Annotated in this window: 42 protein-coding genes; 27 read left to right on the top strand and 15 right to left on the bottom strand. The window is 67.7% G+C overall.

Annotated elements, in window-relative coordinates; translation table 11 throughout:
- From L810_RS17345 to L810_RS17315, 7 genes are all read right to left on the bottom strand, one after another.
- Positions 1 to 470: MFS transporter (locus L810_RS17345; protein ID WP_042975099.1), on the bottom strand; the 470-nt coding region annotated here is incomplete at its 3' end.
- Between the two features lie 345 nt (positions 471 to 815).
- Complete coding sequence (locus L810_RS17340; protein ID WP_021159580.1) at positions 816 to 1640, bottom strand: phosphodiesterase; 825 nt, start codon at positions 1638 to 1640, stop codon at positions 816 to 818.
- Between the two features lie 87 nt (positions 1641 to 1727).
- The gene (locus tag L810_RS17335) at positions 1728 to 2759 is read right to left on the bottom strand and encodes an ABC transporter ATP-binding protein (protein ID WP_021159579.1); all 1032 of its coding nucleotides are present in this window, start codon (positions 2757 to 2759) and stop codon (positions 1728 to 1730) included.
- Positions 2760 to 2772: 13 nt separating this feature from the next.
- Entirely contained in the window at positions 2773 to 3681 is a 909-nt protein-coding gene (locus tag L810_RS17330) for an ABC transporter permease (RefSeq protein WP_021159578.1), read from the bottom strand.
- 10 nt (positions 3682 to 3691) lie between these two features.
- The gene (locus L810_RS17325; protein ID WP_021159577.1) at positions 3692 to 4516 is read right to left on the bottom strand and encodes an ABC transporter permease; all 825 of its coding nucleotides are present in this window, start codon (positions 4514 to 4516) and stop codon (positions 3692 to 3694) included.
- A gap of 17 nt (positions 4517 to 4533) precedes the next feature.
- Complete coding sequence (locus tag L810_RS17320) at positions 4534 to 5562, bottom strand: ABC transporter substrate-binding protein (protein WP_021159576.1); 1029 nt, start codon at positions 5560 to 5562, stop codon at positions 4534 to 4536.
- 60 nt (positions 5563 to 5622) lie between these two features.
- Positions 5623 to 6648, bottom strand: a complete 1026-nt coding sequence (locus L810_RS17315) for a LacI family DNA-binding transcriptional regulator (protein ID WP_021159575.1) — start codon at positions 6646 to 6648, stop codon at positions 5623 to 5625.
- A gap of 952 nt (positions 6649 to 7600) precedes the next feature.
- Here L810_RS17315 and L810_RS17310 point away from each other — a divergent pair.
- From L810_RS17310 to lpdA, 5 genes are all read left to right on the top strand, one after another.
- A complete protein-coding gene (locus L810_RS17310) occupies positions 7601 to 8227 on the top strand; it encodes a flavin reductase family protein (RefSeq protein WP_042975097.1) in 627 nt (208 codons plus the stop codon).
- A 405-nt stretch (positions 8228 to 8632) separates the two neighbouring features.
- A complete protein-coding gene (locus L810_RS17305; protein ID WP_042975095.1) occupies positions 8633 to 9865 on the top strand; it encodes a 3-methyl-2-oxobutanoate dehydrogenase (2-methylpropanoyl-transferring) subunit alpha in 1233 nt (410 codons plus the stop codon).
- 2 nt (positions 9866 to 9867) lie between these two features.
- Entirely contained in the window at positions 9868 to 10908 is a 1041-nt protein-coding gene (locus L810_RS17300; protein ID WP_042975108.1) for an alpha-ketoacid dehydrogenase subunit beta, read from the top strand.
- Position 10909: 1 nt separating this feature from the next.
- Positions 10910 to 12247: a dihydrolipoamide acetyltransferase family protein gene (locus L810_RS17295; protein ID WP_021159572.1), complete on the top strand. Its 1338-nt coding sequence runs from the start codon at positions 10910 to 10912 to the stop codon at positions 12245 to 12247.
- Positions 12248 to 12252: 5 nt separating this feature from the next.
- The gene (gene lpdA, locus L810_RS17290) at positions 12253 to 13644 is read left to right on the top strand and encodes a dihydrolipoyl dehydrogenase (protein WP_021159571.1); all 1392 of its coding nucleotides are present in this window, start codon (positions 12253 to 12255) and stop codon (positions 13642 to 13644) included.
- A 139-nt stretch (positions 13645 to 13783) separates the two neighbouring features.
- On the opposite strand, the gene L810_RS17285 is transcribed toward lpdA, so the two are convergent.
- A complete protein-coding gene (locus tag L810_RS17285) occupies positions 13784 to 15145 on the bottom strand; it encodes an AraC family transcriptional regulator (protein WP_042975106.1) in 1362 nt (453 codons plus the stop codon).
- A 399-nt stretch (positions 15146 to 15544) separates the two neighbouring features.
- On the opposite strand from L810_RS17285, the gene L810_RS17280 reads away from it, so the two are divergent.
- From L810_RS17280 to L810_RS17245, 8 genes are all read left to right on the top strand, one after another.
- Positions 15545 to 16396 (top strand): oxidoreductase, encoded by an 852-nt coding sequence (locus tag L810_RS17280; RefSeq protein WP_225723163.1) that lies wholly within the window; start codon positions 15545 to 15547, stop codon positions 16394 to 16396.
- Positions 16397 to 16556: 160 nt separating this feature from the next.
- Positions 16557 to 17294 carry an SDR family oxidoreductase gene (locus L810_RS17275; protein WP_021159568.1) on the top strand — a complete coding sequence of 246 codons (738 nt, stop codon included), beginning with the start codon at positions 16557 to 16559 and terminating at the stop codon, positions 17292 to 17294.
- Between the two features lie 52 nt (positions 17295 to 17346).
- On the top strand, positions 17347 to 18246 hold the full coding sequence (locus L810_RS17270) for an SDR family oxidoreductase (protein WP_021159567.1): 900 nt from the start codon (positions 17347 to 17349) through the stop codon (positions 18244 to 18246).
- A gap of 95 nt (positions 18247 to 18341) precedes the next feature.
- On the top strand, positions 18342 to 19115 hold the full coding sequence (locus L810_RS17265) for an SDR family oxidoreductase (RefSeq protein ID WP_021159566.1): 774 nt from the start codon (positions 18342 to 18344) through the stop codon (positions 19113 to 19115).
- Positions 19116 to 19212: 97 nt separating this feature from the next.
- A complete protein-coding gene (locus L810_RS17260; protein WP_021159565.1) occupies positions 19213 to 19530 on the top strand; it encodes a nuclear transport factor 2 family protein in 318 nt (105 codons plus the stop codon).
- Between the two features lie 60 nt (positions 19531 to 19590).
- Positions 19591 to 20967, top strand: a complete 1377-nt coding sequence (locus tag L810_RS17255) for an aldehyde dehydrogenase family protein (protein WP_021159564.1) — start codon at positions 19591 to 19593, stop codon at positions 20965 to 20967.
- Between the two features lie 12 nt (positions 20968 to 20979).
- Complete coding sequence (locus tag L810_RS17250) at positions 20980 to 21249, top strand: hypothetical protein (RefSeq protein WP_021159563.1); 270 nt, start codon at positions 20980 to 20982, stop codon at positions 21247 to 21249.
- Positions 21250 to 21333: 84 nt separating this feature from the next.
- Entirely contained in the window at positions 21334 to 21897 is a 564-nt protein-coding gene (locus L810_RS17245; protein WP_021159562.1) for a DUF924 family protein, read from the top strand.
- A 46-nt stretch (positions 21898 to 21943) separates the two neighbouring features.
- On the opposite strand, the gene L810_RS17240 is transcribed toward L810_RS17245, so the two are convergent.
- On the bottom strand, positions 21944 to 22891 hold the full coding sequence (locus L810_RS17240; protein ID WP_021159561.1) for an MBL fold metallo-hydrolase: 948 nt from the start codon (positions 22889 to 22891) through the stop codon (positions 21944 to 21946).
- Positions 22892 to 22957: 66 nt separating this feature from the next.
- Positions 22958 to 24628, bottom strand: coding sequence for a GMC family oxidoreductase (locus L810_RS17235; protein ID WP_021159560.1), 1671 nt, complete (start codon positions 24626 to 24628; stop codon positions 22958 to 22960).
- A gap of 211 nt (positions 24629 to 24839) precedes the next feature.
- Here L810_RS17235 and L810_RS17230 point away from each other — a divergent pair, with 211 nt between their 5' ends.
- The 4 genes from L810_RS17230 to L810_RS17215 all read left to right on the top strand — a co-directional run bounded on the left by L810_RS17230 (position 24840) and on the right by L810_RS17215 (position 29517).
- Entirely contained in the window at positions 24840 to 25796 is a 957-nt protein-coding gene (locus L810_RS17230; protein ID WP_226150379.1) for a LysR family transcriptional regulator, read from the top strand.
- A gap of 141 nt (positions 25797 to 25937) precedes the next feature.
- On the top strand, positions 25938 to 26735 hold the full coding sequence (locus L810_RS17225; protein ID WP_021159557.1) for a class II aldolase/adducin family protein: 798 nt from the start codon (positions 25938 to 25940) through the stop codon (positions 26733 to 26735).
- 28 nt (positions 26736 to 26763) lie between these two features.
- Positions 26764 to 28215, top strand: coding sequence for an aldehyde dehydrogenase family protein (locus L810_RS17220; protein WP_021159556.1), 1452 nt, complete (start codon positions 26764 to 26766; stop codon positions 28213 to 28215).
- A 237-nt stretch (positions 28216 to 28452) separates the two neighbouring features.
- Positions 28453 to 29517 carry a porin gene (locus L810_RS17215; protein WP_042975093.1) on the top strand — a complete coding sequence of 355 codons (1065 nt, stop codon included), beginning with the start codon at positions 28453 to 28455 and terminating at the stop codon, positions 29515 to 29517.
- Positions 29518 to 29553: 36 nt separating this feature from the next.
- Here L810_RS17215 and L810_RS17210 read toward each other — a convergent pair whose 3' ends face one another.
- Complete coding sequence (locus L810_RS17210; protein ID WP_021159554.1) at positions 29554 to 29859, bottom strand: hypothetical protein; 306 nt, start codon at positions 29857 to 29859, stop codon at positions 29554 to 29556.
- Positions 29860 to 30026: 167 nt separating this feature from the next.
- Here L810_RS17210 and L810_RS17205 point away from each other — a divergent pair, with 167 nt between their 5' ends.
- Entirely contained in the window at positions 30027 to 30656 is a 630-nt protein-coding gene (locus L810_RS17205) for an NAD-dependent epimerase/dehydratase family protein (protein ID WP_021159553.1), read from the top strand.
- Between the two features lie 27 nt (positions 30657 to 30683).
- On the opposite strand, the gene L810_RS17200 is transcribed toward L810_RS17205, so the two are convergent.
- The gene (locus L810_RS17200) at positions 30684 to 31601 is read right to left on the bottom strand and encodes a LysR family transcriptional regulator (protein ID WP_021159552.1); all 918 of its coding nucleotides are present in this window, start codon (positions 31599 to 31601) and stop codon (positions 30684 to 30686) included.
- 127 nt (positions 31602 to 31728) lie between these two features.
- Between L810_RS17200 and speB the strand changes: the two genes are divergently transcribed.
- The 5 genes from speB (at position 31729) to L810_RS17175 (ending at position 36938) form a co-directional block, all read left to right on the top strand.
- Entirely contained in the window at positions 31729 to 32694 is a 966-nt protein-coding gene (gene speB, locus L810_RS17195; protein ID WP_021159551.1) for an agmatinase, read from the top strand.
- Complete coding sequence (locus tag L810_RS17190) at positions 32687 to 33151, top strand: GNAT family N-acetyltransferase (RefSeq protein WP_021159550.1); 465 nt, start codon at positions 32687 to 32689, stop codon at positions 33149 to 33151. The genes speB and L810_RS17190 overlap by 8 nt, the downstream gene beginning before the upstream one ends.
- A 144-nt stretch (positions 33152 to 33295) precedes the next feature.
- A complete protein-coding gene (locus tag L810_RS17185; protein WP_021159549.1) occupies positions 33296 to 33973 on the top strand; it encodes an SOS response-associated peptidase family protein in 678 nt (225 codons plus the stop codon).
- A 303-nt stretch (positions 33974 to 34276) separates the two neighbouring features.
- Complete coding sequence (locus L810_RS17180) at positions 34277 to 35707, top strand: purine-cytosine permease family protein (protein ID WP_042975102.1); 1431 nt, start codon at positions 34277 to 34279, stop codon at positions 35705 to 35707.
- Between the two features lie 160 nt (positions 35708 to 35867).
- The gene (locus L810_RS17175; protein WP_042975090.1) at positions 35868 to 36938 is read left to right on the top strand and encodes a porin; all 1071 of its coding nucleotides are present in this window, start codon (positions 35868 to 35870) and stop codon (positions 36936 to 36938) included.
- Positions 36939 to 36996: 58 nt separating this feature from the next.
- Here the strand turns inward: L810_RS17175 and L810_RS17170 are convergent, their stop codons facing one another.
- The gene (locus tag L810_RS17170) at positions 36997 to 37953 is read right to left on the bottom strand and encodes a LysR family transcriptional regulator (RefSeq protein WP_021159545.1); all 957 of its coding nucleotides are present in this window, start codon (positions 37951 to 37953) and stop codon (positions 36997 to 36999) included.
- Positions 37954 to 38141: 188 nt separating this feature from the next.
- Here L810_RS17170 and L810_RS17165 point away from each other — a divergent pair, with 188 nt between their 5' ends.
- From L810_RS17165 to L810_RS17150, 4 genes are all read left to right on the top strand, one after another.
- Positions 38142 to 39452, top strand: a complete 1311-nt coding sequence (locus L810_RS17165; RefSeq protein ID WP_021159544.1) for an MFS transporter — start codon at positions 38142 to 38144, stop codon at positions 39450 to 39452.
- Between the two features lie 30 nt (positions 39453 to 39482).
- Entirely contained in the window at positions 39483 to 40754 is a 1272-nt protein-coding gene (locus tag L810_RS17160) for a Zn-dependent hydrolase (RefSeq protein WP_042975089.1), read from the top strand.
- A 49-nt stretch (positions 40755 to 40803) separates the two neighbouring features.
- Entirely contained in the window at positions 40804 to 41826 is a 1023-nt protein-coding gene (locus L810_RS17155; protein WP_042975087.1) for a histone deacetylase family protein, read from the top strand.
- Positions 41827 to 41913: 87 nt separating this feature from the next.
- Positions 41914 to 42240, top strand: a complete 327-nt coding sequence (locus L810_RS17150) for a hypothetical protein (protein ID WP_042975086.1) — start codon at positions 41914 to 41916, stop codon at positions 42238 to 42240.
- A 32-nt stretch (positions 42241 to 42272) separates the two neighbouring features.
- Here the strand turns inward: L810_RS17150 and L810_RS17145 are convergent, their stop codons facing one another.
- Positions 42273 to 43235 carry a Csu type fimbrial protein gene (locus L810_RS17145; protein WP_021159542.1) on the bottom strand — a complete coding sequence of 321 codons (963 nt, stop codon included), beginning with the start codon at positions 43233 to 43235 and terminating at the stop codon, positions 42273 to 42275.
- Positions 43232 to 45608: fimbria/pilus outer membrane usher protein (locus tag L810_RS17140; protein WP_051392277.1), on the bottom strand; the 2377-nt coding region annotated here is incomplete at its 5' end. The genes L810_RS17145 and L810_RS17140, both read right to left, overlap by 4 nt.

Below are 45608 nucleotides of genomic sequence, written 5' to 3'. Positions count from 1 at the left end.
AGGATGCCGAGCAGCAGGCCGCTCATCACGGTGCCGACCGCGTGCCCGCGTTCGGCCGGCGGCGCGATCTCGGCGGCGAACGGCACGGCCTGCTGCGCGATCGTCGCGAGTACGCCGATCGCGAGGCTCGCGACGGCGAGCACGGCCAGCGACGGCGCGGCGGCCGCGACGATCAGCGCGACCGACAGGCCGGCGATCTGCATCAGGATCAGCCGGCGGCGGTCGAAGCGGTCGCCGAGCGGCGCGAGCAGGAACATGCCGGCCGCATAGCCGAGCTGCGTCGCGGTCGGCACCGCGCCGATCCACGAGGCGCCGTCGGGAAACGCGGAGCGGAAGCTGTCGAGCAGCGGCTGGTTGTAATAGATGTTCGCGACGGATACGCCCGCGATCGTCGCGAGCAGCAACAGCAGGCTGCGCGAATAGTGGGGCGAGGCGGCGTCGGTCGGATGGTCGGTGGAGGCGGTGGACATGGCTGCGCGGACGGAGTGGGGCGGCGCGGCGCGCGGCGCACGCGTCGGGTGCGCAGGCGCGCGGGGCGCCGGTCAAGGCTGCCGATCATACCGGAGCGGCGTGAATCCTGCCGGGCACGCGGCGGGGCGGCGGACCGGCGAAGCCGGCAGAGTCGGCAGATCGGCAGATCAGCAAATCAGCAAATCAGCAAATCAGCAAATCAGCAAATCGGCAGATCGGCAGATCGGCAGATCGGCAGATCGGCAGATCGGCAGATCGGCAGATCGGCAAGTCGGCAAACCGGCAAACCGGCAAATCGGCAAACCGGCCGTCCGCCGCCCCGTCACCGCGCGCGCTTCACTCCGTCAATCGACCAGCTCGCCCGTCGGCTCGTAGAACGGATAAGGCCCGGCGCCTTCATCGACATACACGTGATGCGACGTCATCCCCGTATCGGGCGCATGACGGTGAACCGCGAACGCCGGCGGCTCGAGCCGGAATGCGGACGGCGCGTCGGTTCGCAGGTCGAAGGCGACCTGATGCGCGGGCGACGGCACCGCGGACGCGAGCGTGCCGCCGAAGCGCGTGAACATCGTGCGATGCACGTGGCCGCACAGCACGCGCTCGACGTTCGGATGAGCGCGCAGCAACGCGTCGAGTTTCGCGGCGGCGGCGGGCGCGAGGCGGAGCTTGTCCATGTGGCCGATTCCCGCCGCGAACGGTGGATGATGCAGCGCGACGATCACGGGCCGGTCGCGCGCGGCGTCGAGCTGCGCGGCGAGCCACGCGAGCCGTGCGTCGCACAGGTCGCCGTGGCTTGCACCGGGTACCTGCGAATCGAGCGCGAGCACGCGCACCGCGCCGACGTCGAGCGCGTACTGCACGAATTCGCCATCCTGCAGCTCGGCGCGATCGGCAAACGCGCGGCGCAGCCCGGCGCGGTCGTCGTGATTGCCGATCATCAGGTAGTACGGAATCTCGAGCGCCGCGAGCAGCCCGCGCAGGTTGCCGTACTCTTCATCGTGGCCGAAGTCGGTGAGGTCGCCGGTGACGAGCACGGCGTCGGGGCGCGGCACGAGCGCGTTCAGTCTGTCGATGCAGCGCGCGAGCGCGGCCGCCGTGTCGACGCGCCGGTACGCGAGCTGGCCCGGACGCTTGATGTGGAGATCGCTGATTTGAGCAAGCAGCATCGTCGTTCCTCGGAATCGTCTGGTTGTTGTCGCGGCGGCGTCGCGCGCCGCGGTAGGGGGCTGCATGAATGATGCCCGAACGACCGATTACGCGCCGAGCGCGATCAGGCCTTCCGGTGCGATCGCAAGGCCGACCGCCGTACCGCGTGCGAGCGCGATGCGGCCCGGCACGTCGATCACGAGCGCATCGGGGGCCGCGTGCTCGATCGTGAGCCGCGTGCGTTCGCCGAGGAACGCGCACGCGCTGACCGCGCCGCGCAGCGGCGCATGCGCGGGATCGGCGAGCTGCGCATCCTCGGGGCGGAAGAACCACTCGTCGGCCGCGTGCGGCGTGGTGATCGCGCCGCCCGTGGTCACCAGCGTGCCGTCGCGCCACTGCCCGGCGAGCCGGTTCAGCGTGCCGATGAACTGCGCGACCGTGCGGTTCGCCGGGTGGTAGTAGATGTCGCGCGGCGTGCCGATCTGCTCGATGCGGCCCGCGCCCATCACGACGATCCGGTCGCCGAGCTCCATCGCTTCGGCCTGGTCGTGCGTTACGTAGACCGTCGTCACGCCGAGCTCGCGCAGCAGCGCATTCATCTCGCGACGCAGCACGTCGCGCAGCTTCGCGTCGAGCGCGGTCAGCGGCTCGTCGAGCAGCAGCACGCGCGGCCGCACCGCCAGCGCGCGGGCCAGCGCGACGCGCTGGCGCTGGCCGCCCGACAGCTGGTCGACCGGCTTGTCCGCATGCGCGTCGAGCCGCATCATCGCGAGCAGCTCGTCGACGCGCGTGCGCAGCGCGCGCGGCTCGGTCTTGCGGATCTTCAGCCCGTAGCCGACGTTGCCGCGCACCGTCAGGTTCGGAAACAGCGCGTAGTTCTGGAACACCATGCCGACCTGCCGGCGCTCGATCGGCAACGCGGTGACGTCGTCGTGGCCGAAGGCGATCGTGCCGCCGGCGTCCGGCGTGTCGAGGCCCGCGATCAGGCGCAGCGTGGTCGTCTTGCCGCAGCCCGACGGCCCGAGCAGCACGAGCGTTTCGCCCGCGCCGATCGACAGGTCGAGCGGTTCGAGCACGCGCGTGCCGCGGAACGTCTTCGCACAGCGGGTCAGGGTGATGGGAGTGGAATCGAGTTTCATGTCTGCGAGAGATTCAGCGCGGGCGCTTCTTGAGCGCGCGTGAGCCGGATGGATCGACGCCGAGCCACTGCATCGCGACGAGCAGCGGCAGCGTCATCAGCAGGAACAGGATCGTGTACGCGCTGCCGACTTCGAGGCGCAGCGACGCATAGGTATCGGCGAGTCCGACCGGCAGCGTCTTGGTGTCGGGCGTGTGCAGCATCCACGTGAGGTTGAATTCGCCGATCGACAGCGTGAGTACCGCGAGCGCGCCCGCAACGATGCCGGGGCGCAGGTTCGGCAGCACGATCGTGACGAAGCGCGTGACGAATGATGCGCCGAGGCTGGCCGCACCTTCCTCGAGCGTGCGCAGGTCGGCACCGGCCGCGACGGCTGCCACCGCGCGCACCATGAACGGCAGCGTGAACACGACGTGGCCGGCGACGATGAACCACAGGCTCATCCGGAACGCGGTGAAGCCGCCGTAGACGACCAGCAGCGCGAGCGCCGACGCGAGGCCGGGCAGCGCGACGGGCAGCACCAGTGCCTCCTCGATCGCGCGTGCGACGCGGTGCCTGCTGCGCGCGAGCGCATAACCGGCCGGCACGCCGACGACGAGCACGATCGCGAGCGTCGCGAACGCGACGTAGAGCGACAGCGCGACCGAGCCGTGATACTGCTGCCACACTTGTTCCAGCCAGCGCAGCGTGAGGCCGCTCGACAGGCCGCGAAAGTAGTTGACGGTGAGGCCTGCGAGCACCGACATCACGACGGGCACGATCAGGAACGCGCACAGCAGCAGCGTGACGCCCCATTGCAGCGCGGCGATCATGCGCGCGCCGGTGACGCGCGGCGCGCGGCGGGCGACACCGTTCGCCTGCGCGGGAGCAGGTGCCGGCGAAGGCGACGGCGACGGCGCGGAAGAGCCGGAAAGCGATTGCATGCGGAAATCCTCAGGCCGCGGCGGCGGCGGTGTGGCCGGTGAAGCGGCGCGCGAGCGCGAGCACGGCCCAGGTGACGATGCCGAGCACGATCGACAGGCCGGCCGCCGTCGCGATGTTCGCGTTCAGCGTGAACTCGGTGTAGATCGTCATCGGCAGCACGTTCAGGTCGGTGGCGAGCGTGAATGCGGTACCGAACGCGCCCATTGCGGTCGCGAAGCAGATCGCGCCGGCCGCGATCAGGCCCGGCGCGAGCGCCGGCAGCACGATGTCGACGAAGATGCGCCACGGCGACGCGCCGAGCGAGCGCGCGGCTTCCTCGAGCGACGCGTCGAGCTTCGACGCGGCCGCGATCACGGTGATGATCACGCGTGGAATCGAGAAGTACAGGTAGCCGACGAACAGCCCGGCGACCGAGTACGCGAACACCCACTTGTCTCCCGTGAGCTTCGCGGACAGCATGCCGATCAGCCCCTGCCGGCCGGCGAGCATGATCACCATGAAGCCGACCACGACGCCCGGGAACGCGAGCGGGAACGTGAGCAGCGCGAGCAGCACGCGCTTGCCCGCGAATTCGCGGCGCGCGAGCAGGAGGCCCGAGATCGTCGACAGCGCGAGCGTCGCGAGCGTGACGCCCGCGGAGAGCGCGACGGTCTCGCCGAGACTTTTCATGTAGCGTGCATTGCCGAGCAGGGCCGCGTAGTGCGGGAGGAATGCGCCGTCGGCGGACACCCGGACGAGCGCCGCCATCGGCAGCAGCCAGAAGGCGGCGAACACCGCGAGCGCCGGCGCGACGAGCGCGACGCGCCAGCGCAGCGGGAAAGTCAGGTCGAGCATCGGTTGCGTCCTGGCGCTTACTGCATCACTTGCAGGTACTGCTGGCCGAATGCCTGCTGGCCGGCCGCCATCTTGCCGAAGTCGACCGATTTCGCGCGGGCGTATTCGCTCGCCGGCAGGAACTTCGACGCGACGTCGGCGCCGAGCGCCTGTGCGCGCACCGGGCGCAGGTACGCGTTGGCCCACAGCTTCTGGCCTTCGTCGGACAGCACGAAATCGAGCACCTTCCTGCCGTTCGCGTCGTGCGGCGCGCCCTTCACGAGACTCATCACGTACGGCACCGCGATCGTGCCTTCCTTCGGAATCACGAACTCGACGTTCGCGCTGTCCTTGTACTTCGCGCGATACGCATCGAAGTCGTAGTCGAGCAGGATCGGAATCTCGCCCGACAGCACGCGCGCATACGCGGTCTGCTTCGGCACGATCGGTGCGTTCGCCTTCAGCTTGCGGAACCAGTCGAGCGCCGGCTTGAAGTTGTCGAGGCTGCCGCCGAGCGCCTGGTTCACGGCGACCGCACCCGCATAACCGACGAACGCGCTCGACGGGTCGAGATAACCGACCATGCCCTTGTATTCCGGCTTCAGCAGGTCGGCCCACGAGCGCGGCACCGGCTTGCCGTCGAGCGCGTCCTTGTTCACGAAGAAGCCGAGCGTGCCCGAGTGGATCGCGAACCAGTAGCCTTGCGGGTCCTTCAGGTTCGCGGGGATGTCGTTCCAGTGCGCGGGCTTGTACGGCGCGATCACGCCCTTGTCCTTCGCCTGGAACGCCGACGACACGCCGAGGTAGACGACGTCGGCCACCGGGCTCTTCTGCTCGGCGATCAGCTGCGCGATCGACTGGCCCGAGTTCTTGTTGTCGAACGGCACGCGGATGCCGGTCTTCTGCTTGATCGCCGCGATCTGCGCGGCCCAGTCGGCCCATTCGGGCGGGCAGTTGTAGCAGATCGCCGTTTCGTCGGCGTGGGCGGCGGGCGCGCCGGCGATAAGCGCGGCGCAGGCTACGGGAGCTGCGAGCGCGCGCAGCAGCGAGGTCAGGCGAAAGGACACGGTAGGTCTCCGGGCGAGGGTGAGGCGCTGGGGTGAGGCGATCAGGGGCGGTGTGCGCGTTCAGGCCTTGCGCAGTTGCAGGTCGGTGGCCGGCGGGGCGACGGTCGCGCCGTCGCGCACCACGTGCGGCAGGATCAGCGACGAGCGTTCGATCGCCGCGCCGCCGATGCATTCGACGAGACGTTGCCATGCGTGGCGACCGATGTCGCGGTTCGGCGTCGCGACGCTCGCGAGCGGCGGCGCGAGCAATTCGCCGATCGCGATCCCGTCGAAGCCGAGCACCGACAGGTCGTCCGGGATCGAGAAGCCCGCGCGGCGCAGGCCGCGCATCACGACCATCGCGAGCAGGTCGTTGCTGCAGAAGAGGGCGGTCGGGCGCGTCGCGTGTGCGGTGAGATGGGCGAGCACCGCATCGGGCAGCTCGGGCGCGTTGAAGTCGACTTCGACCGGAGGCAGCGTGGCAACGCCGCTTTCCTCGAGTGCCTGCGCATAACCGAGATGGCGCTGGCGTGCGCGATCCGACGCGGCGAGCGAGCCGGCCAGCATCAGCACGCGGCGGTGACCGCGCGCGGTCAGCAGGCGCACGCCGTCATACGCGGCGCTGCGGTTGTCGACCGACACCGACGGGCGGCGCTGCGTGTCGTTGTGCATCAGCACGTAGTGCGGGCCTTCGTGGTCGAGCATGTCGAGCAACGGGTGCGTGTCCGCGTCGGCGACGGTGAGGATCAGCCCTTCGACGCGCTGCTCGCGCAGCGTCTCGATCGCGTGACGCTCGCGCGCCGCGTCGTATTCGGTCGTCATCAGGATCAGCTTGAAGCCGGCCGCGGTCGCGAGCTCGTCGATGCCTTGCAGGCAGTCGGCGAACACGGGGTTCGACAGCGTCGGCACGACGACGCCGACGAGCCGCGTGCGCTCGCCGCGCAGTTGCCGGCCGAGCGGGCTCGGGCGGAATTGCAGCGTGTCGATCGCGGTGCGGATGGTCTGCAGCGTGGCGGGGCTGACGGTATGCGGTGCGTTGATCGCGCGCGAGACGGTGGCGATCGAGAAGCCCGCGAGGGCAGCGACGTCCTTGATGGTCGAGGTCATGAAATAACGCGATGTAAACGTTTTCGGCCGAGAAATTATCGAAAACGTTTGTGACTTCGCGATGACGCAAGCGATGCCTGTTTCGCAAAAAGCGCGATACAAACATCTGACGGATGGGGCCGCCGGACGACGCGGATCCGATTGTATCGGGGATGTTGCGGCGCGGGAGAAAATCGTGGGCGGCGCTGTTCCGGCTTCGATTGCACAGGATGAATCCGTGCGGCGCCGGGAGATGTCGCCATGCGGCGGCGCAGAATAAGGGAACGCATGCGCAAGCAATGGTAGAATCGCGTCCGCCCTCTTGCCGGGGTGATGAAATTGGTAAACATAGCGGACTTAAAAGATTGAGTGCCCGGCCGGAAACGGTCGGTGCAGAACCCTTCAAATTCGGCGAAACCCCTGATGCGCGCATCGAGGCAACGCCGAGCCAAGCCTCGCGGCATCCGCGAGGAAGGTGTAGAGACTAGACGGGGGGCGCCTAAGGCGCACGGGCAGCAGGCACGCCCGCGCGCGACGGTGAAGGCATAGTCCAGCGCACGAACGGCATCGCGTCCGCGACGCCGGCTTTGAAAGAAGCAGTGTGACGAAAATCCGCCGCCTTAACTGGCTTGCCGGTTCGAGTCCGGTCCCCGGCACCACGATCGCTTTCAGCGCGATTCGATGAAGGGAAGAAAGCCCGCGAGAAGCCATGCGCTCGCGGGTTTTTTGTTTTTGGTGCGTCCGGACACGCGTGAGCGCGGAACGTTGCCGTTGTCGCGCTGCCTTCGTCCGGTCGTTCGATCCGCGCGACGGCGCCTTGCGGTTCATCTGCGTCCACCGGCCCTTCGAGGCAGCGAACGCGACGCCGTGTGATACTGGCCGCGCACGTCGTACCGAACGCCGTTACCGTCATCGGCGCGTGTGATTCGCCGATGGAATCCAACGCAGTTTGCATGCCGCAAGACCGCCCGTCATGACCGATTCGACCCACCACTATTACGAACCGTCGCAAGGCCACGGCCTTGCACATGATCCCTTGAACGCGATCGTGGGCCCGCGCCCGATCGGCTGGATCTCGTCGCGCGGCAGCGACGGTACGGTCAACCTCGCGCCCTACAGCTTCTTCAACGCATTCAACTACCATCCGCCGATCATCGGCTTTTCGAGCGTCGCCGCCAAGGACAGCCTGCGCAACGTGCAGGAGACCGGCGAGTTCGTGTGGAACCTCGCCACGCGCGAGCTTGCCGAGCGGATGAACCAGACGTGTGCCGCGGTGCCGTATGAGGTAGACGAGTTCGAACTTGGCGGCCTGACCGCCGTGCCGTCGCGCCTGGTCGACGTGCCGCGCGTGGCGGAAAGCGGCGTCAACTTCGAATGCAAGGTGACCGACGTGGTTCGCCTGCGCGATCACCAGGGCGTGGAAACGCCGGCGTCGCTGGTGCTCGGCGAGGTCATCGCCGTTCATATCCGGCAGGATCTGCTGAAGGACGGCATCTTCGACACGTTCGGCGCCGGCATCATTCTGCGCGCGGGCGGCCCGTCGGCCTACGTGCACGTCAAGCCCGACAGCCGGTTCGACCTGTTTCGCCCCGACGCATGATCCGTCGCACGCCGCAACGATCGTCCAGGGCGCGCTGACGCGCCCGAACAGACGACAAAAGACCCCGCGGATATCCAGGATTCCGCGGGGTCTTTTGCTTCGTGTCGTCATGCAGCCCGGGTGCGCCGATCCGTCCGGCGCCGATGCCCCGGCACTGCGTACCGGGTACCGCACCGCCGCAAATGCGTCGTGGGTTACCCCGCCCGCAATGCAGATGGCCTGCCGACGCCTGTCATGGCAAATCTGCTCACCGCGATCGAGCGGCTTGGGCATCGACGTCCGTCGCCGCAGGGCATAAATTTTGAAGGTTGACGTGCTTATCCGCCCGTCAGCCCACGCGCAGGCCGGCAACCGGTCGCGCGTTCCCAAACAGCGTGAGACACAATCGAGCGTGGAGACGACACGATGAGCCTGTCAGAGCCATTGCGTCTGCATGTGCCGGAGCCCACCGGGCGCCCGGGCTGCAAGACGGATTTTTCCTACCTGCATCTATCGCCGGCCGGCGCAGTCCGCCGCCCGCCGATCGACGTAGCCGCGGCGGACACCGCCGATCTCGCCCGCAGCCTCGTGCGCGTGCTCGACGACAACGGCAAGGCCGTCGGCCCGTGGGCACCGGATCTCGACGATGCGCGGCTGATCGCCGGCCTGCGCGCGATGCTCAAGACCCGCATTTTCGACGCGCGCATGATGATCGCGCAGCGCCAGAAGAAGATCTCCTTCTACATGCTGAGCCTCGGCGAAGAGGCGATCGGCACCGCGCATGCGATGGCGCTGCGCGACGGCGACATGTGCTTCCCGACCTACCGCCAGCAGAGCATCCTGATCGCGCGCGACGTGCCGCTCGAGCGCATGATCTGCCAGCTGATGTCGAACGAAGGCGACCCGCTCAAGGGCCGCCAGCTCCCCGTGATGTACTCGGATCGCGACGCGGGCTTCTTCTCCATTTCCGGCAACCTCGCGACGCAGTTCATCCAGGCGGTCGGCTGGGCGATGGCGTCGGCGATCAAGGGCGACACGAAGATCGCGTCCGCGTGGATCGGCGACGGCGCGACGGCCGAATCCGACTTCCACACCGCGCTCACGTTCGCGCACGTGTACCGCGCGCCGGTCGTGCTGAACGTCGTCAACAACCAGTGGGCGATCTCGACGTTCCAGGCGATCGCGGGCGGTGAGGGCACGACGTTCGCGGGGCGCGGCGTCGGCTGCGGGATCGCGTCGCTGCGCGTCGACGGCAACGACTTCCTCGCGATCTACGCGGCGTCGAGCTGGGCGGCCGAACGTGCGCGCCGCAACCTCGGCCCGACGCTGATCGAGTGGGTGACCTATCGTGCGGGCGCGCATTCGACGTCGGACGATCCGACCAAGTACCGGCCGAGCGACGACTGGTCCCATTTCCCGCTCGGCGATCCTGTCGAACGCTTCAAGCGTCACCTGATCGTCAAGGGCATCTGGTCGGACAGCGCACACGAAGCGTTGACGGCCGAGCTCGAGGCCGAGGTGATCGCCGCGCAGAAGGAAGCGGAAAAATTCGGCACGCTGGCCGACGACCGGATTCCGTCGCCGGCCTCGATGTTCGACGACGTCTACAAGGAGCTGCCTGCGCACCTGCGCCGTCAGCGCCAGGAACTGGGAGCATGATCATGGCGCAACACGAGACAGGCACGGCAGCGCAGCCGATGACGATGATCCAGGCGCTGCGCTCGGCGATGGACGTGATGCTCGGGCGCGACAGCGACGTGGTCGTGTTCGGGCAGGACGTCGGTTATTTCGGCGGCGTGTTCCGCTGTACCGAAGGACTGCAGAACAAATACGGGAAGTCGCGCGTGTTCGATGCGCCGATCTCCGAAAGCGGGATCGTCGGCGCGGCGGTGGGGATGGGCGCATACGGGCTGCGCCCGGTGTGCGAGATCCAGTTCGCCGATTATTTCTACCCGGCATCCGACCAGATCGTGTCGGAAGGCGCGCGGCTGCGCTATCGCTCCGCCGGCCAGTTCACCGCACCGATGACGATCCGCATGCCCTGCGGCGGCGGTATCTACGGCGGCCAGACGCACAGCCAGAGCCCGGAGGCGATGTTCACGCAGGTGTGCGGGCTGCGCACGGTGATGCCGTCGAATCCGTACGACGCGAAAGGGCTGCTGATCGCGTCGATCGAGAACGACGATCCGGTGATCTTCCTCGAGCCGAAACGGCTGTACAACGGGCCGTTCGACGGCCATCACGACCGACCCGTCACGTCGTGGCTCAAGCATCCGTCGAGCGCGGTGCCTGAGGGCTACTACACGGTGCCGCTCGATACGGCCGCCGTGGTGCGTCCCGGCAACGACGTGACGGTGCTGACCTACGGCACGACGGTACACGTGTCGCTCGCCGCGGCCGAGGAGACGGGCATCGATGCGGAGGTGATCGACCTGCGCACGCTGTGGCCGCTCGACCTCGACACGGTCGTCGCGTCGGTGCGCAAGACCGGGCGCTGCGTCGTGGTGCACGAGGCGACGCGCACCTGCGGTTACGGGGCGGAACTAGTGTCGCTGGTCCAGGAACATTGCTTCTACCACCTCGAGGCGCCGGTCGAGCGCACGACGGGCTGGGACACGCCATACCCGCATGCGCAGGAGTGGGCGTACTTTCCGGGCCCGGCCCGGGTCGGTGAAGCGTTGCGACGCGTGATGGAGGCGTGAGATGGGGATTCATGTCATCAAGATGCCGGATATCGGCGAAGGGATTGCCGAGGTCGAACTGGTGGCCTGGCACGTGGAAGTCGGGCAGACGATCAAGGAAGACCAGCCGCTCGCCGATGTGATGACCGACAAGGCGGCGGTCGAGATTCCGTCGCCGGTGACGGGCAAGGTGATCGAACTCGGCGGCCGGATCGGCGAGATGATGGCGGTCGGCAGCGAGCTGATCCGCCTCGAGGTCGAAGGCGCCGGCAACCTGAAGGCCGGCGCACCGGTGCGGGAATCAAAGGTAGAAACCGCACCGGTCGCGGCCGCGCCGTCGACGGCGGTGGCCGACGCGCCGGCAGAGTCGCCCGCCAGGCCGGCGACGAAGCACGCGCCTGCGGAGCCGCGTCAAGCGAAGCACGCGGAACGCAAGGAACACGTGGAGCCGCCGCGCGCGGCACTCGCGCCGGGTGAACGGCCGCTCGCGTCGCCGGCCGTGCGCCAGCGCGCATGGGACATGGGCATCGAGCTGCGTTATGTGCGCGGCACCGGGGAAGCCGGCCGGATCCTGCACGCGGATCTCGATGCGTATGCGGGCAGCGGCGGCGGTGCGGCGCGCGGCGCACGCGGATCGCGGGCGCACGGCTACGACGAACGCAACGACGAAACCGAGGTGCCGGTCATCGGCTTGCGGCGCGCGATCGCGCGCAAGATGCAGGAAGCGAAGCGCCGCATTCCGCATTTCAGCTACGTCGAGGAGATCGACGTCACCGAGCTCGAATCGTTGCGGGCGGATCTGAACCGCCGCTACGGCGACACGCGCGGCAAGCTCACGCCGCTGCCGCTGCTGATCCGCGCGATGGTGATCGCGTTGCGCGACTTTCCGCAGATCAACGCGCGTTTCGACGACGAAGCGGGGGTCGTCACGCGCTACGGCGCGGTGCACATGGGCGTCGCGACGCAGACGGACGGCGGCCTCACGGTGCCGGTGCTGCGTCACGCGGAAGCGAAGGACGTGTGGTCGATTTCCGCGGAGATCGCGCGGCTCGCCGACGCGGTGCGCACGAACCGCGCGCAGCGCGACGAACTGAGCGGCTCGACGATCACGATTTCGAGCCTCGGCGCGCTCGGCGGCATCGTGTCGACGCCGGTCATCAATCATCCCGAGGTCGGCATCGTCGGCGTGAACCGGATCGTCGAGCGGCCGATGTTCCGCGACGGCGCGGTCGTCGCCCGCAAGATGATGAACCTGTCGTCGTCGTTCGACCATCGTGTCGTCGACGGCGCGGACGCGGCCGAATTCATCCAGGCGGTGCGCGCGGTGCTCGAGCGCCCGGCACTGCTGTTCGTGGAGTGAGCGCAATGAAGAACGAACACACCACGCTACTGGTGATCGGCGGCGGCCCGGGCGGCTACGTCGCCGCGATTCGCGCCGGCCAGCTCGGCATTCCGACCGTGCTCGTCGAGCGCGACCGTCTCGGCGGCACGTGCCTGAACATCGGCTGCATTCCGTCGAAGGCGCTGATCCACGTGGCCGACGCATTCGAACAGGCGCGCGGCCATGCAGGCGAGGGCGCGCTCGGGATTCGCGTGCGCACGCCCGAGATCGACATCGCGAAAAGCGTCGCATGGAAGGACGGCATCGTCGACCGGCTCACGCGCGGTGTCGGCGCGCTGCTCAAGAAGAACGGCGTGCGCGTGCTGCACGGCGACGCACAGGTGGTCGACGGCAAGACCGTCGACGTCGTCGCCGGCGGCCACACGACGCGGATCAGTTGCGAGCACCTGCTGCTCGCGACCGGTTCCGAACCGGTCGCGCTGCCGTCGATGCCGTTCGGCGGGCATGTCGTGTCGTCCACCGAGGCGCTGTCGCCCACGACCTTGCCGAAGCGGCTGGTCGTGGTCGGGGCCGGATACATCGGGCTCGAACTCGGGATCGTCTATCGCAAGCTCGGCGTCGACGTGAGCGTCGTCGAAGCGGCGGAGCGCGTGTTGCCCGCGTACGATGCCGAACTCGCGCGGCCGGTTGCCGATTCGCTCGCGCGGCTCGGCGTGCGGCTGCTGCTCGGCCACAAGGTGCTCGGCCTCGCGGAGCAGGGCGCGGTGCGCGTGCAGGCCGCCGACGGCGCGGAGCAGACGCTGCCGGCCGATCGCGTGCTGGTTGCGGTTGGCCGCCGGCCGCGCGTCGACGGTTTCGGGCTCGAGTCGTTGCCGCTCGATCGCAACGGTCGCGCGCTGTGGATCGACGACGAATGCCGGACGTCGATGCGCAACGTATGGGCGATCGGCGACGTCGCCGGCGAACCGATGCTCGCGCATCGCGCGATGGCGCAGGGAGAGATGGTGGCCGAGCTGATCGCCGGGAAGCGCCGCAAGTTCATGCCCGCGTCGATCCCGGCCGTGTGCTTCACCGATCCGGAGATCGTCACGGCCGGCTGGTCGCCGGACGATGCGCGGGCGGCCGGTGTCGATTGCGTGAGCGCGTCGTTCCCGTTCGCGGCGAACGGGCGCGCGATGACGCTGCAGGCGACCGACGGCTTCGTGCGCGTCGTCGCGCGGCGCGACAACCACCTGATCGTCGGCTGGCAAGCGGTCGGGCGCGGCGTGTCGGAGCTGGCCGCGGCGTTCTCGCAGTCGCTGGAAATGGGCGCGCGGCTGGAGGACATCGGCGGCACGATCCATGCGCATCCGACGCTGGGTGAAGCACTGCAGGAGGCTGCGCTGCGTGCGCTCGGGCATGCGTTGCATGTCTGACGGGCGGGCGTGACAGGGAAGCACCGCCGGTGCGCGATGCGTGCACCGGCGGTGCTTCCCTCCGTTTTCGGGTGAATGGCCGATACCTCCATTCGGTTTCCGGAAGAAATGTCGCAAGGCCGGCATTCGGTGACCCCGCCTATTCATCCGGATCGCGTTGCCCGTGATCCGTTTCGATTCGACCGGCCGACCCGGTCCGCATCCTGAGTGCTCTCGGCGTCACGCCGAAGTGCCGCCTGATCGCGGTCGACAGGTAGCTCTGCGTGCCGAATCCGCAATCCAGCGCAATCGACAGGATGCTGTCCGTCGTGTGTTCGAGCAGCCAGCGTGCGCGTTCCAGCCGCCGCTCGATGACGTATTGCGCGGGCGTGCGGGAAAACTGCGTCCTGAACGCGTCAATGGTGGCGCGCTCGCTCATGCCGACCAGTCGGCAGAGATCGGCGGTGTCGATACGGCTTTCCAGCGACGCGTCGATGAACCGGTTGATCGTCTGCGCGCACAGCGGCGCAGCCGCGGTGTCGGCCGTCAGCGGCTGATCGGCGGCATTCGGGTTGCGCCGATAGGTGGCGCCGGGCGGTTCGCCGAAGCGACGGTGGTACTCGCGCACGAAGCGCGCGGTGATCGCGAACCCGTACGCATGCAGCGTCGCATCGAAATCCGGCTTGTCGCCGCGCGCGAGTGCGCGGTTGACATGACGAAAGCGTGCTTCATTGCGCAGGTCGGCCGACGACTTGCCGGCGACGCGACGAATACCGTGCTCCAGGGCTTCGGTCGCGCATCCGAGGACGTGTGCGACTGCGCCGAGGGTTTTCCAGCGCAGCGGCGCCTCCTCGAGCATGCGGATGGCGACACGCGCCTGATGTTCGGGCGCGCAACGATCGCGGTCGAACAACGCACCGTGATTGTTCGCGTGACCGGTGACCATGAGCTTCAGCATGTGTTCGAGCAGCGCGTCGACGGCGGCGTCGGGGATCGGCGACATCCGGATCATCCGGCGCAGGCATCCGGCCGCCGCGTTCCATTGCGCGCGCAGCTCGGGCGCAGCCGGCGTCAACGCGAACTCGACCGGGGCGAGCCCGGGCCGGCCGACCCATCGCGCGAGAAAGCCGTTGATCCGTTCCGCATCGATGATGACCGACAAATGGCCGAATCCGTCGGGCCCCGTCGTGCAGAGCGAGCGACCCGTCGATGAAACGGGCATCACGTCGCCCACCGCGCAGCCCGCATCCGCACCGTCGCTTTCGTATTGCGCGTGGCCGCGACGGCACGACAGGAACAGGTAGTTCGGACGCGCGTCGTTCGAGCGGAAGTGAAAGGGCATCAGGTAGTCGACGTCATAGATGCCGACGCCGTTCCATTCGTGTCCCGTCATGCTGACGTCCCGGCGAACCGCGTGCTGCGCCGTGAACTGATTGTCGGCGTAGATCGTGCCGATGAAATCGGACACTTCGTCGGGATCGTCGCTGTGAAAGCGATGCGTCCTGGGAAGCGGGTCGCTCATGCTGTTTTCCACTCCGAACGGATGCCGGCACGGCTCCATGCCGTTGGCTGCGTGACGTGCCGCATGCTTCTGCGGCACGCGCGCGCCCACTATTGCACCTTGCCGGCGCGCGATGCTTCAAGAATTGTCAAAACCGGTACCGGGTCGCGACGCCGTCGCCTTGTCTGACGAAAGACCGATTGCGGCGGTCGCGACGCGGCATCGCTTTCGGTCGCGGGATTTTCAACTTTCCGGTGCGCATGGTTGAAAGAACCGGCGCCGGCTGAGCGCTACCATGGATGAACCGATTGTTAGTCAATCGTGGATAGTTCATCTCGGTGGCCCCCGTTCATTCGTACGATCGGCTCGACTACACTCGATCCATCTCAACACCTTCACATAGGAATCCGGAGTTTTCGAATGAACACCGCAACGATGGCAGACAAGGTCGTACTGATCACTGGCGTTTCGTCCGGTCTCGGCCGCGAACTGGCGCAACGCCTGCTCGCGGAAGGCGCGCGGGTCGCGGGCACCGTGCGCGGCGCCGAACAGGTCGCGGAATTCGAACGGCTCGCACCCGGGCGCGCGCTCGGCGTGCTGATGGACATCACGCAGCCCGACGCGGTGACGGCCGGCGTGCAACGCGTGCTCGAGCGGTTCGGCCGCATCGACGTGCTCGCCAACAATGCGGGCGTCGGCACGGTCGGGGCGGTCGAGGAAACGACCGAAGCCGACGCACGGCAGATATTCGACGTGAATTTCTTCGGCGGGTTGCGCGTGATTCACGCGGTCCTGCCGACGATGCGCCGCCAGCGCTCGGGCCACATCGTGCAGTTCTCGTCGATTGCAGGGTTCGCCGGCTATCCGGGGTTGGGCGTGTACGCGGCGGCCAAGGCCGCGACCGGCGTGCTTGGCGAGGCATTGGCCGGCGAACTCGCGCCGCTCGGCATTCATGTGACGGTGCTGACGATCGGCATTTTCGAAACGCAGTTCGCCGGACGGTCGCTGGCGTACTCGTCGAACCGGATCGACGACTATGCCGACACGCCGGCCGACCAGTTCCGCGGCTTTATCGGCCAGCTGCAGGGCAAGCAGCCCAACGTGCCGGAGAAGGGCGCGCAGGCGATCGTCGACATCCTCAAGGCCGCGAAGCCGCCGGTCCACTTCGCACTCGGCGCCGATGCGGTGGGCACGATGCTCGGCCGCGCCGAATCGATCGAGCGCGATATCCGGGCGTGGGAAACCATGTCGCGATCGACGCAGCGCGGCTGAGCAGGTACCCGGTTCATCCGGAACGAATCCGGATGAATGGTATCGGTGTACTAAGTATTAACGAATGCGTCATCGGGAATCGAACCCCGCCGCGATCGGGTATCGCGCGGGTGACGCATGCGCCCGGATGCGCCGGGCGCGGATCCATGGAGAAACGGACATGACTACTCGAACAAGCGTGGCGATCGTGACCGGTGCGTCGCGCGGGATCGGCGCGGCGATTTCGCGGCGGCTGGTGGACGACGGGCTCGCCGTGGTCGTCAATTACGCGGGCAAGGCGGCCGAAGCCGAGGACCTGGCGCGCGATCTCGCGGATGCGGGGGGGCAGGCGATCGCGGTGCAGGCCGACGTCGGCGATCCCGCTGCCGTGGCGAGGCTGTTCGACGCGGCCGAAGCCGCGTTCGGCGGTGTCGACGTGCTGGTCAACAACGCCGGGATCATGAAACTGGCGCCACTGGCCGACAGCGACGACGCGCTGTTCGACACCCAAGTCGCCGTCAACCTGAAGGGGGCCTTCAATACGCTGCGTGAAGCCGCGCGCCGGCTGCGCAACGGCGGGCGCATCGTCAACCTGTCGAGCAGCGTGGTCGGGCTGAAACCCGAGACGTACGGCGTCTATACGGCCACCAAGGCGGCGGTCGAGGCGATGACGGGCATCCTGTCGAAAGAACTGCGCGGCCGATCGATCACCGTCAACGCGGTCGCGCCGGGGCCCACCGCGACCGACCTGTTCCTGAACGGCAAGTCGGCCGAGCTGATCGAGCGCATGTCGAAGATGAATCCGCTCGAGCGTCTCGGCACGCCGTCCGACATCGCGAATGCGATCTCCTTCCTCGTCGGGCCGGACGGCGGCTGGATCAACGGCCAGGTGCTGCGCAGCAACGGCGGCATGGTCTGACGCCGATCCGTGCGTGTCGATCGATTGCAGTCGTCATTCAAGGAGCATCACCATGAGCAAGACTATTCTCATCACCGGCGCGTCGAGCGGCTTCGGGCGCATGACCGCCGAGGCGCTGGCGGCGGCCGGCCACACCGTGTTCGCGTCGATGCGCGATACGGCCGGACGCAATGCGCCGGTCGTTGCGGAGATGGTCGCGCATTCGAAAGCGCAAGGCGTCGATCTGCGCACCGTCGAGATCGACGTGCAATCGCAGGATTCCGTCGATGCCGGCGTCGCCAGCGTCATTGCCGAGGCCGGCCGCATCGACGTGCTGATACACAACGCGGGGCACATGGTGTTCGGTCCCGCCGAAGCATTTACGCCGGAGCAATACGCGCACCTGTACGACGTGAACGTGCTGAGCACACAGCGCGTGAATCGTGCGGTGCTGCCGCACATGCGCAAGCGCGGGAACGGCCTGCTGCTGTGGGTATCCAGCAGCAGTTCCGCGGGCGGCACGCCGCCGTATCTGGCGCCGTATTTCGCGGCGAAGGCGGCGATGGATGCGATCGCGGTGCAATACGCGCGCGAGCTGTCGCGCTGGGGCATCGAGACTTCGATCGTCGTGCCGGGTGCATTCACGGGCGGCACCAACCATTTCGCGCATGCCGGTACGCCGGCCGATGAAACGCGTGCGGCCGAATACGACGCCGGACCGTATGCCGGGTTCGGAGACCAGGTGTTGAAGGCGTTCGCGGACATCGTGCCCGCCGACGCGGATGCCGGCGAAGTGGCCCGCGCGATCGTCGATATCGTGGGCATGCCGTTCGGCAAGCGGCCGTTCCGCGTCCATATCGATCCGACGCAGGACGGTGCGGCCGTCGGCTTCGCGGTGCTTGACCGCGTGCGGGCGGAGATGCTGCATCGCGTCGGCCTCTCGGACCTGCTGCGTCCGAAAGCGAACGCGTGACGCACCGGGCAACCGGCGCAGGCCGGCGCGCGGCAACCGATACGAATCGACACGACGCATGTGCATGCGCACATGGTCTGAATCAGGAGAACGAAATGGCAAACCATGACATCAAGGGTAAAACCGTATTGATCGCGGGCGGCGCGAAGAACCTGGGCGGGCTGATCGCGCGCGATCTGGCCGAGCACGGCGCGAAGGCCGTTGCGATTCACTACAACAGCGCGAGTTCGAAGGCGGACGCGGAGAAGACGGTCGCTGCGATCGAGGCGGCCGGCGCGCAGGCCGTCGCATTCCAGGCGGACCTGACGCATGCAGCGGCCGTCGAGAAGCTGTTCGCCGATGCGGTTGCGGCGGTCGGTCGTCCCGACATCGCAATCAACACGGTCGGCAAGGTGCTGAAGAAGCCGTTCACCGACATCAGCGAAGCCGAGTACGACCAGATGAGCGCGGTGAACGCGAAGTCGGCGTTTTTCTTCCTGCGCGAGGCAGGCCGCCACGTGAACGACAACGGCAAGATCGTGTCGCTGGTGACGGCGCTGCTCGGTGCGTTCACGCCGTACTACGCGGCCTACGCGGGCACGAAGGCGCCGGTCGAGCACTACACGCGTGCGGCGGCGAAGGAGTTCGGCGAGCGCGGCATTTCGGTGACGGCGGTGGGGCCTGGCCCGATGGACACGCCGTTCTTCTATCCGGAGGAAGGGGCGGAGGCGGTGGCGTACCACAAGACGGCCGCCGCACTGTCGAAGTATTCGAAGACGGGGTTGACCGACATCGAGGACGTCGTGCCGTTCATCCGTCACCTGGTCAGCGACGGCTGGTGGATCACGGGCCAGACGATCCTGATCAACGGCGGCTATACGACCAAGTAACGCACGCGGGCCGCCGGTGCGTCGCCCGGCGTCTGCATTCGCATGCCGCGGGTCGGGCCCGGGCGACGCCGGCATGCCCTCATCGAGGAACGGCATCATGAAAATCGACACACTCCGCCATCCGGTTGTCCGGCGCGCGATCGACGCGCTCCAGCAAGGCGACGGCGCAGCATGGGCCGCGCTGTTCGCGCCCGATGCGACTCTTTACGACGACGGCCGCCCGCGCGACCTGCACGCGTTCAACCGCGATGCGATCGGGTCCGAGCGCTTCTCGACGATCGATCGTGTCGAGAACGACGGGCTCGATGTCTACGGCCAGTTCCATTCGGACCGCTGGGGCACGTTCCGCACGTACTTCAAGTTTCAGGTCGACGGCGACGGCCGGATTTCGCGGCTCGACATCGGGCAGGCCTGAACCGTTTGCATACCGCCCCGGGCCGTTCCGGCCGGCGGCCTTCCCAAGGAGATCGCGACCATGTCGAACCCTTATCAGTCCGTGCTCGACGCACAGCGCGCGCGTTTCGACTCGGATGTCACGAAAACACTGGCATGGCGCATCGCGCAGCTCGACCGGATGGAGCGCATGCTGCACGATCACCAGGATGCGCTGTGCGCCGCGCTGTACGAGGACTTCGGCAAGCCGCCGTTCGAGCAGCTGTTCGAGATTTCGGTGCCGACCGGCGTCATCCGGTATTACCGCGAACACCTGCACGAGCTGATGGCGCCGCAGAAAGTCGCGATTCCGTCCGCGCTGGAGGCAGCCGGCAACGCGGGCATGATCTACAAGGAGCCGTACGGCGTGACGCTTGTGATCGGCCCGTTCAATGCGCCGATCCTGTTGCTGCTGGACCCGGCGATCGCGGCATTGGCTGCCGGCAACACGGTGGTGCTGAAGCCGGCGAATACCACGCCTGCGACGGCCGCGCTGCTGAGCCGGCTCGTGCCGCAGTATTTCGCGCCGGAGGACGTCGCCGTCGTCACGGGCGGCCGCCAGGAAATCGGCGCGTTGCTGGAACTGCCGTTCGATTTCATCTTCTTCACCGGCAGTTCGGCGGTCGGCAAGGTCGTGATGCGTGCGGCTGCCGAGCACCTGACGCCGGTCCTGCTGGAACTCGGCGGGCAGAACCCGTGCATCGTCGACGAAACCGCGAATCTCGACATCGCGGCCGACCGGATCGCGTGGGGGCACAACGCGATCTCGGGGCAGTGGTGCATCGCGCCCGGCTACGTGTACGTGCATGAATCGGTGGCCGATGCGTTTCTCGCGAAGCTCAAGGCGTCGATCACGAAGATGTATGGCGACGATCCGCAACGCAGCCCCGATTTCGCGCGGATGATCAGCGAACACGATGCCGCGCGCGTCGCGTCGTACATCGTCGCCGACAAGGTCGTGCACGGCGGCCGCCACGACGTGGCGGCACGTTATGTCGAGCCGACCGTGCTGTATCCGTCGACGTGGGACGACCCGGCGATGAAGCAGGAGGTGTTCGGCCCGGTGCTGCCGGTGCTGCCGTACCGAGACCTGCGCGAGATCGTCGGCATCATGAAGCGCAAGCCGAAGCCTCTCGCGTGCTATGTGTTCAGCAAGCGGCAGGCGAACGTCGACCAGGTGCTCAATGGCCTGTCGTTCGGTGGCGGCTGCGTGAACCAGACCAACCTCCATTGCTGGATCGACAGTTTGCCGTTCGGCGGCGTCGGCAACAGCGGGATGGGGAAGTACTACGGCAAGGCCGGCTTCGATGCGCTGAGCAATACCAAGTCGATGCTGATCGGCAATCCCGATGCGGTGCTCGACGTGTTTCCACCTTACGCGGGCAAGGACATCGGCACGATGCTCGGCGTCTTCGCATAACGGGAGGGCACGATGCATACGCTCTGGACGATCGTGGCCGGCGTGCTGTTGCTGGCCGTGTTCCTGTTGTTCGGGCAGCTATGGGGCACGCACGCGGCATCGCTGGCGTTCGCCGCAAAAGCGTTCGTGCCGGTATGGCTCGGTTTATCGCTGTTCAATCTTTGGGTGGGCGTGCATCGGGCCGGATACGGCGTGAGCGAGGAGCTGCCGATCCTCGCGATCGTGTTCGGCGTGCCGGCCGTCGTTGCGCTTGCCGCCGCGCTGCTGTTCCAGCGCACCTGAATCGACGCGCGACGACGGACCATGCGCGCGCTTGCGTCCGTCGTTGCGGCACTGCTCCCGTCCACCCGCCGCTCGTCTCCTCCCATGAAGATCGACATGCCTCTGTTTGCCGCGCCGCTCGCGCAGGACGTCGTCACGTTCTGGATCGACGCGGGGCCCGCGCAATGGTTCGCGAAGCACGCCGATTTCGATCGCCGCTTTCGCGAGCGCTTCCTCGACACGCATCTGGCCGCGGCGAGACGCGAGTTCGACGACTGGCTGTCGACGCCCTACGGAACGCTCGCGCTGCTGTTGCTGACCGATCAGTTTCCGCGCAATGCGTTTCGCGGCACTGCGCACATGTATGCGACCGACGCACTCGCACGGCAGTTTGCAATGCATGCGTACGAACATGGCCAGATGTCGTGCGTCGAGCAGCCGCTGCGCCTGTTCTTCTGCCTGCCGTTCGCACATTCGGAAGACCCCGCGGACCAGCGGATCTCCATCGAACTGAACGGGAGGCTCGGCCAGCCTTGGCTGGCGCATGCGATGCGGCACAAGGACATCGTGATGCGCTTCGGCCGCTTTCCCCATCGCAACCCGCTGCTGGGCCGCGAGACGACGCGCGACGAGGCGCGTTTTCTCGCGGAAGGGGGATTCGCCGGATGAGCACGCCCGCGCTCGAGGCATGGCCGCCGCGGCGGCCATGCGCGCATCAGCGCAGGAACTCGATGCCGAACGTGCCGCCCGTATCGACGATATGCCCCGCATGCGGCGCCTCGAAGTGACCGGGCAGCAGCAATGCGCCGTGTTCGACGCAATGCGCGAGCAGTTCGAAGCGGCTTTTCGCGGCGAGCTGGCGGTCGTCGCAGACCTTGCTGCTCCATTGCCAGAACGGGATCTGGATTGGCGAGTGCAGCATGTCGCCGCTGAACACGCCGCGCGAGCCCTGGGACGTCAGTTCGATCCGCACGTGGCCCGGCGAGTGGCCCGGAGCGTGGCGGATCAGGAACGTGTCGTCGAGTTCGTAGGTGTCGTCGAACATCGTGGCCTGGCCGGCCTCGATGACGGGCAGCACGCTGTCGTTGTACATCGGCTTGAACCACGCCGGCCCTGCCGGGCCTTCGCCACGGATCGCGCGGACCAGGTGATCGTGCTCGACCTGCGAAATCACGTAGCGCGCGTTCGGAAACGTCGGTACCCAGACGCCGTTGACGAGTTGCGTGTTCCAGCCGACGTGATCGGCGTGGAGGTGGCTGCACATCACGTAGTCGATTTCCTCGGGCTGGATGCCGAGTGCGCGCATCCGGTCGAGATAGCGCGTCGACAAGCGGTGCATTTCCGGCAGGCCGGGCCGATCCTTGTGGTTGCCAATACAGCTGTCGATCAGCACCGTGTGCCGGCCGGTACGCACGATCCAGCTGTGCACGGGCATCGGGATGCGGCCGCTTTCCGGATCGTAGTGCGTCGGCGCGAGCCAGTGTTCGTGCTCGGCCACGCGCGCGCGGTCGAAATCCGGCAGCCAGCTCTGCGCGGTTTCGCCGAGCAGCATCGTGTCGTACAGCCGGATGATCTCGACGTTGCCGAGCGCGAGGGAGAAAGCATGCGGCTCGGCATTCGTGATGTGCGCATGACAATGCGCATGCCCGCAGGAATGGGTCATCGGTGTCTCCTGAATGGTTGGAATGAATCGGATCGGGGCGTGGCGCGACGCCCCGGACACGATCGTCTACATCGGCGCCGTGGCGCGGACCGGGGCTTGCGGCACGGGCACGGCTTTGCCGGTCATGAAGTCAGCTGCGCGTTCGGCCATCATCATGATCAGTGCGTTGGTCGGCCCGCGGATGATGCGCGGGATCGCCGATCCGTCGACTACACGCAGGCAGGTCACGCCGCGCACACGCATCTGCGTATCGACCACGGCCGCCGCATCGTCGTCGGCGCCCATGCGGCACGTGCCGACCGGGTGATGAAGCGTGATCGCGATACGGCGGATGAATGCGTCGACGTCGGCATCGCTCTGCACGTGCGCACCCGGCGCGACCTCTTCGTCGATGAAGGGACGCAGCCCGGCCTGTGCGCCGATTTCGCGCATGCGCCGGAACATCTCCCGGGCCGCGATGCGATCGTTCTCGGTGGCGAGGAAGTTTTGCTCGATCCGCGCGTGTTGAGCCGGATCGGCCGACTTCAGCGACACGCGACCGCGGCTTTCGGGCGTGAGGAAAATGCCCTTGATCGCGAACGAGTCGGAATACGCGTGCCTGAACGGCTCGAAGTACGGCGCGGCGTTCATGGCGCCGGCAGCGAGGATCAACTGAATGTCCGGCAGCGGCAGATGCGGCTGGCTTCGAACCAGCCCGAGCGCGGCGGCGGGGATCTTGCCCGAGAAGCCGTTGCCGCCCGCCAGCGTGCGCATGACGTCGAACGCGATGCGGTCGGCACGCATCATCCGGTGCAGCGGCCCCGGTTCCTTGCGGCTCCAGCGCAGGTCGAACACGATGTGGTCGTGGAGGTTGGCGCCCACGCCGGGCAGTTCGACCCTCGTCCCGATGCCATGAGCGCGCAGGTGGTCGGTCGCGCCGATGCCGGAGAGCATCAGCAGTTGCGGCGAGTTGATCACGCCGCCGCAGAGGATGACCTCGCGGCGCGCGTCGGCACGGTAATCGGTATCGCCGCGACGGTATTCGATCGCGGTGGCGCGGGGTGTGCCCCGGTCGGTATCGAGCACGATTCGCCGGGCGAGCGCCCCGGCCACGAGCGTGACGTTGCCGCGCGCGAGCGCCGGGCGCAGATAGGCGACCGCGGCGCTGCAGCGCAGGCCGTTGCGGATGGTGGCCTGCATCGGCCCGAAGCCTTCGACGGATGCACCGTTGTAGTCGTCGTTTTCCGGATATCCGCATGCACGCGTCGCGTCGAGGAAGCCGCCGATCAACGGATCGCGATAGTCGAGCCGGATCACGGTCAGCGGGCCGCGCCCGCCGCGCAACGACGATTCGCCGCACTCCCAGGATTCGGAACGCTTGAAGTACGGGAGCACGGCGTCGTACGACCAGTCCGTCAGGCCGAACTCGTCGACCCAGCCTTCGTAATCCTCACGAGCGCCGCGTGCGTAAGCCATGCCGTTGATCGACGACGAACCGCCCACCACCTTGCCGCGCGCGCACTCGATTCGGCGGCCGTCCATGCCGGGTTCCGGCTCGGTGAAATAGCCCCAGTCGAAGAGCCGGTTCTTCAGAATCTGGCCCCACGTCAGCGGCACCTTGATGTACGGCGAACGATCCTGCTCGCCGGCTTCGAGCACGAGGATGCGGACGTTCGGATCCTCGCCGAGCCGGTAGGCGAGTGTACAGCCTGCCGAGCCGGCGCCGACGATCACGTAGTCGAACGTATCGGTTTTCATTGCCGCACCTCGCGATGCGTGATGGCCGGGCGGGCCGGCGCAACCCGCGAACGCGGGGCGTGGCGACCGGCCGGAACAGGCGTCGAACGAACCATGATGTCTCCAGGTGGGCCTGAACGCAGGCCTCTCGGTTGTGGGTTCATTCGATTGTGCGTAACCTGAAACATATCTTCCAATACGTATTGCATGGCCATCCGATACCCGGCTGGCTATGGGCGAGGGGACTGTGCGCGGATTCGATTCGTATCTCACTTTTCAGAAGCTCGAGGTGTTCTGCACGGTGGTCGAGCTCGGCAGCGTCACGCGCGCGGCCGACCGGCTGTGCATCGCGCAGCCGGTCGTGACCGCGCACGTGCGCAGCATGGAGAAGCGGCTCGGTTATGCGCTCGTGAAGCGCGCGGGGCGAAACATCGCGCTCACGGAGGCCGGCGAGCGGATCTATCGATGGGCGACCGAGGTCATCACGCGCACGCGCGAAGTCGAGCGCGAGCTTGCGGGCCTCGAGCAGGGCGAAATGGGCAACGCGGTCGTCGCGACGTCGATGTCGATCGGCTCGTACGCGTTGCCGCCGCTGTTCGCCGATTTCCACCGGCGGCAGCCGGACGGGCTCGTGACCGTGCAGATCCTGACGCCGCAGGCGGCCGTCGATGCGACGCGCGTGGGCGGCTGCGATTTCTCCGTCATCCTGATCGCGGCCAACCAGGATCTCGACGGGCTCACGATCCTCCCGCTGTGGGAAGACGAACTGCTGCTCGTGTGCGGCGCGTCGAGCCCGTGGGCCGCGCAGGCGGCCCGCGATCTCGACCTGCGCCGCGTGCCGTTCGTGAGCACACCGCGCAACCAGCCGCGCCGCGAGCTCGAAGAGGCATTGCTGCGCGAGCGCGGCCTCGAGCAGCGCAAGGTCGTGATGGAGCTCGGGCATCCGGAAGCGATGAAGCACGTGGTGCGCGAGAACCTCGGGGTGAGCTTCATGTTCGCGTCGGCGGTGCGCGCGGAGGTCGAGCGTCGCGAGCTGGTGGTGCTCGATCATCCCGATCTGTCGATGAAGGTACCGATCTATCTTGTGCATCGCGACGACAAGCGCTTTTCGGCGTTCCAGGCCGAACTCGTGCAATTCATTCTCGATGCCGCGTCGCCCGGCACGGTAGCGCACCTGTCGAATTCATAGTCGGTCGACTATTTGTTCGGCGATCAATAGCTAATAGACCTATGGTCGGCCCGGTTCTAAGCTGGCCGGGTGCTTGACGGTTCGCATCGAGACGCGATGCGGACTTGCGCACTGCCAGTCAACCCGAAAACAGGCCGACCCATGTGTACTCTTCATCTTCAAGCCGGCGGCGCCGCCGTCGCGTATGCGGACGACGCCGGGCGTCCCGCCGATGCGCCGGATCCCGCGCTCGTCGAGGACCTCGTCTGCGCGAACCGCATCCTGTTCGACCAGGGCATCGTAGATGCCTTCGGCCACGTCAGCGTCCGTCACGACAAGGATCCGCAGCGATTCCTGCTCGCGCGCAACATGGCGCCCGGTACCGTCGACGTCCAGGACATCGTCGAATTCACGCTGGACGGCGTGCCGGTCAATGCCGGCGGGCGCGCTGTCTATCTCGAGCGCTTCATCCACGGCGAGATCTACAAGGCGCGTCCGGACGTGCAGGCGATCGTGCACAGCCATTCGCCGACCGTGCTGCCGTTCAGTGTGACGAAACGCACGCCGCTGCGGCCGGTGTGCCACATGAGCGGATTTCTCGGCGCGGGAACGCCCGTGTTCGAGATCCGCGAGACGGCAGGCGATGCGACGGACCTGCTGGTGCGCGACAACGCGCTCGGCGCGGCGCTGGCGCGGCGGCTCGGCAGTGCGGCGTTCGTGCTGATGCGCGGTCACGGTTCGACGGTGGTCGCGCCGACGCTCAAGCAGGCCGTATATCGCGCGGTCTACGCGGAAGTGAATGCGCGCATGCAGATCGAGGCGCTGCAACTGGGCGACGTGGTCTATCTCAGCGAGCAGGAAGCCGCGACCGCGTGCGCGAACATCGAAACGCAGGTCGAGCGCCCGTGGGCGCTGTGGAAGCAGCGCGTACAGCGCGAGCAACACGTCGGCGCGCGCTGACCGCGATCGACTGAAAGAGGAGACGAGCATGAACGAGCAGTTGATGACAGGCCGCTTGCTGATCGACGGCGAACTGGTCGAAAGCGAGACCGGCGAGTGGGTCGAGTCGATCAATCCGGCCACCGAGGAAGCGATCGGCCGGGCGCCGGCCGGTTCGCGCAAGGACGTCGCGCGGGCCGTCGATGCAGCGCAGCGCGCGTGGCCGGCGTGGGCCGAGCGCACCGGCGAGGAGCGCGGCGAGTTGCTGCGCGGGTTTGGCGAGCGCCTGCTCGAGCGCGCGGAGGAACTGTCGCGCATCGAGGTGCTCGATTCCGGTAACACCTATGCGCCGACGCTCGCCAGCATGCACGAGACGGTGCGCAGCCTGCGCTATTACGCCGGGCTCGTGCACGGGCTGCACGGCGAGACGATCCCGGCCACCGGCCGGCACCTGCACTTGACCGTGTACGAGCCGTACGGCGTCGTCGGCCGGATCGCCGCGTTCAATCACCCGGCGATGTTCTCGGCGGCGCGTACCGCGTCGGCGCTCGTGACCGGCAACACGGTCGTGGTGAAGCCGCCCGAAACGTCGCCGTTGTCCGTGCTCGTGCTCGGCGAGGTCGCGCGCGACACGTTGCCGACCGGCGTGTTCAACATCATCAACGGAACGGGGGCGGAGGTCGGCGATGCGCTGGTGCGCCATCCGGACGTGAAACGTCTTGCGCTGATCGGGTCCGTGCCGACCGGGCGCGCGATTCAGCGCAGTGCGGCGGAGGTGGGCGTCAAGCACGTGACGCTCGAGCTGGGCGGCAAGAATCCGATGATCGTGTTTCCCGACGCGGATCCGGACGCGGCCGCCGAAAGCGCGGTGCGCGGGATGAATTTCTCGTGGCAGGGACAGTCGTGCGGATCCAATTCGCGGCTGCTCGTTCATGACGACCTCTACGACGACGTGCTCGCGCGGGTCGTCGAGCGCGTGGCCGCGATCCGCGTCGGCGATCCGATGTCGCCCGACTCGGACATGGGCCCGATCAACTCGCGCAAGAGCTACGAACACGTGATGAGCTTTCTCGATCCGGCGCAGACGCACGGTGCGCGGCTGATGACGGGCGGCCGTCGCCCGCCCGGGCGCGCATTCGAGAAAGGCTTCTGGGTCGAACCGACCGTCTATGCCGATGTCACGCCGGCGATGCGGCTGTGGCGCGAGGAAGTCTTCGGCCCGATCCTGTCGGTCGCGCGATGGCGCGATGTCGACGAAGTCGTCGCGATGGCCAACGACACGGAATACGGGCTGTCGGCCGCGATCTGGACCAACGATATCCGGCAGGCGCTCAACACCGCGCGCCGCATCCGCGCGGGCAGTGTGTTCGTCAACGGCAGCAACACGCACTTTCTCGGCGTGCCCTGGGGCGGTTTCAAGAACAGCGGCGTCGACCGGGAGGAGGGGATCGAGGAGATGTACAGCTACGTCGAGAAGAAGGTCATCAACGTGATGCTGTGAACGGCGCGATTCACCGCGTGCCGTGCCCGTCATCGACGGCGGCGGCCGGCGGCGACGGGCACTCTCCACTCATGGAAGCCGGATAACGCGGGCAGGAGCGAGGCACCGGGCGGGACACACGAAGCCCGCGCGCGTCGATCAAATAGTTTTCCTAATAAAAATGACGACCGGCACATGGAAGATACGCATGCGACCGGCGCGTCGATCATCGATGGATTGGAGACAGTATCCGTGAGAATGAAGGCAATGGCCGTCGCGCTGGCGACGGTGTCGTGCCACGCGCACGCGCAGAGTTCGGTGACGCTGTTCGGCATCGTCGACAACGGCATCTCGTACGTGAGCAATGCGGGCGGCAAGTCGCTCGTGCGGGCGATGTCCGGCATCCAGGCGCCGAACCTGCTCGGGATTCGCACGGTCGAGGATCTCGGCGGCGGAGTCCAGGCGCTCGTCTTCATGGCGTCGCAGCCCGATCTCAACAGCGGCACGGTGCGCGGCGGGGCGCTGTCCGGGCGTGAATCCTATGTCGGCATCGTCACGCCGTACGGAACCGTGACGCTCGGCAGGCAGTTCGACTACATGTTCGACGAACTGTCGCTGCATCGCTGGGGGCACGAGATTTCCTATGTCAGCCTGTACCAGTTGCCGGGCGGCCCGTTCTCGAAGCTGGGCGCCGCGCTCGGCACCTTCGACTACACACGCATCGCCGGCGGGAGCGCGACGCCGAATGCGATCAAGTTCACGTCGGCGTACTATGGCGGGCTCCGGTTCGGCGCGATGTACGGCTTCAGCAACATCGCCGGGCAGACCGGCACCAACAACCTGTCGAGCTTCGGCGGGTCCTACGACAACGGGTCGTTGCGGCTGGATGCGGCCTACACGTATTCGAAGCAGGAAGGGATCGACAACGGGCACCTCGGTATCCGCAACGCCGGCGCGGGCGGCCGCTACGCATTCGGCGACTTCGCGCTCGACGCGCTGTACGTGAATACGCGCAACACGTCGACCGGCGCGCACGTCGATACCTACGAGATCGGCGGCTTGTACCGGTTCGCGCCGGACCTGTTCACGTACGCGAACTATCTTTACGCGAAAGGCAACCGGCAACTGGCCGGCAATCATTCGAACCAGGTCGGCATCACGCTCGATTACCTGCTGTCGAAGAAAACCGACGTCTACATGAGTGCCGTGTATCAGCAGGCGAGCGGCGGCGAGGACGTGATCGCGTCGGTATGCGGCACGTTCACGGCGTCGTCGGGCGCGCGGCAGACCGTGTTGCGCGTCGGCGTTCGAACGGTGTTCTAGGCGGGTGGCGCTCGTCATCCTGCCGGCTGGCGGATGTCATTGCGCCGTCACGTCGCGACAGAACGCATCGATCGCAGCGACCATCTGCGGCAGCCCGGGCTGCTCGATCGGATAGCGACCCGTGTTCTCCAGCTTCGTCACCTTGACCGGCACGCGGCGAATGCACGCGAGGAACGGCTCGCTCAGGTGCAGCGGCGTCCAGCGGTCCGCGGCCGGTTGCGTGAGCAGGACGCGGGGCAGACGGCGAAATCTTCCGGCTCGAGTCGAATAAATATCAATTTCGAGCGCTTTGATGCGATAAAAATTTCGAATGTGCGCGGAAATGAAGCGTCGACGAAGCATGGCGGGAGTCGTGCCGCGTCAAGTCAGAGACAGGAAATGAGCACGGCCTGTAACTTTTCGAGATGTTGGGCGCTTGTCGGCGCCGAGTCGGCCGACGATCATGTGGGAAGCCGGAAACCGGGGCGTTCCCGCTCCGCCAACGCAGGCTCCACACGGAAGAACCGGACATGAAATTGCTGCTCGTCGGCGCGACCGGACTCGTCGGGCGTCACGTCCTCGAAGTCGCGCTCGCCGATGCGCGGGTCGATCAGGTGATCGTCCTCGCGCGCCGCCCGTTGTCGCCGCACCCGAAGATGCGCGCGCTCGAGGTCGATTTCGATCATCTGCCCGACGCGGCCGACTGGTGGCATGCCGATGCCGTGATCTGCACGCTCGGCACCACGATGCGGGCCGCCGGCTCGAAGGCGGCGTTCCGGCGCGTCGACCACGACTATCCGCTCGCGGTCGCGCGGCTCGCGTACCGCCACGGCACCCCGGCCTACGTCCTGAATTCCGCACTCGGTGCGGACCCGGCATCGAGCATCTTCTACAACCGCGTGAAGGGCGAGGTCGAGCAGGCGCTCGCCGGCGTCGGGTTCGCGTCGCTCACGTATGTGCGGCCCGGGCTGATCGGCGGCAGCCGCGACGAATTCAGGCTCGGCGAGCGGCTGCTGGTGTTCGCGTTGAACGCGGCCCGCCCCGTGTTGCCGGCAAAGTGGCGCGTGAATCCCGCGTCGCGGATTGCCCGCGCGCTGCTCGACGCGGCGATCGACGCGCGGCCGGGCGTGCAGGTCATCGCGTCGGACCGGCTCGCCTGACGCGCATTCGGCCGCCCGCTTACCCGGTTATTCGCCTGACCATCCATCGAGCTCGCCGAACTGTTCGGCGAGCGCCGCCGTGAACGCTTCCAGCGCTTCGCTGCCGTCGCAGTTGCGCGGTGTCGCGAGCTGGAATTCCACCGTATGGCTCAGCTTGCTCGCGAGCAGCCGGCGCATCTTCCCGGCGGCGACCCACGGCGCCGCGACATGGTCGGGCAGGAAGCCGACATGCGCGCCGGACAGGATGAAGATCACGTCGGCGTCGACGTTTTCGGAGAACGCGGTCGGCTGCGCGTTGCGCAGCGCCGCACCCGACGTGTTCGTCTTGTAGAGCCACGCGACGTTGCTCGCGCCCGCGATGTCGTTGACCGACACGGTCTTTTTCGCAAACAGCGGATGCCGGGCGCCGCAGTGCAGCGACTGGTGTTCGACGAACAGCGGCGTGTAGTGCAGGCCGGCCTGGTGGCCCGAAAAATAGCCGATCGCGAGCTGGAGTTCGCTTTTCAGCAGCCTGCGTTCCAGCTCGTCGGGCGGTACCGCGACCATCTCGATCAGCACGTCCGGCGCCCGTTCGCGAAAGCGGCCGACGCTTGCCGCGATCGATTCGACGACGTCCGGCGCCAGTCGCTCGGACAGCCCAATACGCAGCTCGCCGAGCAACGTGCCCGACACGTGCTGCGTATCGCGCGTGAACACGTCCATCGCATGCAGGAGCCGCCGCGTCGACTGCAGCACGCGTTCGCCCTTCGGCGTCAGCCGGAAGCCGCTCTTGCCACGATCGCACAGCCGGAACCCGAGACGCGTCTCGAGCTTGGCCATCTGCGTGCTGATGGTCGAAGGCGCCATGCCGAGCGTGCCCTGCGCGGCGCTGAAGCCGCCGCTTTCGACGATCGTCAGAAAGAGCCGCAGCAGCTGCACATCCATGTCTCTCAAGCGGGTCAGCATGGCGATACGTCGCATTTCGTGAAATTGGCTTATGTTAGTTCATATTTTTCGTCGGATGCCGGAGCGGCAGAATCGGGCACGAGGTCGCCAGCCGCGCGGCCGTCCCCCTTCAGACAGGAATCCGACGATGAGCCAGAACGATTTCGCCTTCACGCGCGACAGCCTCTACGGCACGCAGGCCGAGCCGACCTTCGCGGGCGCGACGAGCTTCATGCGCCGGCGTTTCAGCCGCGATCTCGACGGCGTCGATCTCGCGATCACGGGCGTGCCGTTCGATTCCGCCGCATCGCACCGGCCCGGCACGCGCTTCGGCCCGCGCGGGTTGCGGATCGCGTCGACGGGCATCGCGTGGGAGCGCCCGTGGCCGTGGTCGTTCGATCCGTTCGACGTGCTGGCCGCGGTCGACTACGGCGATTGCGCGTTCGATCTCGGGCAGCCCGAATCGGTGCCGGGCGCGATCGAGCGGCATGCCGACGGAATCCTCGCACGCGGCTGCGCGATGCTGACGCTCGGCGGCGATCACTTCATCACGTATCCGCTGCTGAAGGCGCACGCGAAAGTGCACGGGCCGCTGTCGCTCGTGCATTTCGATGCACACACCGACACGTGGCCCGATCACGACGTCAAGCGTATCGATCACGGGACGATGTTCTATCACGCGGCGCGGGAAGGATGGGTCGTGCCCGGACGGTCGGCCCAGGTCGGCATCCGAACGACCAACGACGCGCCGATGGGTTTCGACATCCAGGATGCGCGCCACGTGCATGCGTCGACGCCCGCCGCGATCGCCGCGCGCATTCGCGACCGGGTCGGCGATCACCCCGTGTACCTGACGTTCGACATCGACTGCCTCGATCCGGCGTTCGCGCCGGGTACGGGTACGCCGGTCTCGGGCGGGCTGTCGAGCCATCAGGCGTTCGAGATCCTGCGTCACCTGGAGGGCATCAACCTGGTCGGCATGGACGTGGTCGAAGTGTCGCCGCCGTATGATCATGCGGAAATCACGTCGCTGGCCGGCGCGACGATCGCGCTGGAGCTGATCTGCCTGTATGCGTCGCGCCGGCGCGCCACGGAAAAATCGAACGATGACTGAACTCACCTGGCGCAAGGCCGTTCCCGACGACGCGGCCGCGTGCATCGAGCTGCGCGGCAAGACGCGCGAGAACGCATTCACCGACGCGCAGTTGCGCGACCTCGGCATCACCGTCGAAAGCTGGGGCGACGGCATCCGGGACGGCCTGGTCTCGGGCCGGGTCTGCTGCGCGAACGGGCGCATGGTCGGCTACTGCTTCGGCGACACCGGATCGGGCGAGATCGTCGTGCTCGCGATCCTGCCCAAGTACGAGGGGGCGGGGATCGGCAAGCGGCTGCTGCGGCAGGTGATCGACGCGTTCGCCGCGAACGGCTTCACGTCGCTGTTTCTCGGCTGCTCGACCGATCCGGCGTCGCGCTCGTACGGCTTCTACCGGCATCTGGGCTGGACGCCGACGGGCGCGTTCGACGAAGCCGGCGACGAAATCCTGACGTTTCAGATCGCGCGGCACGCATGACGGCACGCGCCGGAGGCGCGAGGCGCTGCGTCGATTCTTCGATTCTTCGAATCGTAAAACTGTTTCGTCATACCAAGCGATAACGTGACCGCGGCGCCTGCGCTGACCTACGATGGAGACATTGCTTCCACCGTCCACCGAGCCGTGTGCACCCACTACCGCGCTCCCGATGAAGACCCGGGCATCAGCGAACTGAAGATTGGAATCGGCGACCTGTTCCGCCGCGACCCCTGGGCACCCGACGTGTATCCCGACTACGCGGCGCCGGTCGCGCGCGCCGACGGCGACGGCCTCGAGGTCGTCGCGGCCGTGTTCGGTTTCTGGCCGAAATTCATGCAGCCCGAGCGCATCGACGAGCACGGTCGAAAAAGAAAGAAACTCGATACGGTGAACGCGCGGGCGGAAACGGTCGGCGCGTCGCGGCTCTACGGCACCGCGTGGCGCAACGGCCAGCGCTGCCTGATTCCGGTGCGCTGGATCGTCGAGCCCTGTTATGAAACCGGTCGCAACGTGTGGCACCGGATCGGCGTCGCCGGCTGGCAACCGTGCTGCGTCGCCGGCATCTGGCGGCGCTACGAAGGCGCCGACGGCCGCGAACGCGTGGGCATGGCGATGCTCACGGTCAACGCCGACGCGCACCCGCTGTTCGCGCGGATGCATCGGCCCGGCGAAGAGAAGCGGGGCGTCGTGATCCTGCGCCGCGACGATTACGACGAGTGGCTGCACGTGCGCGACATCGAGGCAGCCCGGCGCATGCTGAACCTGCTCCCCGCCGACGACATGACGGCCGAACCCGATCAGGCATCGCCCGCGCGCACCTGAGCTTTCATTATTCCGACGTCCTGCTTTCGACCAAACCGGCCGAACGTGTGCCGATTATTCGGACGATTTCGAAAATCGGCCGATACCGGGTAATCACCGATATCTCGCAAGTTGTATATACAAGATCATCCGCTGGCAATGTCGGCACGCGTCGTGCCGCTTGCGCGCCAGCGCGCAAACCGTGCGTGCGTGGCGCATGCCGGCGATCCACGGCGCCCCGCACCCGCAGAGCCGAAAGGGCGGCTCGCAGCTTCCCGTCTTGTTCGAACCATTTGTGATCCTGAGTATTTTGGAGATTTGCCCGTGTCAACGAATCCCAGTGGAAAAGCCGGCGGCCTGATCGAAGTCCGTTCGATCGACTTCATTCCCGACGCCGAGCGCCACGGCGGCCTGCTGAGCCAGTTCACCCTGTGGTTGTCGGCCAACCTGCAGATCACGGCCATCGTCACGGGCGCGCTCGCCGTCGTGCTCGGCGGCGACGTGTTCTGGTCGCTGGTCGCGCTGCTGCTCGGCCAGCTCGTCGGCGGCGCGGTGATGGCGCTGCACGGCGTGCAGGGGCCGCAGCTCGGCTTGCCGCAGATGATCTCGAGCCGCGTGCAGTTCGGCGTCTATGGCGCGATGATCCCGATCGTGCTCGTGTGCCTGATGTACATCGGCTTTTCCGCGAGCGGCTCGGTCCTGGCCGGGCAGGCCGTCGCGCAGCTGCTGCACGTCGACGACGCGGCCGGCATCCTGCTGTTCGCCGCCGTGATCGTCGTGCTGACCGTGTTCGGTTATCGCGCGATCCATGCCGTCGGCCGGGTCGCGAGCGTGATCGGCATCGCCGCGTTCGTCTACATGTTCACGCAGCTGTTTGCGAACCACGACATCGGCGCGCTGCTCGCGAACCGGCATTTCTCCCTCGCGAGCTTCCTGCTGTCGATGTCGCTGTCCGCGTCGTGGCAGATCGCGTTCGGTCCGTACGTCGCCGACTACTCGCGTTACCTGCCGCGCTCGACGTCGTCGGTCGCGACGTTTCTCGCGGTCGGCCTGGGCTCGGTGATCGGCGCGCAGGCGGCGATGGTGTTCGGCGTGTTCGCGGCCGCACTGGCCGGCAGCCAGTTCGCACACCATGAGGTGGCGTATATCGTCGGCCTCGGCTCGACCGGCGCCGTGGCCGCACTGCTGTACTTCAGCATCGCGTTCGGCAAGGTGACGGTGACGGCGCTCAACGCATACGGCAGCTTCATGTCGATGGCGACGATCGTCAGCGGCTTCCGCGGCAAGGGCGCCGTGTCGTCGAAGAGCCGCCTTGTGTACATCTTCGGGATGATCTGCGTATCCACGCTCATCGCGCTCGCGGGCCGCCATTCGTTCCTGAAGGAATTCACCGCGTTCATCCTGTTCCTGCTCGCGTTCTTCACGCCGTGGAGCGCGATCAACCTGGTCGATTACTACTGCTTCACGCGCTCGCGCTACGACGTGCCGGCGCTGTCCGATCCGGACGGCCGCTATGGCCGCTGGAACGTGATGGCGATCACGATCTACGTGGTCGGCATCCTCGTGCAGTTGCCGTTCATGTCGACGCACATCTACACGGGCCCGCTCGTCGATGCGCTCGGCGGCACCGACATCTCGTGGATCCTCGGGCTGATCGTGCCGGCCGTGCTGTATTACATCGGTGCGCGCGCGTCGCGGCGCAGCATTCCCGAGCGCCTGATCCTGCCGCTCGAACGCGGCGAAGTTCACCACTGACGACACGTCACGCGCATCGGGCCGGCCGGCTGCCGGCCTGATTGCCGCGCGAGCCGGGCGCTGCCTGCGCCGGGTTCTTCCACACGTTTCCCTTTCGATGATGCCGGTGCGGCGCGGCTGCCGCGCGCGGTGTCGTTTCATTCTCAGGCCATTGAATAGTATGACTAAGAAAATGACAGCCCGCGGCAGCGATTCCCGGGCGCGGATGGTGCACGCCGGTCTTCGCGTGACGGTGGCGGCGGCGTGCGCCGCCGGATCGGGCGCGGCACTCGCGCAGGACGGCGTCACGCTGTACGGCGTCATCGACGAGTTCGCGCAATACGTGAACACGGGCAACGGCTATACGGCGGCGATCGGTTCGGGCGGCCAGTGGGGCAGCCGGTTCGGGCTGAAGGGCGGCGAGGATATCGGCGGCGGGCAGAAGATCGAGTTCGCGCTGGAGAACGGCTTCAACCCGAACGACGGCTCGCTGGCGAGTTCGGGCAGCCTGTTCAACCGGCAGGCGTGGGTCGGCATCGCGGGGCAGTGGGGCAAGGTGCGCGCGGGCCGCCAGAATTCGCCGCTGTTCAACGACCAGGGCGGGCAGGATGCGTTCGGCGGTGTCACGCAGGCGTCCGGCATGGACAACCTGACCGTGTTCGCGTTCCGCACCAGCAATACGCTGTCGTACCAGAGCCCGGAGATCGCCGGTTTCCAGGGCGGGCTGTACTTCGGGTTCGGCGACGCGGGCGGCGTGCGCTCGGCGGGCGCCAGCCAGCAGTTCGACCTGACTTACGAACACGGGCCGTTCAGTGCGTTCGTCGCGGGCCAGTGGCTGAAGAACGCGACGGCGACCACGACCGATCGTACGATCATGGCCGGTGCATCGTACGAGATCGGCAAGGCGACCGTGTACGGCGGTTTTTCCGCGGTGAAGTGGGCCGATCTCGGCATCGATTCGCGCGTGTACGGGCTGTCGGTCAAATACCAGTTCAATCCGGCGAGCTACGTGGCGCTCGGCTACGCGTATCTGCACGACCAGTCGTCGCAAGGCAACAATGCGGACCAGCTCGGGCTGATGTACGAGTACGACCTGTCGAAGCGCACGAGCTTCTACGGCGCGCTGTCGTACCTGCGCAACCGCAACCAGGCCGGCTACACGCTGGCCGGTGCGGCGAACCCCGGCCTGCCGCTCGCGTATCCGGGCGCGAATGCGCGCGGCGTGCAGCTCGGCATCGTGCATCGCTTCTGACGTTGCCGACGCGCCGGGCCGGGTGCGCCCGGCGCTTTCCTCCGGCGCGCTCGCGCCGTTACTTCCCCAGCCGCTCCGCAAGCGAATGGCGCTGCATGCAGCGCTCCATCGCATCGAGAAACGCGTGCTCCGCCGCGTTCATCTTGCGATCGCGATGCCACAGCAGAAACACGTCGACGTCGACGAGCCCTTCGTCGGGCGGCAGCCGCCACAGCCGCTGCTGGGCGATGTCGTCGCGCACGATGTGCTCGGGCAGGCAGCCGATCCCGTAACCCGCGAAGATCAGCCGCCGCACTTCCTCGAGGCTCGGCGACGATGCGACGATGCGCCCCGTGAAGCCCTTCTGGTCGCGAAACACGGTGAGCGGCGACAGGCTGTCGCCGATCTGGTCGCTCGTGAACGACACGAAATTCTCGGCGAGCAGATCGTCCATGCGCAGTTGCGTCTGCCCGAACAGCCCGTGATGGCGGCCGCAGTAGATCGCATAACGCTGGCGCAGGAAGCAGCGCATCTCCAGCTTGTCGTGCGGCGTGCGGCACAGGCCGAGCCCGGCCGTGGCGGTTTTCTGCAGCAGCGAAGAAAGGATGTCCGACGAGCGCATCACCTCGATCTGCAGGTCGATGCGCGGATACGCGCGATGGAATTCCGCGAGGAATTCGTCGTAGACGGGCGACTCGATGCGGCTCACCGTCAGCAGCCGGATCGAGCCGGTCAGGTCGGCCGTGCTGTCGTCGATTTCGGTTTCGAGGCGCGAGATGCCGCCGTAGATGTCGCTCGCGATCCGGTACACGGCTTCGCCCGCCGGCGTCGTCGCGAAGTGCGTGCCGCGCCGCTCGATCAGCTTGCGTTCGAGCGTGTCCTCGAGCCGCCGCAATGCCTGGCTCACGGCCGGCTGCGTCACGTGCAGGCGCGCGGCTGCGCGGCTCACGCTGCGCTCCTGCACGATGACGAGGTAGGTGCGCAACAGGTTCCAGTCGAGACGGTCGTTCAGGAACGGGGCGAGGTCGGGGCGCATCGGGTCTCCGGGCGAGGCGTCGGGTGGATATTAGTTGAATTTATACGGCGAATAATAACTTGAAATTTGACTAATGATTTGCGGTCGCCGATAAAGGAGGGGCGCCGCAGCGTGCGGCGCAAGGCCGCGACAGATGGCCGTCCACGATATTGCGCGTCGCGCCGCAGCGGCGCGCGTCAGGAGCCCGCATGACCCAGTCCCTTCCTTCCGCCCGCCAGCCGGGACGCGCCGCGACGGCCGCGTTCATCGGCACGATGATCGAGTGGTACGACTTCTACATCTACGCCACGGCCGCCGCGCTCGTGTTCGGCGAACTCTACTTCCCGTCGCATGACCGCTTCGTCAGCACGATGGCGTCGTTCGCGACGTTCGCGGTCGGCTTCTTCGCGCGGCCGCTCGGCGGCGTGATCTTCGGGCACCTCGGCGATCGCATCGGCCGCAAGAAAGCGCTGATGACGACGCTGATGATGATGGGCGTCGCGACCGTCTGCGTCGGGCTGCTGCCCGATTATTCGACGGTCGGCCTGCTCGCGCCGGTGCTGCTCGTCGCGCTGCGCGTGGTGCAGGGGATCGCGGTCGGCGGCGAATGGGGCGGCGCGGTGCTGATGGCGGGCGAGCATGCGCCGCAGGGGCGCCGCACGTTCTTCGCGTCGTTCGCGCAGCTCGGCAGCCCGGCCGGGCTGATCCTGTCGCTGATCGCGTTCCGCGCGGTCACGTCGATGGACAAGGCGGACTTCCTCGCGTGGGGCTGGCGCCTGCCGTTTCTCGCGAGTTCGGTGCTGCTCGTGGTCGGCATCCTGATCCGGCTCGGCGTGAACGAGTCGCCGGAATTCGCGCGCGTGAAGGAAACCAACCGCACGGTGAAGCTGCCGGTTGCGGAAGTGTTCCGCTCGGCGTCGGGGCTCGTGTTCCTCTGCATCGGCGCGAACACGATCGGCATCGCGGGCGTCTATTTCACGAACACGTTCATGATCGCGTACACGACGCAGTACGTCGGCGTCTCGCGATCGCTGATCCTCGACAGCCTGTTCGCGGTCGCGATCATCCAGTTCTTCGCGCAGCCGGTCGCCGCGTGGATCGCCGAGCGCATCGGCGGCGCGCGTTTCCTGAAACTCGCGGCGCTGCTCGCGATGCTGTCGCCGTATCCGATGTTCATGCTCGTGCAGGGCGGCACGTCCGCGTCGCTGATTGCCGGCATCGCGCTCGCGGTGGTCTGCATGGCCGGCTTCTATTCGGTGATCGCGGGTTTCGTGAGCGACGTGTTTCCCGCGCACGTGCGCTATTCGGCGATCTCGCTGGCTTACCAGATCTGCGGCGCGATCGCGGGCGGGCTGACGCCGCTCGTCGGCACGTGGCTCGCGCATCGCTTCGCGGGCCAGTGGTGGCCGCTCGCGGTGTTCTACACGTGCCTGGCCGGCGTCTCGCTGCTCTCCATCGTCGCGATCGACGCACGCCGCGCCGCGCGGCCGGCCGCCGCCGAAGCGCTCGGCTCGCAGTGACCCCAACGAACGAATTCATCCGGAGTGCACATGAAAGACCTGCTGGAAATCGACGGCGCCCGCTTGTGGCAGAGCCTGGCGGACATGGCGCGCGTCGGCGCGACGCCTCGCGGCGGCGTGCGGCGCCTGGCGCTCACCGACGATGATCGTCGCGGGCGCGACCTGTTCGCGCAGTGGTGCCGCGACGCGGGGATGACGGTGAGCGTCGATGCGGTCGGCAACCTGTTCGCGCGGCGCGACGGCGTCGATCCGCAGGCCGCGCCGGTGCTGATCGGCAGTCATCTCGACACGCAGCCCGAAGGCGGCCGGTTCGACGGCGTGTATGGCGTGCTCGCCGCGCTCGAGCTCGTGCGCACGCTGAACGACGCAGGCATCGCGACCGGCAAGCCGCTGGAAATCGTGTCGTGGACCAACGAGGAGGGCGCGCGTTTCGCGCCGGCGATGCTCGGCTCGGCCGTGTTCACGGGCGCGTTGCCGCTCGACGATGCGCTCGCGAAGCAGGACGCCGACGGCATCACGCTCGGCACGGCACTGGACGCCTGCGGTTATCGCGGCGCACGCGCGACGGGCGGCGCGGTCGATGCGTACTTCGAAGCGCATATCGAACAGGGCCCGGTGCTGGAGGCCAACGGTACGACGATCGGCATCGTCACGGGCGGGCAGGCGATCCGCTGGCTCGACGTGACGGTGACGGGCGTGGCCGCGCATGCGGGCACGACACCGATGCCGTATCGCAAGGACGCGTATTTCGCGAGCGCGCAGATGGCGCTCGAACTCGAACGGATCGTCGCCGGTCATGCGCCGCGCGGGCTCGCGACGATCGGGCAGGTCGGCATCCGCAACGCATCGCGCAACACCATTGCCGGCGACGTGACGTTCACGGTCGACCTCCGTCATCACGACGATGCGCAAGTCGACGCGATGGAGCGCGAACTGCGCGATGCGTGCGCACGTGTCGCCGCGGCGCGCGGCGTGCAGGTCGCGATCGACACCTGCTGGCGCAGCCCGGCGACGCCGTTCGATCGCGACTGCGTCGAGCTGGTCGCGCAGGCGGCTGCGGCGTTCGGCTATACGAACGAGCGGATCGTCAGCGGCGCCGGGCACGACGCGATCCTGCTCGCGCGCCGCGTTCCGACCGCGATGGTGTTCATCCCGTGCGTCGACGGCCTGTCGCACAACGAAGCCGAGGATGCCCTGCCTGCCGACGTGACGCGCGGCACGAACGTGCTCCTTCATGCGGTGCTCGCGCGCGCCGGTGTCGCGGCGAGCGTTGCCGCGGCGGCCGCCATGCAGGATGCGTGACACCGCGAACCGATCGATCGACCGACAGAACAACCGACGAGGGCAAACGATGAACACCTATTTCCATCCCGAGCAGCTGCTGCACCATCCGCGCAGCTACCTGTCGCGCGGCCGGATGCGCGAGCCGCAGGAAGTGCCCGAGCGCGCGGCGCGGCTCGTCGCGGCCGTCCGGTCGCTCGACTTCGACGTACGCGAGCCGGCCGACCGCGGCACCGCGCCGATCGCGGCCGTGCACGACATGAACTACCTGCGCTTTCTGGAAGAAGCGCACCGCGACTGGAAGCGGATGCCCGACGACTGGGGCGACGAAGTGATGTCGAACGTGTTCGTGCGGGACCCGAACCCGCTGCGCGGCGTGCTCGCGAAGGCCGCGCGCTATCTCGCCGACGGCAGTTGCCCGGTCGGGGCGAACACGTGGCGCGCCGCGTACTGGTCCGCGCAGAGTGCGCTGGCGGCTGCGGCCGACGTCAACGACGGCGCACGCGACGCGTACGCACTCTGCCGGCCGCCCGGCCATCACGCGCGCCGCGACGCGGCCGGCGGCTTCTGCTACTTGAACAATGCGGCGATCGCCGCGCAGTCGCTGCTCGGCCGCCATCGCCGGGTCGCGATCCTCGACACCGACATGCATCACGGGCAGGGCGTGCAGGAGATCTTCTACGGCCGCGACGACGTGCTGTACGTGTCGATCCACGGTGACCCGACCAACTTCTACCCGGTCGTCGCGGGTTACGAGGAAGAGACGGGCGCGGGCGCCGGCGACGGTTTCAACCTCAACCTGCCGATGCCGCACGGCGCGCCCGAGTCGGCGTTCTTCGAGCGGCTCGACGACGCGCTGCGCGCGCTCGCGCGGTTCCAGCCCGATGCGCTCGTGCTCGCGCTCGGCTTCGATATCTACAAGGACGATCCGCAATCGCAGGTTGCCGTCACGACCGACGGTTTCGGCCGGCTCGGCGGGGCCATCGGTGCACTCGGGTTGCCGACGGTGATCGTGCAGGAGGGCGGTTATCACCTCGAAAGCCTCGACGCCAACGCGCGTGCGTTCTTCGGCGGGTTCGCCGGCGCGCGCTGACCGGCGCGGCGGGGCTCGATCGCGTGCGTGCGGATTGAGGTTTTCCGCGCGCATGCCGATAATTCGCGCATCTGCCTGGATGAATGCATGAAGGAGGGCCGCACGATGACAGCCGGCCAGATCACACGCTGTGCGATCGCGCTCGCCGCGCTCGCCGCGCTCGCCGCACTGGGCGCGGGGTCGCTCGCGAGCGCGGCGGAACCGTCGATTCCGCTGCGAGTCAGTCTCGTCATTCCGGAAACCTGCACGATCGACACCGGCGCGCCGCAGGCGGCTGCCGATGCCGGCATGCCGAGCGTCAGCTGCATGCACGGCACGCCGTTCGTGCTCAGCCACGCGGCGCTGCCCGATGCGCGCCCGGCGCCGCGCGGCATCGGCACGGGCGCGCCGTCCGCATGGACCGTCACGTTCTGAACGGCGCGCCCGCCCGTTCATGCCGTTGAACGCTAGAAACTGATCGTCGCGGTGATCGTGTCGCTGTAGCTGCCGGGCGCGGGCGTGGTCTGTGCCGGCACCGCGCCGTACACGGTCACGACCTGCGACGTGCCCGTGCCGACGCCCGTGACCGTCGCGCTGCCGCCCGTGCCGTCGCCCCATCGGATCGAGTGCGCGGCGTCCGTATACAGCCCGTAACCGATCGTCCCGCCGCCACCGCTGCGCTTCATCTGGCGCGCCGTCACGTCGCCGCTGCCGCCGCTGCTCAGCGCGATTTTCCACGCGTCGCCGTTGGTGCATTGCGCGGTGATCGTCCCCGTTGCCGCGAGCGTGCCCGACAGGATGCTCGCGGTGCCGAAGCTCACGTTGGTCGCGTTGATGTTGCAGTTGTTGATGACGTCCGCCGTCGCGCCGAACGGGAAGGTGCCGCTCGACGTCGTCAGCGATGCGCAGGTCGGCGCGACGAGCAGGTAGAACCCGGTGTTGATCGACGTCGTGTTGCCGCCGAACTGCTGCGAATAGGTCGTGGTGCTGTTGCCGGTCGTCGGCACGGTCGGCTGGTTTCCGGTGATCTGTCCGTACACGGTGACCGTCGCGGACGCGCTCGTGCCGAGCGCGGGTTTGGCGAGCGTGACGGACGCCGGTGTCGTGCCGGAATACACGGAGCCCCACGCGACCGAATGTCCGCCGTCGAGATAGAGGTCGTACTGCATCGCGTTCGTGCCGTTGACGAGGCTGCGCGGGCTCGTGCCGCCGAGGTTCAGGCACACGAGCACGTTCGGCACCAGCGAGACGGCCGACCACGTGCAGGTGACGCTGACGGTGCCGGTTGCGGTGACCGGCGCGTTGGAGATCGGGCTGACCGATCCGAAACTGACCGTCGACGCCGTGGCCGTGCAGGACTCGGCCCGCGCGTGATGCGGCACGCCGCACCACGCGGCGAACGCGATGACGAGCAGCAGCGCGAGCCTCATGGCGCCGCCCGGCAGGTGAGGGGCCCGAGGGTCGGCAGCGTGCCGTCGCCGGGCGCGGTGAACGCGAATTCCGTGATGCAGCGCTGCGTGCCGGAGTCGATCACGAGGTGGTTGTCCTCCTTCAGCCCGTCGATGAACGTGAGCCCGTCGTAGCCGACGATCGTATCCGCGCCGCTTTCGGCGTGGTGCACGCGCGCGCCGGCCGGCAGCGGCCGGCCCTCGGCGTCGCGCAGGATCACCGACGCCGCGCGATAGCGCGACACGCCGAAATGCGCGACGACACCCGATTGCGCCTGCGGCACGACCGTCATCGACGTGCGGGCGATCCGCGCATCGGCGGGCAGCTTCATCGAGTCGATCGCGATCTGGTTGTTCTGGTACGCGTTCAGGTCGGGCACGAGCAGGTGCCCCGCGCGGTCGGTCGTGCCGATCACGCGGTTCTCGTGCAGCACCGGAATGCCCGCGACGCCGTCGGTCGACACGAGCGCGAAGCCGTCGTCGATGCGGCGCGACACCTGCAGGCTGCTGTCCATGAACACGAGCGCGCCGCTCACGTCGAGCGACGCGCCGGCCTGGCGGTCGATCTGCTGCGCGGCTGCGATGACTTCGCCCGCGTGGCCGAGATACCGCAGTTGCGCCTGCCGGTAGGGCACCGCGCCCGTGCCGCCCGTCTGCACGCCCCAGCCCCAGCCGCCGCCGTAGTCGGGCGGGCGGCTCGCGTCGACGGTGTAGTTCGACTGGCCGCGCTGGCGGCCGACGGTCGTGTTGATCGACGTGTTGCGGCCGAGCCCGATGTTCAGCGACACGAACGCGCCGTTCGCACCCTGCTGCGCGAAGTCGCGGTACGCGCTCACGCTCAGCGACGCGAGATCGCCGAAGCCCAGCGTGTACGACACCGTGCCGATCCGCGTGCCCGGGCCTTGCGGCATCCGGAAGCCGATATAGCTGAGCGACAGGGTCTGGCGGTGCATGAAGGGCAGCGCGAGCGTCGCCTGGTCGGTCGCCGCCGGCGCCGTCGCACCGTCGCGCGATGCCAGGTCGCCGTAGCGGCCGAACACGCGGATCGTCTGCGCGTTGATCGAGAAGCGCGGCTCGATCAGCTGGTAGCCCACGCTCACCTGCGTGCCCGGAAAGCGGCCGGCGCTGCCCGCGACCGCGCCGCTCACGACGCCCGCGTAGCCGAGCCGCAGCAGCGCGCCGACGCCGGCGTTGAGCACGCCGCCGGTCGCTTCCGCATGCCCCTCGACGGTCAGCACGTCGGTGACGCCGCGCCGCATCGAGCCGCTGGCGGCCGGCCGTGCGTCGTAGTCGAACGACTGCAGCCCGTAGTGGCGGCGCAGGAAGCCGGCTTCGAACGAATAGCTCGACAGCCCGGCGGACAGCATGCGTGTATCGACGTAGAGCGGCACGGAGGTCGCGACGGTGCGGCCGAGCGCGTCGCGCGTGATGACGGTCGCCTGGCCGGCACCCCTGATGCCCGGCACGTCATGGATGAGGAACGGGCCGCTCGGCACGTTGCCGGTGTACTGGCGCACGTTGTTGATGTACAGGTCGACGGCCGACGGGACGGCGGCGGAGCCCGCGAGCGACGGGATCGGGAACGTGACGAGATCGGGGCGCAACGCGAAGTTGCTGCGCCACTGGAAGCCGCCGATGCGCACCGAGCGCGTCCACGCGAGCGACCCCGAGATCGTGTCGCCGATCTGCGTCGTGCCTGGCCGCGCCGGGTCCGAGCGGCTCCATGACGTATCGAAGCGCGTGTAGCGCCGCTGGCCGTTGTAGAAGGTCGCGGCGCCCGTGGTGTCGAACACGCCGCCCGGATCGAAGTAGCGCACGTCGGTGTAGAGCGAGTACTGCCTGTCGCCGATCGTCTGCGCGTACGCCTCGTAGTTGATCGCGACGCCGCGCGACGCGCTGGCCGCCTGCGTGGGCGGCAACGCACGGCTGTCGACCGCGTACGGCCGGCGCAGCGAGTCGGGCATCTGCAGGTCGACGCTCTGGCGTGCCGCGTCGTAGCGGTAGCGCAGGCCGGGAATCGCGTCGAGGTCGACCGTCGCCGCGTCGGCGAGGCCGAGCCGGTCGGTGGCAACGCCGATCGTGCGCAGGTCGGCGCCGCTCGCCGACAGGTGGCCGTCGCGTTCGCGGAAGTGCGCGAGCAGCGTCGTGTTTTCGCCGTTGACGCTGACTTCGAGGATCACGTCGTGCGTGCCGTCGGTCATCACGAGCACCGGGAGTTCGTCAGCGCACACCGGGCCGAATGCGAGCAGGCCGCCGGCCACGACGGCCGCGAGCACGGCGCGCGGCAAGCGGCGCGGTGTTCCGCGTCCGTTGGCCGGGGAAGTGCCGGCGCGTGGCGAAGGGGGCGAGGCCGGG

This window comes from Burkholderia sp. AU4i (assembly GCF_000466765.1).
GTDB classification, from domain to species: Bacteria; Pseudomonadota; Gammaproteobacteria; order Burkholderiales; family Burkholderiaceae; genus Burkholderia; species Burkholderia cepacia.
The sequence above is the reverse complement of the archived record's forward strand: the minus strand, read 5'-3'. Positions and strand labels throughout refer to the sequence as shown.

Coding starts and splice junctions, on each gene's coding strand:
- L810_RS17275 (WP_021159568.1), top strand. CDS start 16,557: ATGACTACTCGAACAAGCGTGGCGATCGTGACCGGTGCGTCGCGCGGG.
- lpdA (WP_021159571.1), top strand. CDS start 12,253: ATGAAGAACGAACACACCACGCTACTGGTGATCGGCGGCGGCCCGGGC.
- L810_RS17235 (WP_021159560.1), bottom strand. CDS start 24,628: ATGAAAACCGATACGTTCGACTACGTGATCGTCGGCGCCGGCTCGGCA.
- L810_RS17190 (WP_021159550.1), top strand. CDS start 32,687: ATGACTGAACTCACCTGGCGCAAGGCCGTTCCCGACGACGCGGCCGCG.
- L810_RS17340 (WP_021159580.1), bottom strand. CDS start 1,640: ATGCTGCTTGCTCAAATCAGCGATCTCCACATCAAGCGTCCGGGCCAG.
- L810_RS17240 (WP_021159561.1), bottom strand. CDS start 22,891: ATGACCCATTCCTGCGGGCATGCGCATTGTCATGCGCACATCACGAAT.
- L810_RS17265 (WP_021159566.1), top strand. CDS start 18,342: ATGGCAAACCATGACATCAAGGGTAAAACCGTATTGATCGCGGGCGGC.
- L810_RS17335 (WP_021159579.1), bottom strand. CDS start 2,759: ATGAAACTCGATTCCACTCCCATCACCCTGACCCGCTGTGCGAAGACG.
- L810_RS17285 (WP_042975106.1), bottom strand. CDS start 15,145: ATGAGCGACCCGCTTCCCAGGACGCATCGCTTTCACAGCGACGATCCC.
- L810_RS17280 (WP_225723163.1), top strand. CDS start 15,545: ATGAACACCGCAACGATGGCAGACAAGGTCGTACTGATCACTGGCGTT.
- speB (WP_021159551.1), top strand. CDS start 31,729: ATGAGCCAGAACGATTTCGCCTTCACGCGCGACAGCCTCTACGGCACG.
- L810_RS17155 (WP_042975087.1), top strand. CDS start 40,804: ATGAACACCTATTTCCATCCCGAGCAGCTGCTGCACCATCCGCGCAGC.
- L810_RS17145 (WP_021159542.1), bottom strand. CDS start 43,235: ATGAGGCTCGCGCTGCTGCTCGTCATCGCGTTCGCCGCGTGGTGCGGC.
- L810_RS17175 (WP_042975090.1), top strand. CDS start 35,868: ATGACTAAGAAAATGACAGCCCGCGGCAGCGATTCCCGGGCGCGGATG.
- L810_RS17160 (WP_042975089.1), top strand. CDS start 39,483: ATGAAAGACCTGCTGGAAATCGACGGCGCCCGCTTGTGGCAGAGCCTG.
- L810_RS17250 (WP_021159563.1), top strand. CDS start 20,980: ATGCATACGCTCTGGACGATCGTGGCCGGCGTGCTGTTGCTGGCCGTG.
- L810_RS17270 (WP_021159567.1), top strand. CDS start 17,347: ATGAGCAAGACTATTCTCATCACCGGCGCGTCGAGCGGCTTCGGGCGC.
- L810_RS17315 (WP_021159575.1), bottom strand. CDS start 6,648: ATGACCTCGACCATCAAGGACGTCGCTGCCCTCGCGGGCTTCTCGATC.
- L810_RS17200 (WP_021159552.1), bottom strand. CDS start 31,601: ATGCTGACCCGCTTGAGAGACATGGATGTGCAGCTGCTGCGGCTCTTT.
- L810_RS17330 (WP_021159578.1), bottom strand. CDS start 3,681: ATGCAATCGCTTTCCGGCTCTTCCGCGCCGTCGCCGTCGCCTTCGCCG.
- L810_RS17170 (WP_021159545.1), bottom strand. CDS start 37,953: ATGCGCCCCGACCTCGCCCCGTTCCTGAACGACCGTCTCGACTGGAAC.
- L810_RS17325 (WP_021159577.1), bottom strand. CDS start 4,516: ATGCTCGACCTGACTTTCCCGCTGCGCTGGCGCGTCGCGCTCGTCGCG.
- L810_RS17205 (WP_021159553.1), top strand. CDS start 30,027: ATGAAATTGCTGCTCGTCGGCGCGACCGGACTCGTCGGGCGTCACGTC.
- L810_RS17305 (WP_042975095.1), top strand. CDS start 8,633: ATGAGCCTGTCAGAGCCATTGCGTCTGCATGTGCCGGAGCCCACCGGG.
- L810_RS17220 (WP_021159556.1), top strand. CDS start 26,764: ATGAACGAGCAGTTGATGACAGGCCGCTTGCTGATCGACGGCGAACTG.
- L810_RS17150 (WP_042975086.1), top strand. CDS start 41,914: ATGAAGGAGGGCCGCACGATGACAGCCGGCCAGATCACACGCTGTGCG.
- L810_RS17300 (WP_042975108.1), top strand. CDS start 9,868: ATGGCGCAACACGAGACAGGCACGGCAGCGCAGCCGATGACGATGATC.
- L810_RS17225 (WP_021159557.1), top strand. CDS start 25,938: ATGTGTACTCTTCATCTTCAAGCCGGCGGCGCCGCCGTCGCGTATGCG.
- L810_RS17310 (WP_042975097.1), top strand. CDS start 7,601: ATGACCGATTCGACCCACCACTATTACGAACCGTCGCAAGGCCACGGC.
- L810_RS17165 (WP_021159544.1), top strand. CDS start 38,142: ATGACCCAGTCCCTTCCTTCCGCCCGCCAGCCGGGACGCGCCGCGACG.
- L810_RS17245 (WP_021159562.1), top strand. CDS start 21,334: ATGAAGATCGACATGCCTCTGTTTGCCGCGCCGCTCGCGCAGGACGTC.
- L810_RS17255 (WP_021159564.1), top strand. CDS start 19,591: ATGTCGAACCCTTATCAGTCCGTGCTCGACGCACAGCGCGCGCGTTTC.
- L810_RS17260 (WP_021159565.1), top strand. CDS start 19,213: ATGAAAATCGACACACTCCGCCATCCGGTTGTCCGGCGCGCGATCGAC.
- L810_RS17230 (WP_226150379.1), top strand. CDS start 24,840: ATGGGCGAGGGGACTGTGCGCGGATTCGATTCGTATCTCACTTTTCAG.
- L810_RS17210 (WP_021159554.1), bottom strand. CDS start 29,859: ATGCTTCGTCGACGCTTCATTTCCGCGCACATTCGAAATTTTTATCGC.
- L810_RS17215 (WP_042975093.1), top strand. CDS start 28,453: ATGAAGGCAATGGCCGTCGCGCTGGCGACGGTGTCGTGCCACGCGCAC.
- L810_RS17295 (WP_021159572.1), top strand. CDS start 10,910: ATGGGGATTCATGTCATCAAGATGCCGGATATCGGCGAAGGGATTGCC.